53 protein-coding genes, 1 tRNA gene, 1 other RNA gene, 2 pseudogenes and 1 riboswitch are annotated in these 56,218 nt (G+C 61.9%); of the genes and pseudogenes, 16 read left to right on the top strand and 41 right to left on the bottom strand.

Going from position 1 to position 56,218, the window contains the following annotated elements:
- Window positions 1-118: 118 nt before the first annotated feature.
- The 3 genes from OX460_RS16420 to OX460_RS16430 form a co-directional block, all read right to left on the bottom strand.
- The gene (locus tag OX460_RS16420) at window positions 119-577 is read right to left on the bottom strand and encodes a hypothetical protein (RefSeq protein ID WP_289899286.1); all 459 of its coding nucleotides are present in this window, start codon (window positions 575-577) and stop codon (window positions 119-121) included.
- 29 nt (window positions 578-606) lie between these two features.
- Complete coding sequence (locus tag OX460_RS16425; RefSeq protein ID WP_289899287.1) at window positions 607-1,014, bottom strand: GNAT family N-acetyltransferase; 408 nt, start codon at window positions 1,012-1,014, stop codon at window positions 607-609.
- A 136-nt stretch (window positions 1,015-1,150) separates the two neighbouring features.
- Window positions 1,151-1,612, bottom strand: a complete 462-nt coding sequence (locus OX460_RS16430; RefSeq protein ID WP_289899288.1) for a GNAT family N-acetyltransferase — start codon at window positions 1,610-1,612, stop codon at window positions 1,151-1,153.
- 199 nt (window positions 1,613-1,811) lie between these two features.
- Here OX460_RS16430 and OX460_RS16435 point away from each other — a divergent pair, with 199 nt between their 5' ends.
- On the top strand, window positions 1,812-2,159 hold the full coding sequence (locus OX460_RS16435) for a hypothetical protein (RefSeq protein ID WP_289899289.1): 348 nt from the start codon (window positions 1,812-1,814) through the stop codon (window positions 2,157-2,159).
- 239 nt (window positions 2,160-2,398) lie between these two features.
- Here the strand turns inward: OX460_RS16435 and OX460_RS16440 are convergent, their stop codons facing one another.
- Complete coding sequence (locus OX460_RS16440) at window positions 2,399-2,791, bottom strand: GFA family protein (protein ID WP_251350834.1); 393 nt, start codon at window positions 2,789-2,791, stop codon at window positions 2,399-2,401.
- 156 nt (window positions 2,792-2,947) lie between these two features.
- Window positions 2,948-3,187: a hypothetical protein gene (locus tag OX460_RS16445; protein WP_077401383.1), complete on the bottom strand. Its 240-nt coding sequence runs from the start codon at window positions 3,185-3,187 to the stop codon at window positions 2,948-2,950.
- A 309-nt stretch (window positions 3,188-3,496) separates the two neighbouring features.
- On the opposite strand from OX460_RS16445, the pseudogene OX460_RS16450 reads away from it, so the two are divergent.
- Window positions 3,497-3,637, top strand: a pseudogene (locus OX460_RS16450) (PLP-dependent aminotransferase family protein); the annotation flags it as partial.
- A gap of 16 nt (window positions 3,638-3,653) precedes the next feature.
- On the opposite strand, the gene OX460_RS16455 reads toward OX460_RS16450, so the two are convergent.
- Window positions 3,654-4,964, bottom strand: coding sequence for a serine hydrolase domain-containing protein (locus OX460_RS16455; RefSeq protein WP_289899290.1), 1,311 nt, complete (start codon window positions 4,962-4,964; stop codon window positions 3,654-3,656).
- 101 nt (window positions 4,965-5,065) lie between these two features.
- On the opposite strand from OX460_RS16455, the gene OX460_RS16460 reads away from it, so the two are divergent.
- Window positions 5,066-6,181, top strand: coding sequence for a DUF3667 domain-containing protein (locus OX460_RS16460; RefSeq protein WP_289899291.1), 1,116 nt, complete (start codon window positions 5,066-5,068; stop codon window positions 6,179-6,181).
- Window positions 6,182-6,449: 268 nt separating this feature from the next.
- Here the strand turns inward: OX460_RS16460 and OX460_RS16465 are convergent, their stop codons facing one another.
- From OX460_RS16465 to OX460_RS16530, 14 genes and pseudogenes are all read right to left on the bottom strand, one after another.
- Complete coding sequence (locus tag OX460_RS16465) at window positions 6,450-7,055, bottom strand: DUF4274 domain-containing protein (RefSeq protein ID WP_251350837.1); 606 nt, start codon at window positions 7,053-7,055, stop codon at window positions 6,450-6,452.
- Window positions 7,056-7,201: 146 nt separating this feature from the next.
- Window positions 7,202-7,849 (bottom strand): hypothetical protein, encoded by a 648-nt coding sequence (locus OX460_RS16470; protein WP_289899292.1) that lies wholly within the window; start codon window positions 7,847-7,849, stop codon window positions 7,202-7,204.
- A 716-nt stretch (window positions 7,850-8,565) separates the two neighbouring features.
- Window positions 8,566-9,120 (bottom strand): immunity 52 family protein, encoded by a 555-nt coding sequence (locus tag OX460_RS28505; protein ID WP_354669831.1) that lies wholly within the window; start codon window positions 9,118-9,120, stop codon window positions 8,566-8,568.
- A gap of 188 nt (window positions 9,121-9,308) precedes the next feature.
- The gene (locus OX460_RS16480; protein ID WP_099664946.1) at window positions 9,309-9,908 is read right to left on the bottom strand and encodes a Tox-REase-5 domain-containing protein; all 600 of its coding nucleotides are present in this window, start codon (window positions 9,906-9,908) and stop codon (window positions 9,309-9,311) included.
- Window positions 9,908-10,255, bottom strand: a complete 348-nt coding sequence (locus OX460_RS16485; protein ID WP_251350839.1) for a hypothetical protein — start codon at window positions 10,253-10,255, stop codon at window positions 9,908-9,910. The genes OX460_RS16480 and OX460_RS16485 overlap by 1 nt, the downstream gene beginning before the upstream one ends.
- Entirely contained in the window at window positions 10,239-10,748 is a 510-nt protein-coding gene (locus OX460_RS16490) for a DUF4123 domain-containing protein (protein WP_099664948.1), read from the bottom strand. Before OX460_RS16490 ends, OX460_RS16485 begins: the two co-directional genes overlap by 17 nt.
- On the bottom strand, window positions 10,745-11,161 hold the full coding sequence (locus OX460_RS16495) for a PAAR domain-containing protein (protein WP_289899294.1): 417 nt from the start codon (window positions 11,159-11,161) through the stop codon (window positions 10,745-10,747). The genes OX460_RS16490 and OX460_RS16495 overlap by 4 nt, the downstream gene beginning before the upstream one ends.
- A 474-nt stretch (window positions 11,162-11,635) precedes the next feature.
- On the bottom strand, window positions 11,636-11,779 hold the full coding sequence (locus OX460_RS16500; protein ID WP_289899295.1) for a hypothetical protein: 144 nt from the start codon (window positions 11,777-11,779) through the stop codon (window positions 11,636-11,638).
- Window positions 11,780-11,834: 55 nt separating this feature from the next.
- Window positions 11,835-12,050: pseudogene (locus tag OX460_RS16505) on the bottom strand (hypothetical protein); the annotation flags it as partial.
- Between the two features lie 258 nt (window positions 12,051-12,308).
- A tRNA-Ser gene (locus tag OX460_RS16510) sits at window positions 12,309-12,398 on the bottom strand.
- Between the two features lie 121 nt (window positions 12,399-12,519).
- Window positions 12,520-14,565, bottom strand: a complete 2,046-nt coding sequence (locus OX460_RS16515; RefSeq protein WP_289899296.1) for an EAL domain-containing protein — start codon at window positions 14,563-14,565, stop codon at window positions 12,520-12,522.
- Between the two features lies 1 nt (window position 14,566).
- Window positions 14,567-15,655, bottom strand: coding sequence for an HDOD domain-containing protein (locus tag OX460_RS16520; RefSeq protein ID WP_354669829.1), 1,089 nt, complete (start codon window positions 15,653-15,655; stop codon window positions 14,567-14,569).
- Window positions 15,656-15,957: 302 nt separating this feature from the next.
- Window positions 15,958-16,587, bottom strand: coding sequence for a response regulator transcription factor (locus OX460_RS16525; RefSeq protein WP_099664952.1), 630 nt, complete (start codon window positions 16,585-16,587; stop codon window positions 15,958-15,960).
- Between the two features lie 14 nt (window positions 16,588-16,601).
- The gene (locus tag OX460_RS16530) at window positions 16,602-17,972 is read right to left on the bottom strand and encodes a cache domain-containing protein (RefSeq protein ID WP_289899298.1); all 1,371 of its coding nucleotides are present in this window, start codon (window positions 17,970-17,972) and stop codon (window positions 16,602-16,604) included.
- A gap of 241 nt (window positions 17,973-18,213) precedes the next feature.
- Between OX460_RS16530 and OX460_RS16535 the strand changes: the two genes are divergently transcribed.
- The 4 genes from OX460_RS16535 (at window position 18,214) to OX460_RS16550 (ending at window position 25,806) form a co-directional block, all read left to right on the top strand.
- Window positions 18,214-20,274 (top strand): carbon starvation CstA family protein, encoded by a 2,061-nt coding sequence (locus tag OX460_RS16535; RefSeq protein ID WP_251350882.1) that lies wholly within the window; start codon window positions 18,214-18,216, stop codon window positions 20,272-20,274.
- Window positions 20,274-20,474, top strand: coding sequence for a YbdD/YjiX family protein (locus tag OX460_RS16540; RefSeq protein ID WP_092718220.1), 201 nt, complete (start codon window positions 20,274-20,276; stop codon window positions 20,472-20,474). The genes OX460_RS16535 and OX460_RS16540 overlap by 1 nt, the downstream gene beginning before the upstream one ends.
- A gap of 315 nt (window positions 20,475-20,789) precedes the next feature.
- Window positions 20,790-23,645 (top strand): response regulator, encoded by a 2,856-nt coding sequence (locus OX460_RS16545; RefSeq protein WP_289899299.1) that lies wholly within the window; start codon window positions 20,790-20,792, stop codon window positions 23,643-23,645.
- 1 nt (window position 23,646) lies between these two features.
- The gene (locus OX460_RS16550; RefSeq protein WP_099664956.1) at window positions 23,647-25,806 is read left to right on the top strand and encodes an EAL domain-containing protein; all 2,160 of its coding nucleotides are present in this window, start codon (window positions 23,647-23,649) and stop codon (window positions 25,804-25,806) included.
- Here OX460_RS16550 and OX460_RS16555 read toward each other — a convergent pair.
- From OX460_RS16555 to dnaX, 5 genes are all read right to left on the bottom strand, one after another.
- Entirely contained in the window at window positions 25,775-26,908 is a 1,134-nt protein-coding gene (locus OX460_RS16555; protein ID WP_289899300.1) for an esterase-like activity of phytase family protein, read from the bottom strand. The genes OX460_RS16550 and OX460_RS16555 overlap by 32 nt on opposite strands.
- Before the next feature lie 88 nt (window positions 26,909-26,996).
- On the bottom strand, window positions 26,997-28,217 hold the full coding sequence (locus tag OX460_RS16560; RefSeq protein WP_289899301.1) for a CaiB/BaiF CoA-transferase family protein: 1,221 nt from the start codon (window positions 28,215-28,217) through the stop codon (window positions 26,997-26,999).
- Window positions 28,218-28,224: 7 nt separating this feature from the next.
- On the bottom strand, window positions 28,225-28,815 hold the full coding sequence (gene recR, locus OX460_RS16565; RefSeq protein ID WP_034786598.1) for a recombination mediator RecR: 591 nt from the start codon (window positions 28,813-28,815) through the stop codon (window positions 28,225-28,227).
- A gap of 47 nt (window positions 28,816-28,862) precedes the next feature.
- On the bottom strand, window positions 28,863-29,189 hold the full coding sequence (locus OX460_RS16570; RefSeq protein ID WP_034759121.1) for a YbaB/EbfC family nucleoid-associated protein: 327 nt from the start codon (window positions 29,187-29,189) through the stop codon (window positions 28,863-28,865).
- Window positions 29,190-29,230: 41 nt separating this feature from the next.
- Complete coding sequence (gene dnaX / locus OX460_RS16575) at window positions 29,231-31,543, bottom strand: DNA polymerase III subunit gamma/tau (RefSeq protein ID WP_289899302.1); 2,313 nt, start codon at window positions 31,541-31,543, stop codon at window positions 29,231-29,233.
- A 56-nt stretch (window positions 31,544-31,599) separates the two neighbouring features.
- Between dnaX and OX460_RS16580 the strand changes: the two genes are divergently transcribed.
- On the top strand, window positions 31,600-31,752 hold the full coding sequence (locus OX460_RS16580) for a hypothetical protein (protein ID WP_161789605.1): 153 nt from the start codon (window positions 31,600-31,602) through the stop codon (window positions 31,750-31,752).
- 28 nt (window positions 31,753-31,780) lie between these two features.
- On the opposite strand, the gene ffs is transcribed toward OX460_RS16580, so the two are convergent.
- Together ffs and ubiD are read right to left on the bottom strand one after the other, a co-directional pair.
- An RNA gene (ffs, locus tag OX460_RS16585) (signal recognition particle sRNA small type) lies at window positions 31,781-31,879 on the bottom strand.
- Between the two features lie 122 nt (window positions 31,880-32,001).
- Window positions 32,002-33,486, bottom strand: a complete 1,485-nt coding sequence (ubiD, locus tag OX460_RS16590) for a 4-hydroxy-3-polyprenylbenzoate decarboxylase (RefSeq protein WP_071650179.1) — start codon at window positions 33,484-33,486, stop codon at window positions 32,002-32,004.
- 587 nt (window positions 33,487-34,073) lie between these two features.
- Between ubiD and OX460_RS16595 the strand changes: the two genes are divergently transcribed.
- Window positions 34,074-34,883 carry a lytic transglycosylase domain-containing protein gene (locus OX460_RS16595; RefSeq protein WP_251350887.1) on the top strand — a complete coding sequence of 270 codons (810 nt, stop codon included), beginning with the start codon at window positions 34,074-34,076 and terminating at the stop codon, window positions 34,881-34,883.
- Window positions 34,884-35,004: 121 nt separating this feature from the next.
- On the opposite strand, the gene nusB is transcribed toward OX460_RS16595, so the two are convergent.
- The 3 genes from nusB to ribBA all read right to left on the bottom strand — a co-directional run bounded on the left by nusB (window position 35,005) and on the right by ribBA (window position 37,442).
- Entirely contained in the window at window positions 35,005-35,475 is a 471-nt protein-coding gene (nusB, locus tag OX460_RS16600) for a transcription antitermination factor NusB (protein ID WP_034786595.1), read from the bottom strand.
- A gap of 188 nt (window positions 35,476-35,663) precedes the next feature.
- On the bottom strand, window positions 35,664-36,146 hold the full coding sequence (ribH, locus tag OX460_RS16605) for a 6,7-dimethyl-8-ribityllumazine synthase (protein ID WP_034759563.1): 483 nt from the start codon (window positions 36,144-36,146) through the stop codon (window positions 35,664-35,666).
- Window positions 36,147-36,323: 177 nt separating this feature from the next.
- The gene (ribBA, locus tag OX460_RS16610) at window positions 36,324-37,442 is read right to left on the bottom strand and encodes a bifunctional 3,4-dihydroxy-2-butanone-4-phosphate synthase/GTP cyclohydrolase II (RefSeq protein ID WP_289899303.1); all 1,119 of its coding nucleotides are present in this window, start codon (window positions 37,440-37,442) and stop codon (window positions 36,324-36,326) included.
- Between the two features lie 422 nt (window positions 37,443-37,864).
- On the opposite strand from ribBA, the gene OX460_RS16615 reads away from it, so the two are divergent.
- Window positions 37,865-38,290 (top strand): OsmC family protein, encoded by a 426-nt coding sequence (locus OX460_RS16615; RefSeq protein ID WP_099664963.1) that lies wholly within the window; start codon window positions 37,865-37,867, stop codon window positions 38,288-38,290.
- On the opposite strand, the gene OX460_RS16620 is transcribed toward OX460_RS16615, so the two are convergent.
- From OX460_RS16620 to glyA, 11 genes are all read right to left on the bottom strand, one after another.
- Entirely contained in the window at window positions 38,287-39,681 is a 1,395-nt protein-coding gene (locus tag OX460_RS16620) for a hypothetical protein (RefSeq protein ID WP_289899304.1), read from the bottom strand. The genes OX460_RS16615 and OX460_RS16620 overlap by 4 nt on opposite strands.
- 99 nt (window positions 39,682-39,780) lie before the next feature.
- Window positions 39,781-40,416 (bottom strand): riboflavin synthase, encoded by a 636-nt coding sequence (locus OX460_RS16625; RefSeq protein WP_034786589.1) that lies wholly within the window; start codon window positions 40,414-40,416, stop codon window positions 39,781-39,783.
- A gap of 30 nt (window positions 40,417-40,446) precedes the next feature.
- Window positions 40,447-41,547: a bifunctional diaminohydroxyphosphoribosylaminopyrimidine deaminase/5-amino-6-(5-phosphoribosylamino)uracil reductase RibD gene (gene ribD, locus OX460_RS16630; RefSeq protein ID WP_251350890.1), complete on the bottom strand. Its 1,101-nt coding sequence runs from the start codon at window positions 41,545-41,547 to the stop codon at window positions 40,447-40,449.
- A 49-nt stretch (window positions 41,548-41,596) separates the two neighbouring features.
- Window positions 41,597-42,193, bottom strand: coding sequence for a GspH/FimT family protein (locus tag OX460_RS16635; protein ID WP_354669830.1), 597 nt, complete (start codon window positions 42,191-42,193; stop codon window positions 41,597-41,599).
- Between the two features lie 57 nt (window positions 42,194-42,250).
- Window positions 42,251-42,754, bottom strand: coding sequence for a type IV pilin protein (locus OX460_RS16640; protein ID WP_289899305.1), 504 nt, complete (start codon window positions 42,752-42,754; stop codon window positions 42,251-42,253).
- Between the two features lie 57 nt (window positions 42,755-42,811).
- On the bottom strand, window positions 42,812-46,666 hold the full coding sequence (locus OX460_RS16645) for a PilC/PilY family type IV pilus protein (protein ID WP_289899306.1): 3,855 nt from the start codon (window positions 46,664-46,666) through the stop codon (window positions 42,812-42,814).
- Between the two features lie 92 nt (window positions 46,667-46,758).
- Window positions 46,759-47,388 carry a PilX N-terminal domain-containing pilus assembly protein gene (locus OX460_RS16650; RefSeq protein ID WP_289899307.1) on the bottom strand — a complete coding sequence of 210 codons (630 nt, stop codon included), beginning with the start codon at window positions 47,386-47,388 and terminating at the stop codon, window positions 46,759-46,761.
- A gap of 39 nt (window positions 47,389-47,427) precedes the next feature.
- Window positions 47,428-48,387, bottom strand: coding sequence for a PilW family protein (locus OX460_RS16655; protein WP_289899308.1), 960 nt, complete (start codon window positions 48,385-48,387; stop codon window positions 47,428-47,430).
- A complete protein-coding gene (gene pilV / locus OX460_RS16660) occupies window positions 48,384-48,953 on the bottom strand; it encodes a type IV pilus modification protein PilV (protein WP_289899309.1) in 570 nt (189 codons plus the stop codon). The genes OX460_RS16655 and pilV overlap by 4 nt, the downstream gene beginning before the upstream one ends.
- 242 nt (window positions 48,954-49,195) lie before the next feature.
- Window positions 49,196-49,657, bottom strand: a complete 462-nt coding sequence (gene nrdR / locus OX460_RS16665) for a transcriptional regulator NrdR (protein ID WP_077401309.1) — start codon at window positions 49,655-49,657, stop codon at window positions 49,196-49,198.
- A gap of 144 nt (window positions 49,658-49,801) precedes the next feature.
- Window positions 49,802-51,049: a serine hydroxymethyltransferase gene (glyA, locus tag OX460_RS16670; RefSeq protein WP_034786580.1), complete on the bottom strand. Its 1,248-nt coding sequence runs from the start codon at window positions 51,047-51,049 to the stop codon at window positions 49,802-49,804.
- Window positions 51,050-51,160: 111 nt separating this feature from the next.
- Window positions 51,161-51,285: riboswitch (ZMP/ZTP riboswitch) on the bottom strand.
- A 314-nt stretch (window positions 51,286-51,599) separates the two neighbouring features.
- Between glyA and ybgC the strand changes: the two genes are divergently transcribed.
- Genes ybgC through pal form a run of 6 tightly spaced genes read left to right on the top strand, consistent with a single transcriptional unit; the run spans window position 51,600 to window position 56,101 of the window.
- Window positions 51,600-52,001, top strand: coding sequence for a tol-pal system-associated acyl-CoA thioesterase (gene ybgC / locus OX460_RS16675; protein ID WP_289899310.1), 402 nt, complete (start codon window positions 51,600-51,602; stop codon window positions 51,999-52,001).
- Window positions 52,002-52,048: 47 nt separating this feature from the next.
- The gene (gene tolQ, locus OX460_RS16680; protein ID WP_034759183.1) at window positions 52,049-52,738 is read left to right on the top strand and encodes a protein TolQ; all 690 of its coding nucleotides are present in this window, start codon (window positions 52,049-52,051) and stop codon (window positions 52,736-52,738) included.
- Window positions 52,739-52,753: 15 nt separating this feature from the next.
- Window positions 52,754-53,194: an ExbD/TolR family protein gene (locus tag OX460_RS16685; protein ID WP_223278896.1), complete on the top strand. Its 441-nt coding sequence runs from the start codon at window positions 52,754-52,756 to the stop codon at window positions 53,192-53,194.
- A gap of 48 nt (window positions 53,195-53,242) precedes the next feature.
- A complete protein-coding gene (gene tolA / locus OX460_RS16690; protein ID WP_289899311.1) occupies window positions 53,243-54,262 on the top strand; it encodes a cell envelope integrity protein TolA in 1,020 nt (339 codons plus the stop codon).
- Entirely contained in the window at window positions 54,259-55,536 is a 1,278-nt protein-coding gene (tolB, locus tag OX460_RS16695) for a Tol-Pal system beta propeller repeat protein TolB (protein ID WP_099664973.1), read from the top strand. The genes tolA and tolB overlap by 4 nt, the downstream gene beginning before the upstream one ends.
- A gap of 43 nt (window positions 55,537-55,579) precedes the next feature.
- Window positions 55,580-56,101, top strand: coding sequence for a peptidoglycan-associated lipoprotein Pal (gene pal, locus OX460_RS16700; protein ID WP_034786578.1), 522 nt, complete (start codon window positions 55,580-55,582; stop codon window positions 56,099-56,101).
- Window positions 56,102-56,218 lie beyond the last annotated feature (117 nt).

Raw genomic sequence — 56,218 nt, forward strand, 5'->3', positions numbered from 1 at the left:
GTTAGGTCTTGTTGATGACTCTAGACCTGGCGCGGGGGGAGGTCAAACCAATTTCAGCTAGAAACTTGTCCAATATCAAGCTTGTGCAGATCGTGGAGCATCGGCATGGCGCCGCCCCCTACTCTTTATCGTTTCTGATGGATATGGCCACTTCCAGCACGATACGCGCCACATTGACACCGCCGTCGGCGGCCGGCTGTGCCTTCAGCTCATCTTGCGCGTAGACCATCGTCACCATCGCGCCAGGCACGAACAGGCTGATGTCTTGCTTGTGGTTTATGTAGATGCTTTCGTCCACTGCCGAGCCATCCGCCAGGCGCAAGGTGACGCTGTTGACCTGATCGCCACGGCGGCTGTCCTGGCCCGCGAAATACGTGCGTTCGATGATGCCCGTCACGGTTTGCGTCGGGAGGCGCTTAGCCTCGATGCTTTCCCACCAGGCATCGGAAGCGAACAGGCCATGCCTGCCTTTCAGGCCCATGTGGGGCCTGGCACTGTCGAGGGTAAGGGCCTGGGTTTTGGCGACGCGGCCGGGATCTTTTGCCAGAGCTTCGGCGAGGGTATAGACGGGTTTCATCAGCTGCGGGAATTGTTAAAAACAGTCGCTCAATGTTTGCGCCGGATGACGTAGGCGTTGCCGGCAGGCTCGAAACCGAGCGTCGGATAGTAGGACATGGCGTCCGGGGCGGAGAGCAGTATCAAGGACACGTCGTCGCCGATGATCGCCTGGGTGCGCTTGACAAGTTCCTTGCCGATACCCAGGCCCTGGTACCGCTGGTCGACGGCCAGGTCCGACAGATAGCAGCAATACGCATAATCGGTCAGCGAGCGGGCCAGTCCCACCAGCTCATTATCCACCCAAGCCGACAGCGAGAGGCAAGGCGCGGCGAACATGCGCGCGATTCTCGGGAGATTGTCGGTCGGACGCTTGATGCCGGATTGATCGAAGACACGGACGACATCGAGCGGATCGAGGGGGAAGTTATGGCGATATTCGACGGTGATGTTTTTCATGGATTCAAAAGTGGAAAGTGATCGCGCATGGGCGCAGCTTGTTTCTGCAAACTTTGCTCAGATTCGCATATGCATTGAATAGTATGCCAGTTGCGGGAGAGAAAGACTGTTTCCATCCCCACCGTGCATGTGACGCTCATTCCGATGTCCGGAACTTCAAAAAACGTTGGCCTTTATGCTCCACCTCGCGATCAAATAGGAAGCCGATTCTTGCCAGCCCCTTGACGCGAGTGCGGCTGGGCGGCAGCAGGATACTGACCGGACCAATGCCCAGTTCCAGCCGGCGGTGCATGAAATGGCGCGCCAGCGCGGGCCCATGTCCCCAGAACCCGGGGAGCAATACCAGTGCCAGGTCAGCTTCGCCCCCTTCCTTCTGAAAACCGCCCCAGCCGGCAAACGCGCCATCCACCCGGATAGCCCACGGTCCATAGCCATTCGCTTGCCATTGCGCGTCCTTGCCTTTCGCCCATTCCGCAATAGCGCCATCCGTCCAACGTTCGGTGGCCAGTGGCATATGGCGGATGACGTCCGGGTGATTCAACAGAAGGAGCCATTCTTCGTGGGGAATATCGGAAAACGGGGGAAAAGTAAAAGCCATGTGCGTTCAGTCAGTTGAATGGGTAGCCGATGAACTTATCATCGTGCCACGAAAAGTACGCACTCGCCAGTGGAGAACAAAAACGGTGGATCCGGGATTGTTGAATGTAAAATGCAAAACCTTTCATATCTCTATCTGATATCGAACAGACTTGGCAAGGATTGTAAATATGTTGGCACCGTTACGTTTGAATAGACGCATGTACGCTTCCTTGGTCGTCGCCGTTTTTCTTATTGCTGGCGTCTCATCGGCACTCGCGGCCACGCTTGACGAGGACCGGACACGCGGCGACATCCATGGCTTGTTTGAAATCAGGGAGGCCGCAGTACAGTTCATTGCAGCAGAGAACTCCAAAAATGGCACAAGTTGGCAAGTCCTGGAGCCGAACCGGAAGATTCTGGTGACAAAATGCGCGGCAGCTTTGCGTGTGAAATGGGTTCCGCAAAGCTACGGCCTGTCTGGATTCAATGTTGCCGTGAGTTGCGCCAAGACCGTAAAGCCCACGACACAGAAAAAATGGGAAGTGTTCGTGCCAGTTAGCCGATAAAGGGGGGCATCGCGCATAAATGATCGCTTGGGAAGCCAAGGTCGAATGGGCGCGAGGGCCAGTTCCACCATTGGCGCATGGACAAAGGCCTTGGACGTCGTCGATGCCAGCTCAATTGAAAAGCAAGCCACGAAATAGATATCAAGGCATCAGGGCCATGGGCGAATAAAAGCAATCCTCCCGCACCGGACCTGACAACATGCGATAAGAAAAGCTAGTCAAATGACTGGTTTTTCTTATTATGTCGGACTTTCTTGGAACTGTTTTGCACTATCACAAATCTCATACCATGCAGGCTTGGAGCCAACATGCACATGGAATTGTATTCTTGCCTCAGGGTCATCATCCAGGCAATTGACTGAGATGGGAAATGAATCATTCTCTGAGCCAATTTCCCCTAAAGAAGTTCCGCATTTTTTGCAAAAAGTTCTTGCATATGTAAACGGAGGTTCCGGCTCATAGCGTTGAATGAATTCCCGTCCCGCCAGCAAGGTAAATGAATTTTTATCAACGAAGGCCAGGGTGCTCGCTCCGGCCTTCCGACAACGGGAACAGTGACACATGCCCATCATTGCCGGGGGGGATGTCAATTCAAACTTTACCGAGCCACAGCAGCAGCTGCCTTTGATCATGAGGAGTCCTTTTTGAAAGTTGACACTGTATTTTTACACAGTATTTCCAAACAGACAAGGTACACATGATTCAGAAAGCGCCGTGCGTGCGCGGGACTGCCGCGCAACGGGGCATTGCTGCCGCATCACCGGATACCGGCAGACTATTCTTGGCCATCAGGGCCAGATCATCTCCAGACCGACCATCTTGACGACGAAAAAGGTGACGAGCCCCAGGCCCAGGAGCGTGAGCACGAAGAGTGCGGCTACCTTGCCGCCCGCGCGCAGCACCGCGCGCGCCTCCTGCTCTTTCCCCTTCTTCCCTTGATCGTAATGCCACTTGATGGCGAAGAACATGCCCGTGCAAAGCACGAGAGCCTTGAACGTAACAAAGACTATAGGGGTCCAATCCATCATTTTGAGTATTTCCAGGTTTTATTACTTGATACTGTCTATCGTGAGGAGCACTTCCTCAAAACGCTGCTTCCGCAACTACGGTTCAAACCATCCCCCAGGGCATCCTGCGTGACTCTTTCATTATAGCCAGCTATGAAATATCAAGAGCACCGAGCGCCGTGATTTGCCGAATGCGGATGAGCGAGGTGAAAACGTCAGCGACTGCCATGCAAGGATGGTGTTGCTGCAGGTTCTGACACATACTACTTTAAAACAATATCCATACATTGAGACAAAATGTCCCAGTTGCAAACCATACAAGATTGAAACCTGACCATCTGCTTGCCGCGCCTGGCCGGGAATGAAGGGCCACGTTTTTTGCGGGTTGCGGAGGCGTTGCAGGCGGCGGTGGCAAAAGGATCGCAGACACCGGGTGACCGCCTGCCTCTGCAGCGCCGGTTGGCGGCACGTGTGCGTCCCCCTCGAATTACTCAGGAAAACCATTGCCAACTGCAATAGTCGCCGCCTTCACCGCAATCATTTCGGCCCCCGGGAGGCCCCTGTCAGCATTGGTCAGCACCGCCACATACAGCTGTTTCTCGGGCAGACGCAATGCGTAGGTGGAAAAGCCGGGAATGCCGCCGCCGTGTGACTGCATTGGCATGCCGCGCATCTTGCGCACGCTCCATCCATAGCCATAGGGAACACTTTTGCCGTCGGCCAGGACATGGGCGGTAAACGCTTTCTGCTGGCTGGAAGGCTTAAGCAGTGTGCCGGCGCTGACGGCGGCATCCCAGCGCGCCAGGTCGTCCACTGTGGACACGAGCGCTCCGGCCGCGTACGGCAGCGTCATGCTGACCGCCTTGCCTGGCTCGAAGGCGGAACCGGCACTGCTGCGCGTATAGCCCCTGGCGCGCATCGCACTGCCACGCTCATGGCCTTCGTAAGCGCTGTCGCGCATACCGAGCGGCACGAAAATGCGCTGCTCGACGAATTTGGCATACGACAGGCCTGAGACCTTTTCGATAATTGCACCCAGCAAGAAGTAACCCGAATTACTGTACGAATAGCGCGTGCCTGGCTCGAACTGGAGCGCATCGTTCTTGAAGCTGTCTATCATCTGACTCACCGTCTGATCCGTATTCATTCCCGCCTCAAAGGTCGGCTTGTTGGTAAAGTTTGCGATGCCCGAGGTATGCGTCAGCAGATGCTCGATCGTAATGCGCTTGCCTCCGCTGGGGTAGTCGGGAAGGAACTTCCGGATGTCCTCGTCCAAAGCCAGCTTGCCTTCATCCGCCAGCATCAGGATGCCGGTGGCGGTGAACTGTTTGCTGATTGAAGCGATGCGCATCACCGTGTCCGGGGTCATGGGCCGGCCCTTGGCCACGTCGGCCATGCCATACGCCTTGCGAAACACGGTAAGGCCGGCCTGCGTGACGATGACAGTGGCGCCAGGCTCGTTTGCCTTGAACAGGGGCGCGATCTCGCTGTCGATACGTGCGGCCAGCGCCTCTTCTTCGCTGGCCCCAGTGACGCTTGCAGGAGCGGCGGTGGAGGCGGCGTCAGCGTGGCTGGCGGGAGCTTGCAGCACCAAAAGCAATGTCAGCAGCAGCGGTGAGGCGAGGCGACGCGAGTAAAGTTTCGACATATGGATATCCCGTTGAAAGTGGCTCGGCAGCGCGACCGTTCGCGCCAGCTCAGTAAGGAAGATAAAGAGGATGACGGCAAAGAACCAGCGGCTTGCGACGAACTGCGTTTTCGGCGGACAAGCGGAAGAAAAACGTCGTTTTTTTAGCACGCACCGGGCTGGTCGAACGGATAGCCGTTTTTGCCAGTATTTACTTGAACATACAGGCGCCTTGTTGCACAATCAGCCATTTTCCTGGTGGGAGATGCACGATGAGTGAGCAGAAAGCGGCCGGCGCCCTGACGATGGCAGATGTGACGGCCAGCGAGATCGCGGGCGATCAAACGCCGCAGCCGGCCAGTGCCGCGCACTTGGCGAACTGCGCCAACTGCCAGGCGCCGCTGGGCGGCGCATTTTGCCAGGCCTGCGGCCAGCCGGCCCACATCCACCATTCGCTGCTGCACCTGGCCGAAGAAGTCGTGCACGGCATCCTGCACTTCGACGCCAAAGCTTGGAAGACGCTCCCGCTGCTGGTGGCCTTTCCGGGCCGTCTGACGCGCCGCTACATCGACGGCCAGCGCAAGAACTATGTTTCGCCGCTGGCGCTGTTCCTGTTCATGGTCTTCCTGACCTTCTTCGTCACCTCGTTCGGCAGCGGCCAGCTTCTCAGCCGCGACGCCAATATCGCCTCGCTGACCAACCACGCCGCGTCCGCCAAGCTCCGCGTCGAGCGCAATGAGCAGGCGCTGGAGGAGGCCCGCAAGGCCAATACCGGGGTCGCCGGTGTCGAGAAGGCGCTGGCCGTTTCGCGCAAGCTGCAACACGAAGCCGAGCAACGCCTGCTGTACGTCGCATCACCCGAAAAAGTGAACAGTGAGGAGGCAGTTGAGCTGAGAGAGCCCGGTTGGTTCGACAAGACTGTCTCCAGGATCGCGTCCAGCCCGCCCAATCCCGACGCCACTTTTCCTGAGCTGGAAAAAAGCTTTCATCACGCCGCAGAGAATCCCGAGTTGGCGTTTTACAAGCTCAAAAACACGATCTACAAGTTCTCGTTCCTGCTGATCCCGATCTCGCTGCCCTTCATGTGGCTGATGTTTTTCTGGAAGCCTGGCGTGACCATGTACGAGCATGCGGTGTTCGTGCTGTACTCGCTGTGCTTCATGTCCTTGCTGTTGACCGTGCTGATACCGCTATCGATACTCAACCAGGGCTGGCTGATCGGATTGCTGGTGTGCGTGGCGCCGCCCCTGCACATGTTTCTGCAGCTACGCGGCACCTACAACCTGGGCAAATGGGGCGCGCTGTGGCGCACTTGCATGCTGCTGGTAGTGGCCAACATCGTGTTTTGCGTGTTCATTGTGCTGGTGTTGATGAAGAGCGTGCATTAGGGTCACAAAAACAGGGGGATTCGGGGCGCGAAGGCGCCCTGCTCGCTTCCACCGGGAAATAAAGAAACCGCCTTCGGGCGGTTTTTTATTGCCAGGCGGAGCGGTGTAATGCGAATGACTAAGCTTTATGCGGCTTTTAGATGCCAAGCGACAACCGTACCTACTAAACTACCCACACCCGAATATCGGTGCATAAATACCTTGCGAAGACTAGGGTATCGACATCCCTCCGCATAAATTCCCATATCACAAGCTCTGCTCCTCACAACTATACACGGAGTTCAACTGGAATATTTATCATCGGTTTCACGGAATAGTCTGGCTTGCGATCCAGGAAACAGGCAACATCGGGAACGGGAACGGTCTGTGCAAATGTTCCTAGCCTTGTCTTGTGTTCGATCACATTGAGCAACACGGCATTCGCATGGGATAGGGCATTGATGTCCTCGCAAGCAAGATCGAGTGTCTCATATCGCGCATAGTAATCGCCCGGCTGATTGGCCCAGTAAATGCCAAACGCTGTGGCAAATTCGCACTTTGGTTGCGCTATGACCTGTCTTAGAAGCCATACGCCATTATGATAATTTTGATGCTGAGCGATGGCATGAAGCTGACATCCAGACAATGTCGAGAGATCGTTTTCTACTTCTTTTTTGAATGCTTGAATACCTATCTCTCTCTGCCGAGCATAGAAGCGATAAAAATCCTCCTCATCGTCGCCTTCCATCGCACTGTCAAAAACCGACTTATCCATGTCGTGGTAATAGGTGTCGCCAGCACATTTTCCTTTCAGTGCCAGGATTAAGATATCTTGCTCGGCATTCGAGCCGTTAGGCTGTTTAAGTCCCAGCGCTTTTGCCAGTTTTGTTAACATATTCACTCCTTGGAGTAGACGGTTTGATAAAACTTCAGGATGAGTAAATGCGACAAGTGGAAAGAAAAAAGTCGTTCTTCATGCAGCCTGCACAATATTGGCATCCACCAGTCTGACGGGCACTCTCGCAAGGTATGAAGTCACAATCAAAATTTTTCTGAGGCATCGTTTTGAGTTCGCTGCTCAGCCTCTAACCTTTGTGGTTCACTCATATCCACCTTCATGCTTTCGTTCATCATTTCAGAGTCAACGATGCGAAAACTATAACCGTTTGCCAAGTCTCCCTGGTAATAAATCACTGCAGATATGTACTTACCACCAATAATTTCCCTATCTTTGTAAGGGAAACGGCTAGGACGATAGATGCCTACGGGTGTTCGCAACCCTCCCCAAAGAAACGAAATAAATTTCGACTCAGGATTCACATCAGTTGCAGGAACGACATCTCCAGAAGTTATTCTGGGCTGTCCATACTTGGCCACAAGCATAACAATAAGACTGTCTCGATTAATGGCGGTACTAAAACCCTGGTCAACAAAAACACTGGCCAGAAGATCTCCCTGTGCTTTGCCAGAAAAAATAAAACGCGCTGATATACAATCTTGTTGCAAATCACTGGTTGCCGCGGAGCGGCATGAATTATCTATAATTCCTTGATCATCTCCAGCCATGATCGCAAGAATATCAAATGAATTCTCTCTAGACTCCAACTTAACGCGAGGAAACTCATTTTCTGCTAATTTCAACACTTTATCCGACGCATCGCCGAGAGAAATATTGCGATACTGCAGCATCGATTCAGCTCCTACACCTAGAGGAAGTCCCAGTAAATAGATCGGCAAAAATCGCCGTACCCACCGAGGAAGGTTTATCATTTTCATAGCTATAAAATTATTCAATTATTGCATCACGCACATAGTTTTGCGATCCGCAAGTATAAAAATTGCCATCAAACCAAAGCTGACACTTAACGAAGCCACACATATTACACGCACGGCCTGCTCTGCGACGACCTGTTCGAATGGCAGGGGATCAGCACGGAATTGAACCGCAGCGCGAATACGCCGCAAGCTGCCTCGCCGTTCGCCAGCCTCGAATAGATTTGGACCACAAGTCCGCAATACAGACCCGCTAGGACACGCAGGCTGAGGGTCAGGCCGCCATTCAGACACCGACTGATGCGTCGGGTGCTGTGAAAGCCGGCTCAGTCGAAAAGCTAATTGGAACCACAAACGCGCGCCTGGGGCGCGCGAAGCTGCCGCGCAGCGGCAGCTGGTGGCGGATTCGGGGCGGGCTGAGCTGCTAAGCCTCGCCCTTCGAATCTCACGAACAATTTAACCCGGCACTAGTTTTCAAGTCTTCAAAATACTTCATACAGTTCAAATGCTTACGCGTAATTTTGTTCCGCACGCAATGTTTTTCCACCACCTTGCAACGCACTGTTTTCACCGCCCCACACGGACGATGCGGAAACGTTTTTTTGTGCAAGTGTGGTCTGTACAGCCAGCGCTTAGTGGTCCGCGAAAGGAGGTAGTAAGTCTTGATCGACCAAACGGATTTCGATGGCGTTGGCTATCTTGACGTGCTCAGGGTTCTCGTCCGAGAACGGCACGTCGGTGACACTGACAATGATGGTGCCGATTTGTTTATCGTTATCCTTCTCGTCCGTGATCATCACAGGCACAAGCGCGCGGGCCTCTGGCACTTGCTGGACCGCCAGCACGCGCGGAAGGTAGAGCATCCAGCCTACGCCAGGCCGATCCTGGAATACCTGCTTCTCAAAATACTGATAGCGTGCGACATTGATGATGCTAGGTTGAAGACTACCGGCAATCATTGAGAGAAGCTCTATCACGCCATCAAGCCCCCCAAGACGTTGAATACCTTCGCCTTGATAATTAATCTCAAGGCTCCAGGCAGGCCAGTCCTCATCGTGAAACTGAAAAGTAATAGTCGCTCCATCGCCTTGCTTAAGTTCTCCATTCCATGCAGCAAAATAACGAATATTGTCGCCTTTAAACTCTGTTTCGAGTACCGCCTCGGCTGCAGGGGTGAGTTCTCCCAGGGCGTCGAAAGCTGGGTATCGAAGCGACTCCTCTTCGGTATCCCCCCATCAGGAACCACTGTTTTCCCAGGGGATCAGTTTTTTGCAGAAATCGGACGATAGGCCCAATCTGTTCGACATTGGACCGGAAGGCTAACGATGTGCCGGGTGTCAGTTTTTTGAATGCGGCTTTTATTATGGTCATGATATTATGGAATGTGAAGGACGGATATTCCCAAACTGAGTAACTTTGGCTTCATATATCTGCAAGCCATCGCGGTTTGGAAGTAATACGTTAATGCGGCCGGTTTGTTTCTGCCTACGATTATTGATTGGGCCAGGGCCTGTTTCCCCATGTCAACGAAAATTTTTTCTTGAAAGGGGTATAGAAACTCACCTTCTCTATTAAAAAACTGATCGTATTCTGCTTTTGCCTCTTGCAACAAGCACATGCCAGATTTAAAGCCGTCGAAGTCTTTTCCTTCAAATAACCATTCCATGCCTGTAGGAAATCCCGTTATTCTGGCCTGATACTCCATCGAGTTTTGCGACATGTGGTGATTGACAGGCATAAGAGCACCACGGTCCGGCGGGCACTCTTTGCACTTTTCTTTTTCTTTCGTTGTGGCCTCCGTGCGCGCAATCGCGCCTGATTTAGCCTTATCGGCCTCTTCCTGGCGTTTGCGTGCCTGCTCAAGCGCCGCTTCGCCCGCAGCGCCGGCGGCGAGGCCGACACCGAGTGCAGCCAGTACACGCACTGCAACGGCCTCAACGACAGGAATGACGACAGGAATGAAAATTGCTGGCATCAGTTCATTCCCTGTAATTTGTTGCGCATGATTGCATCGATTTCATCTAGGCGCTGCTCCGGAGTCGCGCCGCGTTTACATAGATAGCCATTGACCAACGGATCATCATGAATACGTACGGCATCAGCAGACAGGTACATCAATCGCATAATGTGCGGCGTACTGGTGAAACCCACACGGGCAGCATAGTCATGCGCATTCTGCATACGTGCCAGAACGGCCTCCCGGCCGGGCTGTACAAGCATGTCAGGCCGGTTAGCAAGGAACTCATCGCATACCATTGAGACGAACTGGCGGGCTTCGCCTTGCTGCAGGGCCTGCCACTGTTCCTCAGTGAGCGTCAGCATGTTGCCTCCCGACCCAAACACGCTGCCCGTTGTGCAGCAGGTGCCACTCGTAAATATGGCTGAAAAATTCCTCCCGCTGCCCGGCATCGAGCGTCTGAGCAAGGTTGGCCAAGACGCGTGGGTCCCAAAAACGCAGCAAGGCGCTACGGCCATCCGGCAGGCGCACCTCCAGCCTCAGTTGCAACAGTTGCGCGAGTCCATCCAAGTCTTGTGGCGAGATCAGCCAAGACAGAGAAGGAGTATCGCGCTCAAGCGCAGTCAGCTCTTCGACAAAAGACTCCGCCACGCTGGCCACATCGACCAGCCAAGGCCCGGCATGCCTGAGCGCAGCGTCCGGGGTGCCTCTGAATAGGGGAAAAAGTCCGGTGCCGGCCAGTAGCCGCTTGTTGCGTTGGGTTTGGTACTGAGCACCATCCACCAAGGCGTATAAGTGTAGCTCGGGCATCGCGTCGCGTCGCTGTTCCCACCGAATTCTGACGTCAAGCATCGTCATTCGCGGATCACCACGGGACTGCCAACGTGGGCAGCCTTGAGCAGGCAATCAAGACAGATGCCCGACGATGTGACGGCCGCGATCTGAGGCGTGGCCTCCAGAGCTGCGATCTTGTCTTCGGCTGCCGGGTCGCCCATTGACGATTCGTCCGACCAGCTCGTGGTTATTTGGCCGGAAATCAGTTTCGCACCGCAAGCGGTCATATCCATGTGACGCGCATAGCCGTTGCCGCTGCCATCCACCAGGTCGCTCGGACCGGACTTGATGGCGAAAGCCCCCTTACACTTGGGACACACTGCCATGTCACCCACGCGCGCGACATACTTGCCGTTGATATCGACGGTGAGATCGGCGCTGATGACTGTGCCGCCATGACTGGTCTTGTCGCCCAAGACGATGAGGGGTCTGTTCAAATGATGCTCCTGTATGGGATGCCGCCACGCGATAAGTTGCATTTATAGCATACTTTTTAAATATGCCTGATAAGCACGATTCAAAACTCATAGAACTGGCTCGCGAATCGAAGCTCAATGATTCAGCGCGTTAAAGCCGATATCTACTCGAACGCCGCACCGCACGAAAAACTGCTCAAAGTACGTCAAAATGCGTCAAATCGCACTCCCCCTCTTCGCCCCGACACGCCAGTCCTCATGCGCCTTCGGCCATGGCGCACATTTGAGTCAAAAGAGCCCTAACTAGCGGGCAGGTGTGGAGGGGGGGACAACTGCGCGCGCCGGGCCGAAATGGGGGGGGGTCTTGCTTCTGGCGCAACATCTTTCGTCGGAACGTGAAAAAGCCGCCTCATGGGCGGCCTGTGGAGTGGCTAGGACTCTCCGGCGCGGCTGGGCTGTCGCGGCCCTGCCCCGCCAGCTATCGCGGCGTAGCGCTCATCCTGGGCGGCCGGCGCGTGCCTTGGCCGCCTGCTCCTTGTCGTAGTCGTCGCGGCAGTCCGCATCGCAGAATAGCAGCGCGGGCGCCAGCGGCTCGTCGCAGTAATGGCAGCAGCCCTGCGCCACCAGGGCGGGCCGCATACAGCGGCCAGGACGCGCGCCACTTCGGCAAAGATGATCTTGTCGATGTGGTCGGTCATGCTGCGCCCTCCTTGCCCAGGCCATACGGGGCGAAGCGCACCACTTCCACGCCAGCCCACTCGTTGATGGCTTCGAACTGCGCCTGCAGCGGCACCAGCTCGTTGCGCGCGAAGACGCGCGCGGCCGGTTCCACGGCGCCGAAGCCGCCGGTATTGTTCGGCAGGATGCCCATTAGCTGCGGCGGCGCGCGATGCGCGGCCAGTTGGTCGTCGGGGCAAGAGGGTCAGGTCTGCTATTCGGACACGGACTGATGCATTGGGTGCTGGGGAAGCTGGCTCAGTTGAAGACCGAGTTAGAACCACGAACGCGCGCCCTCGGCGCGCGGGGCTGCCGCGCAGCGGCAGCAGGTGGAGGATTCGGGGCGGGCTGGGCCGGTAGGCCCAGCCCTTCGAATCTCACACGCAGGGCGCCGCCCTGCTCGTTTCCGTCAGGCAATAAAAAACCGCCCGAAGGCGGTTTCTTTATTTCCTGGCGGAAGCGGTGAGATTCGAACTCACGAACAGTTTAACCCGTCGCCAGTTTTCAAGACTGGTGCCTTCAACCACTCGGCCACGCTTCCAGATGGCAGCATTATACATAAAGGTCCGTGGCTTACCAATGGCGAGTAGTCGGTGGGGCGCATTTAAGCCCCAAAGCAGCCTCTGGGGTCAGTGACCTGCGCCAACACGCCAACGGAAAGCCTACACGCCCCAGTTTTCCCGCAGCGCCTTCTCGAACTCCCCTGCCGGCAACGGGCGCGAGAACAGGTAGCCCTGCACTTCGTCGCAGCCAGAACTCTTCAGGAAAGCCAGCTGTTCCGTCGTTTCCACGCCTTCCGCGATCACCTTGTGGTGCAGCTGCTGGGCGATGCTGATGATGGTGCTGGCGATGGCGCAGTCGCTGGCGTCGGTGGGGATGCCGGTGGTAAAAGACCGGTCGATCTTCAGGGTGTCGATGGGGAAACGTTTTAAATAGGACAAGCTTGAGTAGCCGGTGCCGAAGTCGTCCAGCGACAGGGCCACGCCCAGGGCCGTGATGCGGTCCATGATGCCGATCACGCGCTCGATGTTGTGCATCAGGGTGCTTTCCGTGATTTCCAGTTCCAGCCAAGCCGCTTCCAGGCCGTAGCGGGCCAGGGTCGCCGCCACCCTGGCGGGCAAGGCTGCCGTGAACTCGCGGGCGGAAACGTTTACGGCCAGGCGGATCGGCGGCAGGCCGGCCAGTTTCCATGCCTGCGCCTGGGCGCAGGCCGCTTCCAGCACCCATTCACCCACTTGCACGACCAGGCCCGTCGATTCGGCCAGGGGGATGAAGTCGGCGGGCGGGATCATGCCGTGCTGCGGGTGGTGCCAGCGCACCAGGGCTTCGGCGCCGATGATGCGGCCGCTGCCCAGCGCGTATTTCGGCTGGTAGTGCAGCAACAATTGCTGCTCGGACAAAGCCTGGCGCAAGCCTGTTTCCAGGCGCATGCGCGCCTGCATGCCCAGGTTCATGTCCTGGCTGTAGAAAGCCACGCTTTCCCCTTCGCCGCCGCTGTCCTGCTTGGCGCGGTACATGGCGATATCGGCCAGGCGCAGCAGGGTTTCCGCGTCCTGCCCGTCCTGCGGATACACGCTGATGCCGATGCTGGCGCCCACGCGCAGGTCGTGGCCTTCGATCAGGAACGGTTCCACCAGCGAGCCCAACAGCTTTTGCGCCACCATGCTGGCCTCGAAATGCTGGCCGATGTCGAACAGGCCGACGGCGAACTCGTCGCCGCCCAAGCGCGCCACCAGGTCCTGGTCGCGCAAGGCATGGCGGAAACGCAGCGAGACTTGCCGCAGCAGTTCGTCGCCGATGCGCCGGCCCAGGGTGTCGTTGATCAGTTTAAAACGGTTCAGGTCGATGAACAGCACGCAGCCGAGCATCTTGCTGCGCTGCGCCACGGAGAGGGCCTGGTCGACCAGCTTGGCCAGCAAGGTGCGGTTAGGCAGGCTGGTCAGCGGGTCGTAATACGCCAGGTGGTGCAAGCGCTCTTCGGCCAGCTTGCGCTCCGTGATATCCGTCAGGTAGGCGATGAGTCCGATGGGCTTGTCGTCCAGGTCTTGCAGCGGCGACAAGGACAGGCTGGCCCAGAAGATCTCGCCTGACTTCTTTCGGCGGCGCACCTCCATCAGGCGTCCTCCCTGCTCCAGGAAAGCGTCGTGGAACCCCGTGTCTTCATCGTCGTACAGGAACAGGATGTTGCGCCCCACGGCTTCCACCGAGGTGTAGCCGAACAGGCGCTCGGCGCCCTTGTTCCAGCTGGTGATGTAGCCCGTCAAGTCCATCGTCAGCACGGATTCGTGCAGCTGGTCGAGGATTTGCGTCTGCTGCGCCAGCAAGGCTTCGACTTGCGCGTAGGCGTGCGTGGAACGTTGCGCCAGCGAATGCACTTGCAAGACGCCCGCCGTCAAGGATGCCAGGCTGGCCAGGTGGCGGCGGTCGGCGTCGCTGTACAGGCTGCGTCCCGCCACGCTGTAATGGCCGAAACAGTGGCCATCAAAACTGATTTCCTGCAGCAAGGCGGGCGTATCGCGGGGAAACGGCGCGGGCGGCGCAGCGGCGTCCAGGCTGGCCGCGGGCAGGAACTGGCCGTGCGGGCTGGCCATCACGGCGCTGGCGATGCGGCCCAGCTCTGCCACCAGTGCGGGGCCGCGCAAGCGCACGACGGCGTCGCACAGGGCGGCGCTGTCACCGAGGAAATCCGACACCGGAAACAGGGTCATGCTAGAGGTTCCGGCTGACCTGGATGGCCCATTGGTAGGCCTGCAGCAGGCTGCGCCAATAGGTTTCTCCATCGATGCCGGCGCGGCGCAAGCCCTCGGGCGGCGGCGCGGTGCTTTCGACCAGCGCCAGCAAGGTGCCCAGCTCGCCCTTGCGTTCGAGCAAGGCGGCGCTCACTTCCGGCGCCAGGTTCAGGGTGGCGATGATTTCTTCCATCGGCATGCCCAGCAGGACGTCGAGCAGCGAGAACACGCCCGCCATGAAGGCCAGGTCTTGCGCGTCGCGGTCGCCGCCGCGCAGCTGGCACAGCGCTTCCATCTGCGCCGCGCGCACAGCCGCCAGCGGCAGCAGCGCGTGGATCTTGCCATCGTCCTGTTGCCGCGCATACAGCAGCAGTTGCAGCCAGCGCTGCAGCTGGCGCCGGCCCAGCAAAGTGATGGCCTGGCTGAAGCTGGTGATCGGCGCCGTGAAACCGAAGGCGGCTGAATTGACCAGTTTCAACAAATGATAGCTGAGCGATGGATCTTGCTTGAGCGGCACTTCCAGCTCGTGCGCGTCGGCATCGCGGGCCAGCAAGCCCAGCAGCGCCAGCAGGCGGCGCCGCGACGTGGCGTCTTCCGGCTCGCTTTGCTGGCGCGCATGGTGCAGCGCGTAATCGCCGGCAAACCAGCTGACGCCAAGTTCTTGCAAGGCGGCAAACTGCCCCGCGTCGGCGATGTTGTAGGCCAGGTGCGGCCCCGCCAGGGGCAGCAACTGGTGCAGGGCCGGACGGGCGCCGGACGCGTCAAAGCTCAGCGCGCGCGCGTCGACTTGCGCCGCCGTCACGGGACCGGCTTCGGCGCCATCGAGAATGAGGCGATAGCCGGCATCGCGCCATTGCTGGCATTTTTTCTGGATGTGCTTGTCGCCAGCAAGATGGGCCGGCAAACGGAAGATGGTGCGTTGCGGCGCCAGTTGCGCCAGCACGGCCTCGTCCACGTCATGCGGGTCGGCCAGGGGAATGATGCAGTCGAGCGGCGCCAGGAAGGCATACGCATCGGCGGCGGCCAGCGCTGCCAGCAGCGGCGCCGTCGAGGCCTGCGGTACATGCAAGGTGACAGCGACCCACTCGTTATGAGCATTGGCAACTGCTTGTAATCCCACCAACGGAAACAGGTTTGATTCAGACGCTGACATCGGTATCTCAGTGTGGGTAGGGCGCCATAGTAAATAAACTGACCAGCATTGGCAACCCTGGCCCGACAGGGATGCCATTTCGACAGCGAGAATCATTCTATCCGAATCTCACCCACGAAACAGTTTAATTTTGGCAATAAATATTCAAAAAAAACATTCCACCGGGAGACCCGCCTGTCATGCGGGTTTGACAAAACCACGGCACCGCGCACGCCTGCTCAGGCGCTGCCGCCATGCGCGTGCTCGACCGCATATTTGATCAATTCGGCCTGCCCTTCGATACCGAGCTTGCGCTTGATGTTCAGCCGGTGCGTCTCCACCGTGCGCACGCTCAGGTCGAGGTCGCGGGCGATCTGCTTGTTCGACTGGCCCGCCGCGATATGCTGCAGCACTTGCTGCTCGCGCGTGGTGAGGAAGGAATCGTGCACTTGCGGACGCGACAGCTGCCGCGCCAGCGCGGCGCTGTAATAGATGCCGCCGGACATCACCGTCTCGATGGCGAAGACGATATCTTTCCCAGGGGCATCTTTGAGCACATAGCCGCGCGCGCCGGCGGCAATCGCCTGCGACACATATTCGAGCTTGTCGTGCATGGACAGGATCAGCACGGCAATCTGCGGAAACGCCTGCTTGAACAGCGCCGTCGCCTCGATGCCATTCGTGCCGCGCATATTGATATCCATCAACACGAGGTCCACCTGGTGCGCGCGCGCCTGGCTCAACGCCTCGTCGGCGCCGCCCGCCTCGGCCACCACGTCGAAATGCGCCACCGCTTCCAGGCGCGCGCGCAAGCCGTCGCGCACGAGGGGGTGGTCGTCCACCAGCAGGATGTTGATCTTCTCGGTCATGGTTGCGTATCTATTTAATGTGTGGATGGAAGGCCGAGCCGCGCCAGCACCAGGGTGCCGGCCGGGGACGAGGTGATGCGCAGGCTGCCGCCGATGGCTTCCATGCGTTCCGTCATGTTGCGCAGGCCGATGCCGCGCTGCGGATGCAGGGCGATGCCGTCGAAATCGAAGCCGCCGCCATTATCCTGGATGCGCAATTCCACCGCCTTGCCCGCCTCGTGCAGGCTCACTTCCACGCCGCTGGCGTGCGCATGGCGCTCGCAATTGGTCAGCGCTTCCTGGGCGATGCGGAACAGCACGGTATTGACCATGTCGGGCAAGCCCTCGCCCGCCGCCGCCGGGCTGGCCGTGAAACTGGCTTGCGCGCTGCTGCTGTCGTTAAATTCATGCACCAGGTGGTCGAGCGCGGCGGCCAGGCCCAGGTCATCTAAAATGGCCGGGCGCAGGTTGTGCGAAATGCGCCGCACCTCGCCCAGCACCTTGTTCAGCTGCTCGGCGGCCCGCTCGAAGGTGGCGGGTGCCTTGTCTTTCTGTTCGGCATTGCCGGCCAGGCGCGCGATGCCCGCCTCGATCTGCAGTTTGATGGACACCAGCCACTGGCTGATCCCGTCATGCAAGTCGCGCGACAGCCGCGCCCGCTCCTCTTCCTGCGACTCGACCACGCGCTGCGCCAGCACTTTCAGCTTGGCGTCGGCCACGCGCAATTCGCGCAAATTGAGCACCAGGCCGCAGGCGGCCACCAGCAGGGAGCCGAGGATGGCGATGGCGGCGATCAATTCCATGGTCGAGCGGATATTGCGCGACTGCTGGGCGTCGACCTTGGCCAGCGCCTGGTCCACGTCATCCATGTAGATGCCCGTGCCCATCATCCAGCCCCATTCCGGCATCAGGATCACATAGCCGAGCTTGGGCGCGGACTTGTTGCTCGACGGCTTGATCCAGTTGTAGCGCTCGAAACCGCCGCCGCCCTTCGCCCGCTGCATCAGGCGCTGGATGGTCAGATTGCCCTCGGCGTCGCGCAACTGCCACAGATTCTGCCCCACCAGTTCGGGCTGGCGCGGATGCATCAGCGACTTGCCCTGCAAATCATAGATGAAGAAATAGCCATCGTCGCCATAGCTGAGGGCGGACAGGATGCGCTTGGCTTCCTCTTGCGTGGCGGCATCCTTGCGCCCCGACTGGTACAGGGAAGCGATGGAATGGCTGGCCAGGGTCACGTAATGCTTGAGTTCGGCTTCCTTGCTGGCCAGGTACGCCTGCTGGATGGTGGCGCGCTGCTGCTCGGCCAGGGTGATGGCCTGGTGCCGCACGGCAAATGCGATGGCGCACAGGGCGAGGATCAGCGGCGTGAGGGCCAGGAAGATGACTTTCTGTCTGAGTTTCATGGCCTGGCGCTCCGGCGGCGTCGATGCTGGTGGGAATGCGTGATTTTACGTCGCGGCGGCGCGATCGGTCTGCGTAGTAATACTGAGCGTTACTGCGTAGTCGTGCGCTTGCGGCAATTATACGATTCCTGAATACTCGCCATAAGCTGCAGATACACCAATTCATACCAAACTGGCAACGACCAGGCTCGGCAGCACACATCATCGCACGGCACAGCGCCCGTCAATCTCTGGAGGAAGCATGAACCGCATTTTCAAACAGCTCGGCTGGGCAGCGCTTGCGCTGGCAGGCGCCGGGTCCCTGGGCGTCGTCGCCCTGCAACGCGGCGAACCGATCAGCGCAATCTGGATCGTCATCGCCGCCGTCTGCGTCTACCTGATCGCCTACCGTTTCTACAGCCTGTTCATCGCCGACAAGGTGCTGGGCCTCGATGCCCGCCGCATGACGCCGGCCTTCAAGCACAACGATGGCCTCGACCACGTGCCGACGAATAAATATGTGCTGTTCGGCCACCATTTCGCGGCGATCGCCGGCGCCGGCCCTCTGGTCGGCCCCGTGCTGGCCGCACAGATGGGCTATCTGCCCGGCATGCTGTGGATCTTGGCCGGCGTCGTGTTTGCGGGCGCCGTGCAGGATTTCATCGTGCTGTTCATTTCCATGCGCCGCGACGGCCGCTCCTTGGGCGACCTGATCAAGGCTGAACTGGGTGAAATTCCCGGCATGATTGCGCTCCTGGGCTGCTTCATGATCATGGTCATCATCCTGGCCGTGCTGGCCTTGATCGTCGTCAAGGCGCTGACGGGCTCCCCATGGGGCAGCTTCACCGTGATGGCGACGATTCCCATCGCCCTGTTCATGGGCGTGTATTCGCGCTTCATCCGCGTGGGCCGCATCGGAGAGATTTCCATCATCGGCTTCGTGCTGCTGATGCTGGCCATCATCGGCGGCCAGTACGTGCAGGAACACGCGGTGCTGGGCCCGATGTTCACGTTCACGGGCACGGAACTGACGTGGATGCTGATCGGCTACGGCTTCATCGCTTCCGTGCTGCCCGTGTGGCTGCTGCTGGCGCCGCGCGACTACCTGTCGACTTTCCTGAAAATCGGCACGATTCTCGGCCTGGCCATCGGCATCATCGTCGTCGCGCCTTACCTGAAAATGCCGGCCATGACCAAGTTCATCGACGGCTCCGGCCCCGTCTGGTCGGGCAATCTGTTCCCCTTCCTGTTCATCACCATCGCCTGCGGCGCCGTCTCCGGCTTCCACGCCCTGATTTCCTCGGGCACCACGCCGAAGATGATTGAAAACGAAAGCCACGCCCGCTTCATCGGCTATGGCGCCATGCTGATGGAATCGTTCGTCGCCATCATGGCCCTGGTGGCCGCCTCGACCATCGAGCCAGGCATCTATTTCGCCATGAACAGCCCGGCCGCCCTGATCGGCACCACGGCAGAGTCCGCCGCACAGGCGATCTCGCAATGGGGCTTCTATGTCACGCCGGACATGCTGACGCAGACGGCCAAGGACGTTGGCGAGCACAGCATCATCTCGCGCGCCGGCGGCGCACCGACCCTGGCCGTCGGCATGGCGCAGATCCTCTCCGGCGCCATCGGCGGCAAGGCCATGATGGCCTTCTGGTACCACTTCGCCATCCTGTTCGAAGCGCTGTTCATCCTGACGGCCGTCGATGCGGGCACGCGTGCCGGCCGCTTCATGCTGCAAGACTTGCTGGGCAGCTTCGTCCCAAGCTTGAAAAAGACGGAAAACGTCATCGCCAACCTGCTGGCCACGGGCCTGTGCGTGGCAGCCTGGGGCTACTTCCTGTACCAGGGCGTGGTCGATCCATTGGGCGGCATCAACACCCTGTGGCCGCTGTTCGGCATCGCCAACCAGATGCTGGCGGCCATCGCCCTGATCCTCGGCACCTGCGTGCTGTTCAAGATGAAACGGGGCCAGTATGCGTGGGTGACGATCACGCCGACCATCTGGCTGCTGCTGTGCACCCTGACGGCGGGCTGGCAAAAGATCTTCGACGCCAACCCGCGCGTCGGCTTCCTCGCGCACGCCAGGAAATACTCGGCGGCCCTGGATGAAGGCACCCTGCTGGCGCCGGCCAAGTCGGTGGCGCAGATGCAACAGATCATCTTCAACGATTACCTGGACGCCGGCCTGGCCGCCTTCTTCGTCATCGTCGTCGTCAGCGTGCTGTTCTTCGGCATCCGCACGATCCTGAAGGCGCGCGCCGACAGCCGCCCGAGCACCAAGGAAACGCCGTTCCAGGCCATGCCCACGGTGCAATGATGATAGCCGATATCATCAAGGCTGGACGGTATCTGGGGCAAAGCATGCGGCTGATGTGCGGCTTGCCCGAGTACGACACCTACGTGGCGCACCGGGAAGTGACCCATCCCGGCGAGCCGATGATGACGTATGAAGAGTTTTTCCGCGAACGGCAGGAAGCCCGTTACGGCGGCGCCGGCAAGCGTGGCGGTTGCTGTTAGCGGACACCTGACCCAGCCTACTGCGCGTCGGTATAGGCGGCTTGCGATGCTCACCGCCTCGGCGGCCCCGTACAAAGTACGGTTGCGCTTCTCGGCCACCTCTCCCTTCCGCTCGCTACGGCTGAGTCAGGTGTTGTTGCTCAGCAATAATTTGAGGGCGGTCTTGTGAGACTGCCCTTTTCATTTCCTCTCTTATAAGTTCCCCTCCCCTTTCTTCCATTAGACCCACATCAATATCAGGGTGTGTCTTCGCGTCTATATTTTTCCAATAGGAATTAAATAACAGTCAACGGGCGACCGGGGAAGCAGCGACGCATGTTCAATTTCCAACGCTCCAGCATCAGCCAGAAGCTGACCATGATCTCGGTACTGTCGTCGGGCTGCGCGCTGCTGCTGGTGTTCGTGGCGTTTGCGCTGACGTCCGTGCTCAGCCACAAAAATGATGAAGGCAAGCAACTGCTGTCGCTGGCGGGCGTGATCGGCGCGGCTGGCGCCGTGCCTTTGCTGGCGGGAAAATCGGCGCAGGGGCAGGCGGAACAGGTGCTGGCGGCCTTGTCCGCGCGCAACGAGGTGGCCCAGGCGGCCCTGTTCGACAAGGGCGGGCGCCTGTTCGCCCTGTACCGCGCGCCGCAGCATGCGGACGGCCTGCCGGCGCCGGAAGACATGGACCCGGCCTTGCTGGCCGACATGGCCGTGCAGCCCGTCACGCAAGGCTCGGGCACGACCCTGGCGCCCGCCATGCGCCTGTACCGCCCCGTCTACCGGCCCGGCGAGCCGCAACAGATCATCGGCGCCGTGCTGATCGAGGCGGACCTGAACCACATGTGGCGCGACATCGGCCGCCACGTGAGCGCCATCGGCGGCGCCACCGTGCTGTCCTTCCTGGTCGCCGTATTCCTCGCGCGGCGCTTCAAGAGCGTGATCGCCGAACCGATCACCAAGCTGATCGATACGGCGCAGAAGGTGTCGAGCAGCCAGACCTACAGCCACCGCATCGCGCACCAGCGCAGCGACGAGCTGGGCGTGCTGATCGACAGTTTCAACGACATGCTGGCGCAGATCGACAGCCGCGACAGCACCCTGGCCAATTACCGCGACCAGCTGGAGCGCCAGGTGGGCGTGCGCACGGCGCAGCTGGAAAAGGCCAAGGATGCGGCCGAGGCGGCCAGCCAGGCGAAGAGCGCCTTCCTCGCCACCATGAGCCATGAAATCCGCACGCCGATGAATGGCGTGCTGGGCATGACGGAACTGCTGCTGGCCAGCCCTTTGAGCCCGCAGCAGCGCCACTACACGAGCATGGTGCAGCGCTCGGGACAGAATTTGCTGGTAATCATCAACGACATCCTCGACTTTTCCAAGATCGAGGCGGGCAAGCTGAGCGTCGAATACATCCGCTTCAACTTCCGCGAATTGCTCGACGATATAGAACACGTGTTCGCGCCGCAGGCGGAAGCGAAAAACATCAGCCTGGAATTCGACATCGCCTACGACATCCCGATCGCCATCTGCGGCGACCCGAACCGTTTGCGCCAGATCATCGTCAATCTGCTGGGCAACGCCATCAAGTTCACGGAAACGGGCAAGGTCACCGTGAAAGTGACCGTGTGCAGCGAAGACGCGCCCAGCGTGGGCTTGCGCTTCGAGGTGCACGACACGGGCATCGGCGTGTCGAACGAGGCGCAGACGCGCATCTTCGAATCGTTTTCGCAGGCGGACGGCTCGACCACGCGCAAGCACGGCGGCACGGGCCTGGGGCTGACGATCTCGAAACAGCTGGTGGAGCTGATGGGCGGCACTATCGGCGTTGATAATGCTTTAACGCAAGGCTCGATCTTCTGGTTCGAAGTAAATTTCGATAAGCGGCGGGTCGACAGCGACGACCCGTCCTTCAACCTGAAAACCACGCGAGGGTTACGCGCCTTGATCGTCGACCACACACCCGCCACGCGCGCCGTGCTGGAGCGGCAACTGGCCAGCTGGCACATCGTCAGCGACAGCGCCGGCACGGCCAGCGACTGCCTGGGCAAGCTGCGCGCGGCCGCCCAGGCGGGCACGCCGTATGCCGTGGCCCTGCTCGACATGGAATTGCCGCGCACCAGCGGCCTGGCCCTGGCCGCCAACATCAAGAGCGACCCGCTGCTGGCCGACCTCAAGCTTTTGCTGCTGAGCACGGAACAGGCGGCGGCCGACCCCGTGCAGCGGCGCGAGGCGGGCGTGGCCTACCAGCTGATCAAGCCGGCCCGCGAATGCGACCTGTTCGACTGCATCGTCACGCCGCCGCGCGCCAGCGACAGCCTGCGCATCCATCCGCCGCACACGGCGCGCCAGGTGGGCCGGCGCCAGCGCCGCCGCGTGCTGCTGGCCGAGGACAATCCCGTCAACGTGGAAGTGGCGCTGGCCATGCTCGACAGCCTGGGCCTCGATGTCGTCTGCGCGCGCAACGGCGAAGAAGCCTTGCAGGCGGCGCAAGCCGAGGATTTCGATCTGATCCTGATGGATTGCCAGATGCCCGTGATGGATGGCTTTGCCGCCACGGCGGAAATCCGCCGCCATGAACAGCACTGCGGCCACGCGCGCGTGCTGCCCATCGTCGCCATCACGGCCAATGCGCTGCAGGGCGACCGCGAAGCGTGCCTGGCGGCCGGCATGGACGATTACCTGAGTAAACCTTTTACGCAGCAAGACCTGGGCCACACGATCGCCCGCTGGATCACCCTGCCGCGCGCGGCCACCGTGCACCACAGCGAAGCGCCGCAGGAGGCGCCTGCCGAGCCGCCGCCCGTGGCAACGCCGCCATCCGCCGCCGCGCCGGCGGCCCAGCCGCTGAACCGACAGGCGCTGGAAAATATCCGCGCGCTGTCCGGCACGGATGGCGATGCGCTGCTCGAACGGGTCATCCTCGCGTTTACCGGCGAGACGCCGCGCCAGCTGGGCGCCATGCGCGAAGCCATCGCGACAGCGGATGCGGAAGCGCTGCGCAAGGTGGCGCACAGCCTCAAGTCGGGCAGCGCCAACGTGGGCGCCGACGGCCTGGCGCAGCTGTGCAAGGAAATGGAAAAACTGGGCCGCGCCGGCAGCACCGAGGGCGCGGCTCCCCTTCTGCAGCAGATGCAGCAAGCCTTCCTGGCCGTACGCGAATCGCTGAACGCCATCCTCGTGAAGGAACACTGACATGACAGCGCCCCTCTCCCCTCCCCGCGGCCTGGTGCTGGTGGCCGACGACGATCCCGTGATGCGCTTGCTGATGCGGCAAATGCTCACGCAGGTGGGCCTGGACGTGATCGAGGCCGAGGACGGCGTGCAGGCGCTGGCCAGCTACAAGCACAGCGGGCCGGACCTGGTCATGCTCGACGTCGACATGCCGGCCATGGACGGCTTTGCCGTGTGCCGCGAAATCCGCCACCAGGAAGTGGGCGGCACGGTGCCCATCATCATGGTCACGGGCGGCGACGAGCTGGAAGCCGTCACGCGCGCCTACGAGGTGGGCGCCACGGATTTCATTTCCAAGCCCATCAACTGGCCCATCCTCGGCCACCGCGTGCTGTACGTGCTGCGCGCCAGCGACGCCATCGCCCGCCTGCGCATCGCCGACGCGCACAACCGCGCCGTGCTGGCCGCCATCCCCGACACCTTCTTCCGCCTGAACCGCGAAGGCTTTTATCTCGACTACGAACAGGGCCACGACGCCAGCGCGGGATTTTCCCTCAGCGACTGCGTGGGCAGCCATATCCGCGACGTGCTGCCGCCCGAAATCGCCGCGCGCCTGCTCGACAAGGCGCACGCCGTGCTGGCCACGCAGCATATCGGCTCGGTCGACTACACGCTCACGCATGAAGACAGCACGCGCCATTTCGAGGCGCGCCTGGTGGCGACGGGGGCCGACGAGGTGCTGGGCCTGGTGCGCGACATCAGCGAACGCAAGCGCACGGAAGAACAGATCCGCCGCCTCGCGTATTGCGACAGCCTGACGGGCATCCCCAACCGGCAAGCGTTCCTGGAAACCCTGGAGCGCGAACTGCTGCGCTCGAAAGAGCACGACAAGAAATTCGCCGTGCTGTTCATGGACCTGGACGCGTTCAAGCGCATCAACGACACCCTGGGCCACGACGTGGGCGACCATTTGCTCAAGGTGGTGTCCGAGCGCCTGCGCGAAACCATCCGCCCCAGCGACCTGGTGCTGCGCGCCGAACACGAGTTTGAAACCACCTTCGGCGGCAGCAACCTGGCGCGCCTGGGCGGCGATGAATTCACCATCCTGATTCCCGACCTGGAGCGGGTGGAAGACGCGCTCAACGTGGCGCACCGCGTCAAGGAAGCCATGCGCCGGCCCTTCATGATCGAAGGACACGAGATTTTCGTCACGGCCAGCATCGGCATCTCGCTGTATCCGGAAGATGGCGAGGATTGCAACTCGCTGCTCAAATATGCGGACACGGCCATGTACCACGCGAAGAACTGCGGCAAGAACAACGCCAAGCTGTACAGCTCTTCGCTGACGATGGAAATCATGAGCCACGTCAAGATGGAAGTGGGGCTGCGCAAGGCCTTGCAAAACAACGAGCTGTACCTGCTGTACCAGCCGCAGATCGACGTGCCCAGCACCCAGATCGTCGGCGTGGAAGCGCTGGTGCGCTGGCGCCATCCCGAACGGGGCATCATCTCGCCCACGGAATTCATCCCGCTGGCCGAAGAGACGGGGTTGATCGTGCCCATCGGCGAATGGGTGCTGCGCACGGCGTGCAACCAGGCCAAGGCGTGGCAAAGCGACGGCGGGCGCGCCATCCGCATGGCCGTCAACCTGTCGGCCAAGCAATTCAAGGATGAAAACCTGATGCAGATCGTGCTGTCGGTCCTGGCCGACACGGGCCTCGATGCGCGCCTGCTGGAACTGGAATTGACGGAGGGAACGTTGATGGACGATGCGCGCGCCACCATGGTGACCCTGGAACAATTGCGCGGCATCGGCGTGTACCTGTCCATCGACGACTTCGGCACGGGCTATTCGTCCATGAATTACCTGAAACGCTTCGACGTGCGGGCCTTGAAAATCGACAAGAGCTTTATCGCCGGCTTGCCGCAGGATACGGAAAACGCGGCCATCACACGCGCCATCATCGCCATGGCGCATGGCTTGAAAATGGTGGTGGTGGCCGAGGGCGTGGAAACGGACGAGCAGCTGCTGATGCTGGAAGAATACGGCTGCGACATGGCGCAGGGATATTTTTTAGGCCACCCGTCGCCGCACGACACGATCACGGCCATGCTGGCCAGGCAACGGGGCCAGCTGGCCAGCGTGGAAACTAGAGCACTTCGAAGGCAAGGATTTGCGTGACTTGCTGGGCGTTGAAATTATCGTCGGAAATCATCACCAGGCTGCGGCGGCCGTTTTCCAGGCGCGGGCCCCAGCTGATGCCTTCGATATTGTCGACCCGCGGCAAACCGGTCTTTTCCAGGTCCAGCAGCAGGCGCTTGCGCGCCGGCACGTAAGCCGCGCCCGCCAGAGCCGGGATGGCCTGGATATCGGTGGCGCCCTGCGTATCCATCTCGTAGATGCGCACGTGATTCGTGTAGATGCCGTCGGCGTGTTCCACGCCGGCCCGCTCCACCACCAGCACCTGGTGATCGTTGACGGCGAGGATTTCCGACACGCCATTGTCCGCTTCCTTCCCCGGCGCGGGCCGCGAGGCCACCGGCTCGATCGGATACGCGTACTGGCCCAGCACGGTGCCCGCGCGATCCAGGCGCGTGATGCGCACCACCGACCCGTGGTCCGGCGTGGCCAGCGGGCCATCCTGGTACAGCGCCGCCTCCATGCCCAGCCACAGGCTCTTGCCATCGCTGGCAAACGACAGCCCCTCAAAGCTCATGTTGTTGCGCGATCCCGTTTCATCCTTCGCCACCTTGAACATGGCGGGCGTGGGCAAGGTGGCCAGGTAGTGGCCGCCGCTATCGGCGTGGCGCACGAACGGGTGCAAACCCACCTTGCGGTTGCCTTCGCTGCCGTACCACAGGCTGCCATCCTGCGGATCGACGCGGATGGTTTCGATGTCGGCCACCTGGTCGCCCTGCTCCAGCCTGGCATGGGCCAGGTTCGGATAGCGGCTGCCGTCGGGCTGCGTGAAGAAATGCACGCTGTTGAAGGTCACGCCGGCAAATGCGCGGCTGTCGTAATCGAGCGCGGCGCGGTAGAAGCGGGCCGGATTGATTTCCGAGCGGTCATCGCTTTCCATCACCCAGCTGTTGTTGGCCGCATCGTAATCGATGCCGGACAGGCCGCCCACCGTCGTGCCCTCGAACGGGTATTTCAAGGCGATGCGCTGTTCGCCGATCAGGCGCAAGCCCGCGATGGGTGCGTCGTAAGAGAAGCTGGCGCAGGCGGAGAGGAGGATGGCGGCGGACGCCAGGGCAAGCGCGGTACGGAACAATGGAGGCATGATCGGTATCAAATAAGTCGGGAAGCAATTTCCGGGGTCAGACCCGCCGGGTCTGACCCCAGCTTTAATTCTGTGGGTTAATAGCGAATTACACCACGCCATCAGTCTTCAGCCGTGCGATGGCGGCCGCATCATAGCCGAGCGACGCCAGCACCTCGTCGTTGTGCTGGCCCAGGGTGGGCCCCAGCCACTGCGTCTTGCCCGGCGTGGCGGACAGTTTCGGGCTGATGGCGGGCAATTTGACAGGCGTGCCGTCGGCGAAATGGTGTTGTTCGAACATGTCGCGGGCGAGGAATTGCGGGTCGCTCAGCATGTCGCGCACCGAGTAGATTTTGCCGGCCGGTACGTCTGCCGCCTTCAAGACGGCCAGCGCGCTGTCGATCGTGTGCGTGGCGCACCAGGCGCCGATGGCGTCGTCGATTTCCTGCGTGCGCGCCACCCTGCCGTCGTTGCGCGCCAGCTGCGGGTCGCCCGCCATGTCGATGCGGCCCATGGCCAGCATCAGGCGCTTGAAGATGGCGTCGCCATTGCCCGCGATGACGATGTTTTCGCCGTCGCCCGTCGTGTAGGTATTCGAGGGCACGATGCCGGGCAGGGAACCGCCCGTGCGCTCGCGCACCACGCCCGCCTGGTCGTATTCGGGCACCAGCGACTCCATCAGGTTGAACACGGATTCGTACAGGGCCACGTCGACCATCTGCCCTTCGCCGCCATCCCGGCCACCCGTCACGTCGCGGTGGCGCAAGGCCATCATGGCGCCGATCACGCCGTGCAGTGCTGCCACGGAGTCGCCGATGGACACGCCCACGCGCACGGGCGGGCGGTCGGCAAAGCCGGACACATAGCGCAAGCCGCCCATCGATTCGCCGATGGCGCCGAAGCCGGGCAAGTCCTTCATCGGCCCCGTCTGGCCAAAGCCGGACAGGCGCACCATGATGAGGGACGGTTTCTCTTTCTTGAGCTGCTCGTAGCCGAGATCCCACTTTTCCAGCACGCCGGGGCGGTAATTCTCGATGATGATGTCCGCTTCCAGGGCCAGCTGGCGCGCGATGGCCCGGCCCTCGGGCGTTTTCAGGTTCAGCGTTAAACTTTTCTTGTTGCGCGCCTGCACCGACCACCACAGCGAGGTGCCGTCTTTCAGCACTCTCCAGGTACGGATGGGGTCGCCGCCATCGGGCGACTCGATCTTGATCACGTCGGCGCCGAATTCGGCCAGCATGCGGGCACAGAAGGGCCCCGCGATCAGGGTGCCCAGTTCCAGGACTTTGATGCCCTGGAGGGGGCCGGAAGATGCGCAAGCGTCTGTCATGTTGTAGTCAGGTTGCCCTGCGGTCGAGCATCGCGCGGGCAATCGTGCCCGCATCGACGTATTCCAGTTCGCCGCCCACGGGCACGCCGCGGGCCAGACGGCTCACGCGCAAGCCCCGCGCCTTCAGCATTTCGCTGATGTAGTGGGCCGTCGCTTCGCCTTCATTCGTGAAATTGGTGGCCAGCACCACTTCGCCGACCACGCCATCGTTGGCGCGGTTCAGCAATTTTTCCAGGTGGATATCTTTCGGGCCGATGCCGTCCAGCGGAGACAATCTCCCCATGAGGACGAAATACAGGCCCTTGTAGGTGAGCGTTTGCTCGATCATCAGCTGGTCGGCGGGCGTTTCCACCACGCACAGCAAGCGCTTGTCGCGCTCTTCGTCGAGACAGGTCTCGCACACTTCGTGTTCGGTAAAGGTGTTGCACAGGCCGCAGTGATGCACGGCATCGACGGCCTGGAACAGGGCGCGCGACAGCATGGCCGCGCCTTCCCTATCGTGCTGCAACAAATGAAATGCCATCCGCTGCGCCGACTTGGGGCCGACGCCGGGCAGGCGCCGCAGCGCCTCGGTCAGGAATTCAAGCGACTTGGACATGGATCAACCTTACCCCGTGCCATGGATCGAGCGCATGCGGTAGTGCATCAGAATGGCATTTTGAAGCCGGCTGGCAAGTTCATGCCGCCAGTCAAGCCTGCCATTTTTTCCGCGGACGTCGCTTCCGCCTTGCGCACGGCGTCGTTGAAGGCAGCGGCCACCAGGTCTTCCAGCATGTCCTTGTCGTCGGCCAGCAGCGACGGGTCGATGGACACGCGCTTGACGTCGTTCTTGCACGTCATGACGATCTTCACGAGGCCGGCGCCGGACTGGCCTTCCACTTCCACCAGCGCCAGTTGTTCCTGGGCCTTTTTCATGTTGTCTTGCATTGCTTGCGCCTGCTTCATCAGGCCAGCCAGTTGATTTTTCATCATGAGAATGCTCCGTTCAATTCAGTTTGTGAGTGTGTTAATCATCAATGCAGGGTCGGCGCGGCGGAGCCGGCCGGTGCAGGGGTAATCGTTCCCGGCACAACAAAAGCGTCGAATACACGCTTCATGTCGAGCACGAAGGGATCGCTGGCGATGGTCGCTTCCGCTTGCAGCTGGCACGCCTCGCGATGGGCCTGCGCTTCCGCGCTGGCCGTGTACCAGACGGCGCCCAGTTCAGTGTCGACCGCGACCTTGCGGCCGAAGCGTTCGGTGAGCGCGGCCGCCAGTTTTTCCACGTTGGCGGGACTGCGCCACGTGTCGATGGGCACGCGCAGGCGGAACGTGGTGCTGTGGCCATCGTGCAGGCATTCGATCAGCTCGGCCTGCACGGCCAGCTGCTGGGCCACGCCGCGCAAGGGCAGCACGGCGGCCACGGCCGGCCAGTTGCCGTCCCAATCCAGGCCCGGCACGGGCGTGATCACATACGGCCCGCTGGGCGCGGCTTGCTTGGCGGCGCGCTGCGGCATGACGACGGCCGGCTGCTCGCTGCTTGGCGCGGCGGGCGCCGACACGGCGGCGGACGCGCTGTCGTCGGAAAATTCGGTGACCCATGGCGGCAAGTCGTCATCCGGCTGCGCTGGCGGCGGCGCGGCAGGACGCGCCTGCTGCACGGGCGCCGCAGCGGCCGCCGGTGCTTCCATCACGGCAACTGGGGGCGCATCGTCCCACGGCGCAGGCGCTTTCGCGGCGGCGGGCGGCGGCGGTGGCGCGGCCTGGACGGGTGCGGCCGGGGCTGGCGCCGCGGCGACCGGCTCCGGTGCGGGTGCAGCCGGCTTGGGCGCCGACGATGGCGCCGACGGCGCGCTGCCGGGACGGCCTTTCGAGGCGGCGCGGGCCGCTTCCAGCGCCGCATTGATGGCGGCGCGGGCGGAACTGATCGGGGCGCCCGATGCTGCCGGGGCAGCCGCGGCCGGTGGCGCCGCCGCGGGTACCGGTGCCGGTGCCGGGGCGGCGGCGGGTGCAGGACCGGCAGCGGGAGCAGCCGCGCGCGGCGGCGGCGCTTCGCTACGCGCCATGCTGGCGGCAGCGGCCGCCACGACGGCGGGCGGTGTCACGGCGGCATGGCTGGCCACGCTGTTCGTGGCGGCGCGGGCTGCCGGGGCAGATGCGCCTGCCGCGGCGCGCGCGGCGGCCACGGCGGCGGGACGGTTGCCCGTGGCCGCGGCTGGTGCCGCTGGCACGCCATCGGCGCCGCCTATGCCGGGCCGAAAGGCCAGCATGCGCAGCAGGGTCATGGTAAAGCCCGCATATTCATCGGGCGCCAGGCCCAGTTCATTGCGGCCATGCACGGCGATCTGGTAAAACAGCTGCACTTCTTCCGCGTCAAACGCGCCAGCCAGGCGCACGATATCCGCGTATTCAGGCAAATCTTGCGGCAAGGCGGCGGGCACGGTTTGCGCCAGCGCAATGCGGTGCAATAAAGTGCCCAGATCCTGCAGTGCGCCGTTATACGACAGGCTGCGCGAGGCCATTTCGTCGGCCACGGCCAGCAAATCGGCGCCATCCTGCTGCGCCAGCGCGTCGAGCAGGCGCACCAGGTACGATTGGTCGAGCGCGCCCAGCATGCCTTGCACGGCATCTAACGTGACTTCGCCGGCCGCATACGCGATGGCCTGGTCCGTCAGCGACAGCGCATCGCGCATGGAACCGTGGGCGCCCTGGGCCAGCAGGCGCAAGGCCGGCTGTTCGAAGGCGATGCCTTCCTGTCCCAGGATATTGTCCAGGTGGCTGATGATGTGGCCGGGCGGCATCTGCTTGAGATTGAACTGCAGGCAGCGCGACAGCACGGTCACGGGTATCTTTTGCGGGTCCGTCGTGGCCAGGATGAATTTGACGTGCTCGGGCGGCTCTTCCAGCGTTTTCAGCATGGAATTGAACGCGTGGTTCGTCAGCATGTGCACCTCATCGATCATATAGACCTTGAAGCGGGCATTGCTCGGCGCATACACGGCTTGCTCGAGCAACTGCGCCATTTCATCGACGCCGCGGTTCGACGCCGCATCCATCTCTATATAGTCGACAAAGCGTCCCGCGTCGATCGCCGTGCACGCTTCGCACACGCCGCACGGCTGGGCCGTGATGCCGCCCGTGCCATCGGGGCCGATGCAATTGAGCGACTTGGCCAGGATGCGCGACAGGGTCGTCTTGCCGACGCCGCGCGTGCCCGTGAACAGGTAGGCGTGATGCAATCGGCCGCTGTGCAAGGCATGCGTGAGCGCGCGCACGACGTGCTCCTGGCCGACGAGCGTCTCGAAATTCTTGGGGCGGTATTTACGGGCGAGGACTTGATAGGACATGCTGAGATTTTACCATGCGATTTTGCGGGTGATCCTGCGCGGCGGGCGCAAGCCTCATGGCCGGGCCATTCAAAATGGCAAACGCGGCAAAGCAGCAATTGTATAACATGGCCAGCTGGAAATATGGAAAACACGGCAAGCCCGGCAATGCTGCGGGCCGACAAGAAAATGGCGCCGTAAAAGCAAAAAAGCTGCCCATGGCAGCTTGATTGTCGATCCTGATAAAACATTCCCGAAGGAGGCGAGCCTGATCTGCGGCACTCATGGTTAATAGCCGTGGCTGCTTCGTTCCCGACCTGACCAGGTTAGCCATGCCACGATGCGCAGGGGCCCGCCGGGGACAATTATAACCGACCTGCGCCCGATTGGGGAAGCAAGCTGAAATCCGGGGTCAGCCCCCCGGTCAAGTTGGCAATGACCATTGCGTCAGCGGTGTTGAGGGTCTGACCCCAGCCGTTCTACAGCCCCAGCTCTTGCCAGATGCCATCCACCTTCGCCTTCACTTCCGGCGTCATGGCGATCGTCGTGCCCCATTCGCGCGTCGTTTCGCCCGGCCATTTATTCGTCGCATCGATGCCCATCTTGCTGCCCAGGCCGCTGACCGGCGAGGCGAAGTCCAGGTAATCGATGGGCGTGTTGTCGACCAGGGTCGTGTCGCGGATGGGGTCGACCCGCGTCGTGATGGCCCAGATGACCTCTTTCCAGTCGCGGATATTCACGTCTTCGTCGACCACCACGATGAACTTGGTATACATGAACTGGCGCAGGAAGCTCCACACGCCGAACATCACGCGCTTGGCGTGGCCCGCGTACTGTTTCTTGATCTGCACCACGGCCATGCGGTAGCTGCAGCCTTCGGGCGGCAGATAGAAGTCGGTGATTTCGCTGAACTGCTTTTGCAGCAGGGGCACGAACACTTCATTCAGGGCCAGACCCAGCACGGCCGGTTCGTCCGGCGGTTTGCCTGTATACGTGGAGTGGTAGATCGGGTCGCGGCGCATGGTGATGCGGTCGATGGTAAACACGGGGAAACTGTCCTGCTCATTATAGTAGCCCGTGTGGTCGCCATACGGCCCTTCCAGCGCGTGCTCGTAGCCGCTCGGATGGTTTTCATCCGGATAGATATGGCCTTCGAGCACGATTTCGGCGGACGCGGGCACGCGCAGCTCGCTGCCGATGGCTTTCACCAGTTCCGTGCGGCTGCCGCGCAGCAAGCCGGCGAACTGGTATTCGGACAGGCTGTCCGGCACCGGCGTGACGGCCCCTAATATAGTAGCGGGATCGGCGCCCAGCGCGACGGCGATCGGATACGGCTTGCCCTTGCTCTGGATCGCGTGCTCGCGGAAGTCCAGCGCCCCGCCCCGGTGCGCCAGCCAGCGCATGATGACTTTATTACGCCCCAGCACTTGCTGGCGGTAAATGCCCAGGTTTTGCCGCTTCTTGTTCGGGCCCTTGGTGATCACCAGGCCCCAGGTGATCAGGGGAGCGACGTCGCCTGGCCAGCAATGCTGGATCGGCAGGCGCGCCAGGTCCACGTCGTTGCCTTCCCAGACGATTTCCTGGCACTTCGCGCCGCGCAACTCCTTCGGCGACATGTCCCACACGGATTTCACCAGGGAACCGAGTCCCAGCAAGTCCTTGAAATCCTTCGGCGGCTCCGGCTCCTTCAGCCGCGCCAGCACATGGCCGATCTTGCGCAACTCGCTGACGTCTTCCGCGCCCATGCCCAGCGCCACGCGGCGCGTGGTGCCGAACAGATTGCCCAGCACCGGCATGTCGTATCCCGTCGGGTTATTGAACAGCAAGGCCGGTCCGCCTGCGCGCAAGGTGCGGTCGCAAACTTCCGTCATCTCCAAAATCGGTGAAATGGGGGTCGAAATGGGCTTAAGTTCACCCATTTGTTGCAGTTGAGAAATAAAATCTCGCAAATCTGAATATTTCATGTGTTTTTAATTTTTTTTGACGTCGGACGCCGTTGCTGAAGGATCTATGCCAAGTAATTGATTTTATTGGCTTTTGGCACAATGCAAGTCAAAAAGTAAGACATAAAAGTAATAAAGAAACGATTCGTTAGTATTGACTTGATATAAAACGGCTTCTACAATTCGCCCAACTTGAAAGAGCACGCCGGCCCAGAGCTTGATTTTAGCGTTTCTCTTTCATTCACGGAGTCGGGGCTCCACATGACATTTTAAGGAGTGTTTTCAAAAGGCGTCTGCCTTACCCCCGGTAAAAGTTGTATTGCGACTGATCCAATACCAAAAACGGGACCGATCAGCTCAAGCAAGCAATGACGGCGTTTCTCGCACGCATCCATACGCGGCGGAAACGATGATATTTCTGATGCACGGCATTGGCAGTACCCACAACACCGCGAGACCGCGGAGGGACTGCCTGTTGACGCGACATTTCGGGGAACTCTATGACTCATCGTAGCACTGAAGCAGCATTGCCTGCTTCAACCGTGGCTGGCCAGCCAGCGTTGGCGCGTTTGCGCGCCCGCGCACAGGCCATTTCGGCACGTGGCGTTTTGACCACGGCACAACACACACTGACAGTCTTCGGCATTTCCGCCCTGGCACTGATCGCCCTGCTGATGTTCCGCCCGGACCTGGGCAAGCAACTGACGCACAGCCTGTTCCCGCTGCCGATGGCAGAGGCGCAAGCCGTTGAAGCACCGGCCCTGTCCGCACTGATGGAAGCGCCTGCTTCCGTGCAGACGGCCGCCGCCAGCGATACCCCGCTGACCAAGGAAGAAAAAGCCTTGCTGGGCACGCAAAAGCAGCAGCAATGGGTTACCAACTGGCTCTCCAAGCGCTACCGCGTGGCCAACGACGCGACCAATATGCTCGTCTCGACGGCGTACCTGACGGCCCGCGAAATCAAGCTGGACCCGCTGCTGATCCTGGCCGTGATGGCCATCGAATCGGGCTTGAACCCGTTCGCGGAAAGCCCCGTCGGCGCGCAAGGCTTGATGCAAGTCATGTCGAAAGTGCACCACGAGCGCTTCCAGGAAATGGGCGGCGTGCAAGCAGCGCTGAACCCGGTCGCCAATATCCGCGTCGGTTCGCTGATCCTGAAGGATTACGTCACGCGTGGCGGTTCCGTCGAAGCGGGCCTCAAAACCTACGTGGGCGCCGCCAACTTCGCCACCGACTCGGGCTACGGCTCGCGCGTGCTGGCCGAATACCGCCGCCTGAAACAAGTGTCGGCCGGCCAGCGCGTGCCGACGACGACGCCGGTGATGGCATCGAACACGCCAGCGCCAGCCAAGGCGCCGGCAGCGGAAAGCGGCATCACCATCAAAGTACTGCCCCACAACGAGATCGCCGGCCTGTGACCCTTTAAAAGCCCTCACAGGGGCATCCAAAAAGCAGCACGCAGTAAAAAAGCCACCGCACGCAAGTGCCGGTGGCTTTTTTATTGCCCTGCGGCACTGGCCGCAGGAACTGCTCTCTATATTACTTGCGCTTGTTGGCGCCCACTTCTTCCTCGCGGAATTTCACTGCCAATTTATCCAGCACGCCGTTCACATACTTGTGGCCATCGATACCGCCAAACGACTTGGCCAGCTCGACCGCTTCGTTGATGACGACGCGGTACGGGATTTCCATGTTGTTCTTCAGCTCGAAAGCGCCGATCAGCAGGATGCCGTGTTCGATGGGCGACAGTTCCGCGATATTGCGGTCGATCAAGGGTGCCATGCTTTCGCGCAGCGCCAGCGAATCCTTGATGGCGCCGTACAGCAACACCGTGAAATGATCGCCATCGGCCTTGTCGAAACCATGCGCGGCGCGAATATTGTTCACGACGGTAGTCGCGTCTTCATTGTTCAGCAGCCACTGGTACAAGCCCTGCAGCGCAAACTCGCGCGCGCGGTGACGCGGCGTGCGGTTTTTGCTGGGATTGGCGAGCAAATTTTTCTCAGTCATGATTGTTACCTGTTCTTAAGTACGTGTTCACTACAAATTCCGGCGAGACACTGCGGTGCGCTTTTAGGCAGCGCAGCCGCGGCTCAAGCGTGCGTGAGAAGGATGCCAGGGCAAGGCGCGAGGCCGAAGACAGTACGAAAGTACGGCGAGGCCTTGCAACGCAGCCATGGCATTCTTATCACACGCGCTTAGTCTTCGTCGGTGTCCTGCAACTCTTCCAGCGCTTGCGCCAGATTAGCCATTTCCACTGCCACGCGTGCCGCTTCTGCTCCCTTGACCAGCATGCGCACTTCCGCTTGCTCGTCGTTTTCCGTCGTCAACACTGCGTTGGCGATGGGGATGCCGTAATCGAGACCGACGCGCGTGATGCCCGCGCCCGATTCGTTCGATACCAGCTCGAAGTGGTAGGTTTCACCGCGAATCACGGCGCCCAGTGCGATCAGGGCGTCGAATTGCTCGGTTTCCGCCATTTTTTGCAGAATCAGTGGGATTTCCAGGGCGCCCGGCACGGTCACGTGCAGGATATCTTCATCGGCCACGCCCAGCTTGCTCAACTCTTCCAGGCATGCCGACAGCAAGCCACCACCGACGATTTCATTGAATCGTGCCTGGACGATACCGACGCGCAAACCTTCGCCGGCAAAATTAGTTTCGTATGCTCCTACGGTCATCATATGCCTCTTTAATCTGGTGGTTCAGGGCGACATGCACATGTCGCCATCGTTTACTCTACATCGACGCCTGACAAAATCGTAGCGAGCGGCAGCGAGTTGTGGTCGAGAAGCGCAACTGTACGAAGGTACAGTGAGCATCACAGGCCGCAAATCCGCGACGCGCAGTAGATTTAGTCAGGTGTCCTGGCCTGGGTGGCACTGAAAACCTGTTACTTCCAGGTCGAAACCGACCATCGACGGCATCTTGCGGGGGCTGGCCAGCAATTGCATCTTGCTCACGCCCAGGTCGCGCAGGATTTGCGCGCCGATACCGTAGCTGCGCAAGTCCATGCTGGCGGCGCGGCCTTTCGGCTTGGCTTGCGGCGTATCGAGCGCGGCGAACTGGGCAAACAGCTCGCCCGACGTCTCGCCGCAATTCAGCAAGACCATCACGCCCCGCTCGGCCTGCTTGATGGCGGCCATCGAGGCGGCCACCGTCCACGAGTGGGTAGTCGCTTCGCTTTCCAGCACGTCCAGCAGGGAAACGGGCTGGTGCACGCGCACCAGCGCTTCCAGGCCGGGCGCCAGGTCGCCATGCACGAGGGCCAAATGGGCCGACGCGCTCGGTTTGTCGCGGAAGGCGATCAGACGGAATTCGCCGTGCGCCGTATGCAGGGTACGCTCGGCAACGCGCTCGACCAGGGACTCCGTCTGGCTGCGGTAATGGATCAGGTCGGCAATCGTGCCGATTTTCAAGCCATGTTGCTCGGCAAACAACAGCAAGTCCGGCAAACGCGCCATGGTGCCGTCGTCCTTCATGATTTCGCAAATCACGGACGCGGGCGTCAAGCCGGCCATGGCCGTCAGGTCGCAACCGGCTTCCGTATGGCCTGCGCGCATCAGCACGCCGCCTTTTTGCGCTTTCAGCGGGAAGATATGGCCAGGCTGGACGATATCGCTGGGCTGCGTGCCCTTGGCAACCGCCACCTGGATGGTCTTGGCGCGGTCGGCGGCGGAAATGCCCGTCGTCACGCCTTCGGCCGCTTCGATGGACACGGTAAAATTGGTGCCGTAGGCGGTGCCGTTGCGCGAGGTCATCATCGACAGGTTCAGCTCGTCGCAACGCTCTTCCGTCAGGGTCAGGCAGACCAGGCCACGCGCATGCGTGATCATGAAATTGATGGCTTCAGGCGTCACGAAATCGGCGGCAAGCACCAGATCGCCTTCATTTTCCCGGTCTTCTTCATCGACCAGTATCACCATGCGGCCGGCGCGCAATTCAGCGACGATCTCTTCGGTGCTGGATATTGACATTATTCATCCTCTGAAGACACCTGGCAAAACCTGCTGCGCGTCGGTATAGGCGGCTTGCGATGCTCACCGTACCTTCGTACGGTTGCGCTTCTCAGCCACCTCTTCCTTCCGCTCGCGACGGTTTTGCCTGGCGTTGTTAATGAAACTAAAAACTGAAATATCGAGCGCGAAAATTCCGCGAATTTCCGGGAATTTTCTTATAACCTGCTATTTTAAAGGATTTAGCGCTTGCAGACCTGAAATAAGACAGCTTTGCGGCACGGATGCCACCGCCTGCCCCGCAAAGCGCCAATTCCCTGATCCAGCGCACACGGCGGCGGCAAGGCGCGCGCCGCCGGCCTTGCAAAGAGCATAAGATCGACCCGTCACCGCCACGGCGCTGACGCCCCATTCGCAGCGACACCCCACACAGGAGCGGCACTATGAAAACCAACGGATCGGCCATCTGGTCAGGCGGCATCAAGGATGGCAAGGGCGCCATCAGCACGCGCAGCGGCGCCTTGCAGGAATACCCCTATGGCTTTGCCAGCCGCTTCGAAGGCAAGCCGGGCACGAATCCCGAGGAACTGATCGGCGCTGCCCACGCGGGTTGCTTCACCATGGCCCTGTCGCTGATCCTTGGCGAAGCGGGCCTGACGGCGGAAAAGATGGAAACGACGGCCGAAGTGACCCTCGACAAGGTGGACGACGGCTTTGCCATCACGGCCGTCCATTTGATCCTGAAAGCGAAAATTCCCGGCGCCAGCCAGGCTCAATTCGAGGAATTGACGGCCAAGGCCAAGGCCGGCTGCCCCGTGTCGAAGCTGCTCAAAGCCAATATCACGCTGGACGCCACCCTGCTGCCCTAGATTTTCGTCACGGGCTTGACGGGCTCCACGGCAGCGACGGGCGCCACCAGCGGCAGGCGCGAGTCGCTGGCCGGCAGTGGCCGGTTCATCAAGCCGGGATTCAGGGCTGCATTGTTCAGGTTATACGCGGCGATGGCCGCCGCCACCGACGGGTCTTGCGACGACGGCGGCGGCACGGCCATGCCCGCGTTTTGCGCGGCCAGCTCTTGCGCCTGCGCATTTTGCTGGGCCAGCTGGGCTTGCGCCGTCGCCAGGCCCGCATCGGCTTGCCCCTGCGCTGCGCGCGCCAGCGACTGGGCCCGGTCGGATGCCGCCTGGGCCGCCATCTGCGCGTCGCTGGCGGCCAGCTGCGCCCGCACCGCATCGTCCGCCGCCGCTTGCGCCTGCTGCTGCAAGCCCTGCTGCCGTACTTGCCCCTGGCGCAGCTCATCCACGCGCGCAGCGTCCTGCTGCTGCGCCTGCTGATCTGTATTCATGCGTTCGGCATCCAGGCGCTGGGCATCGATGCGCAGGTTGTCCGTGCGCTGCGTCTGCAGCAAGTCCGCGGCATTGTCGGCCTGTTGCGCTGGCGGCTGGGGCCGCAGCTCCTGCAAGTCCAGGTTCAGTTCTTCCGCTTCCAATTGCCGTTGCAGTTCCAGTTGCCGCTGCGCAATGGCGGCCGTCTGCGGCGGCGCCACGTCGACGGGCTGCAGCGCGGCCTGCGACGCCTGCACTACGCCGGACGGCAGTGTTTCTCCCGTCAAATCCGCTTCGACACCGGCCGCCAGCGGCGCGCCCTGCTGCCGGGCCAGCACGGCGCCCACTTGCGCCAGCACCTCCGTTCCCTGTTGCAAGGCGTCCAGGGTGGCATTGCTGTCGGTCGCATACGCGGCTTGCAACGTTGCCGCATCGACATCTTCATTGCGCAAGTCGATGCCGATGCGGGCCAGTTGTGCTTGCGTGAGCATGCTGCCGTCCTGCGCCAGCGCCGTGGCCGCATCCGTCGTGCCGTCGCCCGACAATAAATCGTAGCGCTGCGCCAGGCTGCCCGGCGTGTCGCCGGCCGTCGCCAGCTGGCTGGCGTCGATGCCGCTCGTTTGCAGCTGGGCAAACGATTCCGTCAGTTGCCGCGCCAGCGCCAGCAAGTCTTCATTGACATTCACAGGGGTATTGGCCGCCCTGGCCTCTTCCGTGGCGCCCTGCAAGGCCAGCAGTTGCCGGCGCGACAAGGCCACGCCGGACAGGAACTGGCCCAGCGGGGAGATGTCTACCTGCGTCGAGGAAAGTATTGCAAGGGCAGCCGCCGCGCCGGATGCCGGCACGGGCTGCGCCGGCGCCAGAGGTGCCGTTGCGCCCACGCGGGACGTGGCCGGGATGGTGTTGGGCACGGTTGCGCGCGAAATCGGGTCCATGGCTAGCCTCCACTGCGGAAAGCTTCATAGTATGCGCGTCTGCAAGAAAAGCAACACACGCCTGGCAAGGCGGCTGTGTTGCCCTGTTCAGTTCTTATATCAGGCGGCGGCCTTGTCCAGCGACAGCATGCGCTCGACATAGCGGGCGATCAGGTCGATTTCCAGGTTGACCTTGCCATCGACCGTCAAGTGTTTCAAGGTCGTCATGGCGATCGTGTGCGGGATCAGGTTGATCGAGAAGCGGCAGCCGTTAACGGCGCCCGCGCCCAGGTCTTCCACGCGGTTGACGGTCAACGACACGCCATTGACGACGACGGAACCCTTGAAGGCCAGGTATTTCGCCAGTTCGTGCGGCGCTTCGATCACCAGTTCCCACGATTCGCCCACGGCTTCGAACTTGCGCACGATGCCCAGGCCGTCGACATGGCCGGACACCAGGTGGCCGCCCAGGCGCTCGGCCAGGGTCAGGGCTTTTTCCAGGTTCACTTCCGTGGTGGTATCGAGGCCCACGGTGCAATTGAGGCTTTCACGCGAGACATCGACGGCAAAACCCGTGTCCGACTTTTCCACCACCGTCATGCACGCGCCATTGATGGCGATCGAATCGCCCAGGGCCACGTCGGCCAGCGGCAAACCGCCCGCGTGAATATTCAGGCGCACGCCTGCATCGAGGCCACCGTCGAGCGGTTGCACGGTTTCAATCTTGCCGATGGCGGCAACAATTCCTGTAAACATGGAGCTAACCTTATAAAAAGTGTAAATCTATTAAGTACGCTGGGCGAATCTTGCAAGGATACGCACATCTTCGCCCACTTGCTGAACCTGGTGAAATTGCAAAGTGCGCTGCTGCTTGATATCCGTCAAGGTGGGCAAGGCAAACATGCCTTGCGCATCGCCCAGCAAGGTGGGCGCCAGGTAGACCAGCAGCTCGTCGACGCAGCCTTCGCGGATCAGCGAACCGTTCAGTTTGGCGCCTGCCTCGACGTGGACTTCATTGATTTGCCGGCGTCCCAGTTCCAGCATCAGCGCGGCCAGGTCGACCTTGCCGGCCGCGTTCGGCAACAGGATGACTTCGGCACCCAGCGCCTGCAGTTGCGCCTGTTTCTCCGGGTTGGCGACGGCCGCCACGATCCACGTGCCGCCGCCCTGCAGGATGCGTGCGTCGAGGCTGATGTCGAGCCGGCTGTCGACGACGATGCGGCGCGGCTGGCGCGGCGTCTCGACGGCGCGCACGTTCAGTTGCGGGTCGTCCGCCTTGACCGTGCCGATGCCCGTCAGGATGGCGCAGGCGCGCGCGCGCCAGGCGTGGCCGTCGGCGCGCGCTGCCGGCCCCGTGATCCACTGGCTCTGGCCATTGTGCAAGGCCGTCATGCCGTCCAGGCTGGCCGCCGTTTTCAAGCGCACCCACGGCTTGCCGCGCTGCATGCGCGAAAAGAAACCGATATTCATTTCATGCGCCTCGTCGGCCAGCACATCCGTGGTGACGGCGATGCCGGCCGCTTCCAGCTTGGCCAGCCCCTGCCCCGCCACCAGCGGATTCGGATCCGTCATGGCGGCCACGACGCGGCCCAGCCCCGCGCGCACGAGCGCATCGGAGCATGGCGGCGTGCGGCCATGGTGGTTGCACGGTTCCAGAGTGACATAGGCTGTGGCGCCGCGCACGTCGTTGCCACGCGCCGCCGCGTTGGCCAAGGCTTGCACCTCGGCATGATCCTGCCCAGCCGCCTGCGTCACGCCGGCACCGATCACCTGGCCATCCTTGACGATCACGCAGCCGATACGGGGATTGGGCGAGGTCGTGTACAAACCGCGCGCCGCCCATTCCAGCGCCAGGCGCATGCCATCGATATCGTTGAGTATTTCCACGGGCTTCTTTGATAGTGAGTGATAAATGAGTCGGATTAAATGAGCCGGATTACGAACTGTCGGCCACGCCGCTGCAATTGGCCGCTTGCTGCTGCGGGTCGCACACGCGCACCCTGCCCAGCATATTGATTTTAATATGGCGCACCTGCTTTCCCAAAGCCAGGGACAAGGTCCCCCAGCGCGCCGCCAGGCTATTGGTCGCGCTGCAACTGCGGCCTGCGCCATTGTAGGCGATATAAAACGGCGCCGTGGCCGACGAAAACACGAACTGGGCCGTGATGCCCTCCGGCAGCGGCCCCTGGCGGAACAGCAATTCGTCATCGCCATCGAACGCCAGGTTGGCATTGCGGTCGATGAATGCCAGCCAGCCCGTGCGCCAATCCACGCCACCGGGCCCGGCCGGCATCAGCAGCACGCGCTGCCCCCGCGCCATCGCCTGCGCCCGCGTCAATTCGATGGCCGAGAACAAGTCCGTGGCCGCCGCCCGTACCTGCTGGCGCGCCAGCACCTGCTGCAGACTGGGCATGGCGGCGGCCGCCAGCAGCGCGGCAATCGCCAGCACGGCCAGCAATTCGAGCAAGGTATGCCCCGCCCGGCGTGGCTGCTTGCGCGAACGGGCAAACCAGGGCCGGCCGCAGGAAGGCAAAAGGCGGCATGACAGTGAATCCCCGCTGCCTCGTGCCCGCGCCAGCGCAACCATGACCTAGGGCCAGCAATGGCTGGCGGGGCCGCTGCTGCCGCGCTGGCCCGTGCTGTTCAGGGACAGGATGCCGCAATCGACATCCTGGAATTGCGCATCGACCTTGGCCGTGCCCGGCATGGCCCGCAACAGCACGCATTGCCCGATAGTCGCGCCGGGGCAGGCCAGCGCCTCGATTTCATACGCGCTGCCGGCAGCCGGTCCTTCGCCGGACCACCAGGGAAACTGCTGCGCCTGCGGCGCGGGCGACGCCGAGGAAAAGGCCAGATAGTGATTGTTTTGCGAATAATAGCGCTCCTGCTGCTGCATCAGGCGCAGCAGGGCCGCCTGCCCCTGCACCCGCTTGGCGCGCACGACATGGCCGTGATAAGCGGGCGCGGCCAGCGCCAGCAGCAGGCTCACGATCGCCAGCACGGCCAGCAGTTCGATCAGGCTGAAGCCCGGCGGGTTGGCAGCAAGAGCGCCTTCGTTTGCAGTGCACCAGTTCCGCCTTGCCAACGTCCCCATGCGATTTCCCCCTTTCCAAAAAGCGCCAGCCGATACGCTGCGCCGGCCTTGCCATGCCTATTTTTTCTTGGCCGCCTCGTGCAATTCGCGCCAGTTCGCCACTTCGCGCCAGCTGAGGCGCCGGGCCGGCAGCGGCGCGCTGACGACCTTGAGCGCCGCCCCGCTGGCTGCGCCAGGCAAGCCCGGTTGCAGCACGGCCAGTTCCTTGCGCCCCTCGGCCCGCCCTGCCGCCGTCGGGGCGCCCACCGTGCTGCTCAGTTCGAGCGCCAGCGGCGGCGCGCGCGCCAAGCCATCGAACAAACGCCCCGTCTGCTCGCCCGCCTGCACGACACCGGCACCATCGGCGGCAAAACCGCTCAGCACATCGAGCACGTACAGGCGCGTGGCCGGCTTCGCGCAAGGGTCGCGCCCCGGCAAGACGGTGTTGAAGATCACCTTGCCGGTAGCCAATACGGGACTGCTGATGCTGCGCTCGCCCGTTTGTCCAGTATTGAGAAAATCGAGGTACCAGCCGCGCATGGCGTCGCTGCCCGTATAGCGCAGCTCGGCGCCGTCGACGCGCAGGCCGCCCGCCGCCTCGCCCAGGCTGCGCTGCTCCAGGTCGGCCCGGCTGCGCGTGGACGATGATTCCCGCAGATCGTCGTGCACGGCATAAAACGATTGCGACAGGAAGGCGGAAGGCCAGGTATCGGCCGCTTCGACCAGCTTGCCCGTGCCGAACAGCAGCACATAGCCGCCGCCGGGCGCGTAAGCCACGCTCAGTTGCTGCGTCACGGGCTGGCGCCGACCCTGCGCATCGCGCGCGACAAAGACGAGCTTGCGTCCCTGCCCCTCCTTCCACGGCGGCCCGCCAGCCATGTCGAGGCGCCAGATATTGCCCTGCAAATCGCCCGCATACATGTACGCCAGCGCGCCGTCGCTGCCCGGCACCACGGCGGGCGGACCCAGCGCCTGGGGCATGGCGTCCACATCCTCGTTCGCACCCGCATCAGCGTCATGGCCGCCGCCGCTGGTCACGGGCACCTTGAGGCGGAAGTAATTACTTCCCAACACCCATGGCGTGCCGGGCGCCTTGTCCAGCGCCAGCAGGAAGATGGCGGCGGCCGACGCGGGCGCCGTCGTGTCCTTGCCATCGTTCACATGGTTGTTGTAACCGCTGGCGACGATGGCGAAATCGCGGTAGGCCGGCGCGCCCTCCTTGCCGCCCATATTGATGCGGGCGAAGGCGGGCGGCGCGCGCACATTGCCCATCAGCCTGTCGTCGCGGTCCGTAAATTCCCACAGCGCCCCGTCTTGCCCGAAGCGGGCCGGGTCGGTGATGTCGAGCGCAAACACGCCCTGCGCCCCGCCGCCCATGCCCGACACCAGCACCGTCTTCCAATGTCCCAGCGCCAGCACTTCCGCCGTGGCCGCCGCGCCGTCAAGCAGCGGGCCGGAGCTGTAGTGAGTGCTTGCAGCGGCTGGCGCAAGGTGCAGCAGCGCTTGCGGCAGATAGGCAAACAATTCGCTGCCCGTGCGCGCATCGAAGGCATGCAACAAGCCGTCGCTGGCGCCCAGGTACAGCATTTTGCGCCGCTGCAGCAGCGCCTGGCGGTGCAAGCCATAGCCGGCGCCCGGCATGCCCAGCCCGGGCGCGCCCACGTACAGCAGATTGCCGTATGGCGCCGCGCCCAGGCTGCCTGACCTGCGCCGCAGGAAGCCGCCTGGCTGGCCCACCTCGTGCGTGCGCTGGCCCAGCAGGTACGCCAGGCGCGCCTCGCCCCGGCCATCGCCACTGTCGAATGCGCCGCGCTGCGCTGCGTCGAGGCGGTTCCAGGCCAGCGGCATCAGGCTGCCCTGGGCGTCGAGCGTGTAGACGGGACGCAAGGACGCAGGCGCGCCATCCGGCACGGGCTTGTCCTGTCCGCCGGCAATCCACCATAGCTTGCCGGGAAGCAGTGCGCCATCGGCCCCCACGGCAAACACGGTGCGCGACAAGGTCATGCCGCCATCGGCCAGGCGCAGCTGCGTCTGGAACCAGTATGCCTCTTCCGTGCCGGTGGCCAGCGCCATCAGGGCCGGTCCTGCGAGCGCCGCCGGCAAGGTGCCCTTATCGGCTGCCGCGAAGGCTGCGCGCAGTCCCGCGATCAGGGCGGCAGGATCGCTGCCGGGCAAGTAATGACCAGGCCAGCGGCCGTCCAGGCTCCATTCATCCAGCGCGCCGCCCGTCGCGCTCTTGAAGGGGTTGGCGTCGCCATTCGCATCGAGAAAGCCGCCATACTTGGACGCCAGCAGCAAGGGTGTAGAGGCGGGAGTGGCAGCAGATTCGCCGGCCGGGTCGCCCTGGCGCAAGTCGCCCGCATAGTGCTCGACCTTTGCGCCGCCGTCGTTCTTGCCGCCGGGACGCAGGGCCTGCACGTGCGACCAGTAGGCCAGGCCCGCCGCATGGTAGCTGGCGCCGCCCGCCCCGTCGGCCAGCAATTCCAGCGCCGCCAGCTCCGGCCGTGGTGCGGGATTGCCGGGCGTGCCGCCGCTTTCCAGGCTGCCCACCGCATGCGTCCAGGCCATCGCATCGAACGGCGGCGGCGCAAAACCGTCCGGCGCGCGGGCGCGGTCGCCGGATGCGGCGGGAGTGACCGGGACATTGCCGGGCACGTAACGGTCACCCGCCATGCCCGCATCGCCGAGGCTGACGACGATATGCCGCTGGCAACTGGCCGTTTGCGGGTCGCTCCATTGGGTCACGACCGGCAAGCCGTCGTCGATGGCAGGCGGAGCCGTCACAGGCGGCACCGGGGCGCTCGCTTGCCGTCCCTGCAGGTAGCGCAGCGATTCGTACAGCAATTCGGCCAGCGGCGCCGCCCTGGCGTACGCGCCAGGATGCCCCGCATTGCCGCGGCCCAGGCCATTGATGTAAGCGGTCACCCCGCCGCCAAGGCCCGCGCCCTGGGCCGCAGCTTCGGCCATATATACGCCGGTGGCGGGATGCCACTCGGCGCCGGCATTGTCTTGCGGCAAATAGTCGGGCGCCGTCCAGCGCTGCCTGCCCACGTGGGCCAGCGGCGCGCGCAGCACGCCGCCATACACGGGGCCGGCGCTGGCGGGCACGCCGTTCAAATGGCCAAACACGCCCACGCGCACCCTGCCGCCATGGCGCTGCACGGCGCCCACCGGCTTGTAGTTCTTGCCATACGCCAGGCACAAGTCGTCGCGCAGCGGTCCCTCATCAGCGTCGCACACGCGCACGCGCGCGAGGAACACCCCGTGCGTGGCAGCAAGGCCAGGCGCATCGCAAGTGCCGCCCGCAGACTGGCCAAGGCTGGCGTCGCCGAACAGCAGGCGGTTGCGGCAGGAAACGATGGCCAGTTGCGCCAACGCAAATGGCGTCGCCGCCGCCACGCCGGCCTGCAAGACCTTGCGCGGGAAAAAGACGGGGTGGGCAAAAAAGTCGATGGGGCTGCCAGCATCAGGTAAGTAGGCGCGCTGCAGCACCGTCTTGCGCACTTCGTCGATGACGCGGTCGCCGCCCGTCAGCGCGTAGCGGACGAGGTCGAGCATGCTGGTGCTGGCCCAGTTGAGAAAGTTGCCGCTGAAACTATCGCCGCCGCAACCGTGCAGCGCATCGGCCGGCTTCAGCACGGAGAAGTAAGCGGTCGCTATGCGCAAGTCCGGCAGCATGACGCCATCCTTGCTGCGATACGGATAGCTGTAGCACATGCGCGCATGAAAATACCCTGCATACTCGCGCTGCGGCGCATAGTCGCCGCCATGCGCGGCAGCGGCCGCCGCATGCGTGAAGGACAGGTTGAGCAACAGATTCGGCGGCACCCTGGCGCCGTGCAAGCCCGCGTCGGCCCGTGCCAGCGTCACCGGCGGGACGGCGGCGGCAAGGGCGCCGCCGCAACAGAGGCTGGCCAGACAGGCCAACAGCATCAGCCAGACGCAGCCGGCATGCCGCCGGGCAGACCGCAAAGCAGGCCACAAAGTGGACGGCAAAGTGGGCGGCAAGATGAACCACGACGCCTTCATGGCCCCGCTCCAGCCGCCTGCTTGCGGTAGTAGCTTTGCAGCACGACTTGCGTGCTTTCCTGCGCGCCAAAACCGATGGCCGTGATGCGGTACACATAGCTTTCCGTAGCCAGGCCGCCGGCCACTGTCGTGGCCTGCGCGCCGGGCGGGTGAAACGGCAGCAATTCGATCAGGTAGCGGGGTCGGCGCGACGGCAGGAATCCCTGCCCCGTCTGCATGACGGCGCCCGTAAACTGGCCGTATGGCACGGTGCGGCTGCTGGCTTCGGCGCCATCGAGGTCCGTACTCAGCCAGAGGGCCGGCGCCTCCGGGGCCGCGGGCAGGCACAGGCCCAGTGCGCCGCCCTCGCCGCAGCCGTCCGAGAACCCTGCCGCACTGCCTGGCGCGAAGAGGCTGCTGCGTCCCGGCGCGCCGGGCAAGCCTTCGATATCGTTCTGTGCATCCACCAGTGCCTCCTCCGCCGCCTGAAACGCGATCTGCCGGTCGCGCTCGCCGCGCGCCGCCTTTTCTCCCTGCAAGGCCATCTGCGCCGCCGATATGCCCAGCAACAAGATGATCACCAGCAGGCACAGCACATACACGAGGGTGGCGCCGCCGCATCGCGCACGAAGTGGGCGCCAAGGCACGCAACAGCGGACGCCCGCGCCAGCCATCGCGCCGCCCGCCTAGGCCGGCCCGTTGCGCAGCATGATGCTCGTCTGCACCATTTGCCGCAGCCGCGAACGCGTCGCGGCGGGCAAGGACGCGCGCGCGATGCGCACGCCCATGTCGCCGGCGCCATGCGCCTCGGCATACGCCTTGCCGAACAGGTCGAACTGCGCCAGCCCCAGTTCCGCCATCTTGTCGGCCTGTCCCGCCTCGCCATGCAGCAACAGCGCCACGCGCACGCTGGCCACGCGTTTCCAGTGCGTGCGCCGTTGAAAATCGCGCTGGCGCGCGGCCGCGTCCGCCCCCTCCAGCAGCAGCGCCGCATCGTAGGCGTCGAGCGTGCTGGCGTTGACATAGCGGTTCGCCACGCCGTCAGGCGGCGTATCCGTGTCGAGACCATACAGCACCTGGAAAGCATCGACGCCACGGATGACGGCGTCCGCGCCCCAGCCGTTCGCGCCGCGGTACTTGCAGCGCAGCTCGCCTTCGCCATCGGCGCCCTGCGCCACGTAGAAAATGCTCCAGCCCCGCTGCGCCTCCGTTTGCGCGGCGCCCACGCCGAAGCCGGCGCAATTGAGCACGGAACCGTCGCCGCCCTCTTCCTTGCCGGCGCCGTAATAGCGCAAGGCCAGCACGTCGCTGCCATGCAGGGCGCCGGGCAGCGCGCCGCTGATGCCGTCGCTGTTCTTGCCCAGGCTGCGCGCGTCGAGACCGGCGATATTCGCGCTGTCGTAATCCGCATGGGCGACGGGCGCGGCGCTGCTGTCCCAATTCACATACGCCGTCTGGCGCACGGCGCGGGCGATGGCGTCGAGCGCATAGCGGGCGTTGTCATCCAGGCGAGCGCTGGCGGACTGGTCGCCATAGCTGCCGCTGGCCGCCAGCAGCACGCTACTGGCGGCCAGCATCAACAGCGCACCCAGCGACAGGGCCACCAGCAATTCGACCAGGCTCATGCCACGATGCCCGCCGTTCATGCGCCGCCCCCGCCCAGCTGGAATGCCAGCCTGGGCAGCGACTCGCCTGCCGCATTCACGGCGGGCGAGCCATCGGGCAGCCGGCCGCGCCAGCCCAGCTTGATGACGATGGGCGCCCCCTTGCCGCCGCTGCACGCCCACTGCAAGCCCTGGGCGGCGGCATCCCACGCGGCAAGGTCGCGGCAGATGCGCAGGCGCGCGCCGGGCAAGGCCGCATGCAGCCCTTGCTTCCATTCGGCGATGTCGAATTGCGCCAGCTCGGCCGCGCTGCAGGCGGCAGCGCCAAGACAGTCCGGCGCGCCACCGCCAGCTTCGGCGCCGTCCGCCGCCGCGTAGGCCACATTCAGGTAGGGATTGCCCGCATCGGGGCCATTCATGAGCACGTTGTTCGCGCGCATGCGCTCGGCCATGCCGGCGGCCAGTTGCACGCCCGCCGACAGCAGCGCCGACTCGTGGCGCGCGCGCAGGGCGTTCAATTGCAGGATGCTGGCGCCCAACAGGCCCAGCGCCAACAGCAGCAGCGACACCAGCACTTCGACGAGGCTGCTGCCACCCGCAGGAAACATAGTGCGACCGCCCTTGCGCATGCGCTACTCCCTTCCGCAGAAAGAGCCGCAGGAACAGGCGGCCCAGCTACAAGATAGGCGCGCACAAAAACCCGCGTCTGCGCTAGCGCAAACAGGACGATGATAAGTCGAGAAGAACGGCGGTGGGATTGGTCAGACCGCTTGCCAGGCAAGCGCTGGCATGGTGAACACGGGGCGCTGGAGTGGCCCCGCTGCCGGCAAAGTGAATGTCCGGGTGAGCGTCAGGGCTTGCGCGCCTGGCCCACTTCGGCGATCGCGTCCTGGAACTCGGCCAGGTCTTCGAAATTCTTGTAGACGGAGGCAAAGCGGATGTAGGCGATCTTGTCCAGGCGCTTGAGTTCCTGCATGACGAGTTCGCCGATATAGCCGGATTCGACTTCGCGCAAGCCGCTGGTGAGCAGCTTTTCCTGGATGGACGCGATGGCCGTATCCACAGAGGCGGCCGCGACGGGACGCTTACGCAAGGCCAGCATCAAACTGCCGCGCAACTTATCCGCAGCGAACTCCGTCCGGCTGCCATTCTTTTTGACGACGGCCGGCATGATAAGTTCAATGCGTTCGTACGTGGTAAAACGCTTGTCGCATTTGCCGCAGCGGCGGCGGCGCCGAATGGCATCCCCTTCCTCCGATACGCGCGTATCGAGAACCTGGGTGTCGCCGTGCTGGCAAAATGGACATTTCATGGGCTGGCTACAACTTTATAGTAATAATTACGGGAAATCGCCGCCCTTGTACAAAGGGCGCCCGAATCACTCCGGGCGCCCTTGGGCACGACTGGAATGTGTCATACAGAATCTTACTCCGTATGACACATTCTGGACAAATAATTATGCTGCGTACACTGGGTGCGCGTCGGCCAGCACTTTCACGGCCGCTTTCACGCGCTCGATGGTGGCGGCGTCATGCGGATTGTCCAGCACGTCGGCGATCAGGTTACCCACTTCTTCCGCTTGCGCTTCCTTGAAACCGCGCGTCGTCATCGCCGGGCTGCCCAGGCGGATGCCCGAGGTGACGAACGGTTTTTGCGGGTCGTTCGGGATGCCGTTCTTGTTGCAGGTAATGTGCGCGGAACCGAGGATGGCTTCGGCTTCCTTGCCCGTCAGGTTCTTGGCGCGCAGGTCGACCAGCATGACGTGCGATTCGGTGCCGCCGGACACGATGCGAAGGCCGCGCTTGATCAGGGTTTTCGCCAGCACGTCGGCGTTCTTGATCACTTGCTTCTGGTATTCGACGAATTCAGGGCTCAGCGCTTCCTTGAAGGCGACGGCCTTGCCGGCGATCACGTGCATCAGCGGGCCGCCCTGGATACCAGGGAAGATGGCAGAGTTGATGGCTTTTTCGTGTTCGGCCTTCATCAGGATGATGCCGCCGCGCGGGCCGCGCAACGATTTGTGCGTGGTCGAGGTGACGAAGTCGGCGAACGGCACCGGGTTCGGGTACAGGCCGGCGGCGATCAAGCCCGCGTAGTGGGCCATGTCGACCATGAAGTAGGCGCCCACTTCCTTGGCGATCTTGCTGAAGCGTTCGAAGTCGATCTTTTTCGAGAATGCCGACGCGCCGGCGATGATCAGCTTTGGCTTGCGTTCGCGGGCCAGACGTTCCATTGCCTCGTAGTCGATGTCTTCTTCCGCCGTCAAGCCGTAGGAAACGACGTCAAACCATTTGCCGGACATGTTCAGCGGCATGCCGTGGGTCAAGTGACCGCCCTCGGCCAGCGACATACCCATGATCAGGTCGCCTGGTTTCAACATGGCGAAGAACACGCCCTGGTTCGCCTGCGAGCCGGAGTTCGGCTGCACGTTCGCGCATTCGGCGCCGAACAGCTGTTTCACGCGGTCGATGGCCAGTTGCTCGGCCACGTCGACGTATTCGCAGCCGCCGTAGTAGCGTTTGCCCGGGTAGCCTTCAGCGTACTTGTTCGTCAGCTGCGAGCCTTGCGCTTCCATTACGGCTGGCGACGTGTAGTTTTCCGACGCGATCAGTTCGATGTGGTCGTGCTGGCGCGTGTTCTCTTTTTGAATGACGGCGAACAATTCAGGATCGACGTTGGCGAGGTTGTGATCTTTTGCAAACATGTAAAAACTCCAAGTATGAGGGTGCTTGTACTGGCAGGTTGGATCGAATGAGGGGAGCCGGCGTTAAGTGAATAACAACATTGGACAGGCAGCCTCTTCGTGCTTTTCCATAGTGGCTACCCAGGCGAACGGCTGATGAAAAATCTCACGTTTCCCGGTGGGTGCCCACCTTTCGCCGGTTTGCCGACCGCCACTCATGGAGATCGCCCGACTTTTCGCCAGTCACGTGAGACGTAATGGAAGTCAAATTGTAAGTTAAGTACCCAAATTGAGCAAGGAATGCAACCGTGCGGCTATAATCGCCGCGCGCCATCGCAGCCCGGGCGCGGCCACGGGCCGCCCCGGGGATGGCTGCGGCTTTTAAGCTGGGCTTAAACCTGGCCATGGCATGTAAGCGTATGTTACGAAGCTTGCCATTGCACACGCCGGATTTACAATGCTGCGGTGCAACTTATATGCAGCTTTTGCATGGCTTTCCAGCAAGCGCCCACAGTCACAAGAAGAAAAATCGCGTAAAATGTTGCTCAATCTCACTACTGGCGCAATAAACATGCCTTCAGTCTTTACCTGGAACGTACGTGTCTACTATGAAGACACCGACGCCGGCGGCATCGTCTATTACGCGAACTACCTGAAATTCTTCGAGCGCGCGCGCACCGAATGGCTGCGCGCCATCGACGTGGGCCAGCAGGAATTGCTGGAACAGCATGACGCGATGTTCGTTGTCAAAAGCGTCAACGCCGACTATCATGCGCCAGCCAGGCTCGATGACACGGTAAGATTAACCTTAAGCATAGAAAAAATGGGGCGTGCCTCCATCGTTTTCCTGCAACAAGCCTGGTGCGGCGACCGCCTGCTCAACACGGCCCGCGTCAAGATCGGCTGCGTCGATTCGGCACTGCGCCCGCGCGCCGTGCCTGATGCAGTCGCGGCCCGCATGCGCGCCTCCTGAGCCCTACCCGCCACCCCCGGACAATTCACCCAACAGACTGCCAGCCAATGAACGTTACACAAGATCTTTCTTTCCTCGCGCTCATCTCCAATGCCCATTTGATCGTGCAACTGATCATGGCCCTGCTGCTGCTGATTTCCCTGACCAGCTGGACCTACATTTTCCGCAAGATGTTTGCCGTGCGCCAGGCGCGCAAGCAAACCATCGAATTCGAACGCAGCTTCTGGGCTGGCGGCAACCTGCATGCGCTGCACCAGAACGCCAGCGGCAACCGCGACCAGAGCGGCGCGCTGGCCCGCATCTTCGACGCCGGCATGGGCGAATTCATCAAGGGCAAGGCTTCCTACGGTTCGCGCGAAGCGCTGGACGTCGGCGCCGTGCTCGACGGCGCACGCCGCGCCATGCGCGCCGCCTTCCAGCGTGAAATGGACGTGCTCGAATCGCACCTGGCCTTCCTCGCGTCCGTCGGCTCCGTCTCGCCGTACATCGGCCTGCTCGGTACCGTCTGGGGCATCATGAACGCCTTCCGCGGCTTGGCCAACGTGCAGCAAGCCACCCTGGCCGCCGTCGCGCCCGGCATTGCCGAAGCGCTGATCGCCACCGCCATCGGCCTGTTCGCGGCCATTCCCGCCGTCGTCGCCTACAACCGTTTTTCGCATGACATCGACCGCCTGGCGATCCGCTTCGAGAGCTTCGTCGAGGAATTCTCCAACATCCTACAGCGCCAGTCGCGCTAAGAGGGAGCAAGTTTCATGGGTTCCTCCTTTAATAGTGGCGGCATGCGCGGTGGCCGTGGCCGCAAGTTCAAGTCCGAGATCAACGTCGTGCCGTATATCGACGTGATGCTGGTGCTGCTGATCATTTTCATGGTGATGCCGTCGTCGAACAATCCCAGCGTGGTGAACTTGCCCAACGCGGAAAAGTCGGCCAAACCGCCCGATGACTATATTCAGATCGTGCTGAAGCCGAATGGTTCGCTGTCGATCGGCGTCATCGGCAAGGAACAGCTGTCGCCGGAAACGGAACCGAACCGCGACGCCCTGCTGCGCAAGCTGCGCGGTTTGCACGAAAGCAATCCCGACTATCCCGTAATGATCGCGGGCGACAAGGAAAGCAAGTACGACGATGTGATCCAGCTCATTTCGGAAGCAAAAAAAATGGGCATTACCCGCGTCGGCCTGGCCACCAAGTAAGCGCAGCACCCTGTTTCCAGACTTGACCGTTTTTAGATAGACTAGACTTTGCAGACCAAACAAATCGACCATGTACTCGGCAAGCCCTACAGCGTGCCGCGCGAACGCAGCCGCTGGCCCTCGCTGGGCCTGGCGCTGGCGATGCACCTTGGCCTGCTGTTTTTCCTGTGGGTGGGCGTACACTGGCAAAATACGGAACCTGTCGCCGTCGAAGCGGAAGTATGGGACCTGAAAGTGCAGACGGCCGCGCCGCCGCCCGAAGTGGCGACGGAACCGGAACCGACACCGGCGCCGCCGCCGGAACCGCAAGTGGAACAGCCGGCCCCGCCGCCACCGCCGCCCGTGGCCGCGCCCGAGCCGAAGGTCGACCTGCGCGAGGCGGAGATCGCCCTCGAACGCAAGAAGGCCAAGCTGAAAGAAGAAAAAGAGAAAGCGGCAGCGGAAGAACGCCGCAAGCAGGAATTGAAGGAACGCGAAGAAGAAAAGCGCGAACTGGAAAAACAGAAGCAGAAAGAAAAAGACAAGGCTGAAAAGCTGGAAAAAGAAAAGGCCGACAAGCTGGAGAAAGCCAAGCAAGCGAAAGAGAAAGAAAAAGCGGCGGAAGAAAAAGCCGAGAAAGAACTGTCCGATAAAAAAGCGGCGGCCGAAAAAGCGGCCAAGGCGAAGAAAGCGGCTGCTGAAAAAGCGGCAGCCGACAAATTGCGTGCCGATGACATGAAGCGGATGATGGCGCAGGCAGGCAATGGCACAACAGGTACGGCCGCGAAAGCGACCGCGCCACGCAAGGACAGCGGCTATGTCGCTGCCCTGACGAGCAAGATCAAGAGCAATATCGCGTACAGCGGTAGCACGGACGTGCCGGGCAACCCGCGCGCCGTGTTCAAGATCGAGCAACTGCCAACTGGGGAAATTATTTCGGTCCGAAAGATTAAAAGTAGCGGCCTGCCGGCGTATGACAGCTCGGTGGAAAACGCCATTAATAAATCGTCGCCACTGCCGAAGAAAAAAGACGGCACCGTGGAACGCGAGATTGAACTCATATTCGAGATGAAGGATTTGCCTAAATGATGACCATGAAAAAAATGAGCTATGTCGTGCTCTGCGCCGGCCTGATGCTGGGAGCCTCCGGCGCCCAGGCGCAGCTGCGCGTGGAGATAACGGGGATCGGCAGCAACCAGATCCCGGTGGCTGTCGCCAGTTTCGTCAATGAATCGGCGGCGCCGCAGTCGCTGTCGGGCATTATCAAGGCCGACCTGGCGCGTAGCGGCGTGTTCAAGCTGATCGACGCCGATGCGCCCGTGTCGGAAACGGCGCCCGTCAGCTACGAGCAATGGAAGTCGCGCGGCGCCGACGCGCTGGCGGCCGGCACCGTGCAAAGCATGGCCGATGGCCGCCTGGACGTGCGCTACAAGCTGTTCGACACCATCAAGGGCGCGCAGATCTCCAGCATGAACAATGCGGCCGCGCCGCAATTCAACCGTTTGCTGGCGCACAAGATCGCCGACGATATCTATGAAAAGTTGACGGGCGTCAAAGGCGCGTTCGCCACGCGCATCGCCTACGTCACGCAATCGGGCCGCGAATACCGCCTGGAAGTGGCCGACGCCGATGGCGAAGGCATCCAGGTCGCCCTGCGCTCGAACGAGCCGATCATTTCACCGTCGTGGTCGCCGGACGGCACCAAGGTCGCGTATGTGTCGTTCGAAAAGAAAAAGCCCATCGTCTACGTGCAAAACCTGGTGACGCGCCAGCGCACCATCGTGTCGAATGAAAAAGGCAGCAACTCCGCGCCGAGCTGGAGCCCGGACGGCTCACGCCTGGCCGTGGCCCTGTCGCGCGACGGCCATACCCAGGTCTACACCGTCAATGCCGACGGCAGCGGCTTGCGCCGCGTCAGCACCAGCAGCGGCATCGATACGGAACCCCAATTCTCGGCCGATGGCCAAAGCATTTATTTCACCAGCGATCGCAGCGGCGGACCACAAATCTACCGCATGTCGACCAGCGGTGGCGAAGCCAAGCGCGTGACGTTTGGCGGCTCCTACAACATCAGCCCGCGGATTTCGTCCGACGGGAAGACACTCGCTTATATTTCCCGTCGCGACGGCAATTTCCAGCTCTACGCGCTCGACCTGGCTAGTGGCCAGGAACTGCGCCTGTCGGACACCGCCAACGACGAATCACCGAGCTTTTCGCCCAACGGGAAATATATCATGTACGCGACCGAATCCGGACGACGCAAGTCGCTGGCAGTGGTATCGGTGGATGGCCGCGTCAAACAGCGTTTGACTACGCAAGCTGGCAATATCAAGGAGCCCACCTGGGGTCCTTTTATGAAGTAAATGCTGTACAGTTTCACCTTTAACCATGACCCGGAGAATAAAAATGAGTAACTTTAAAAGTTTGGCTTTCATCGCCGCTACCGCAGCCCTGCTGTCCGCCTGCAGCACCCCAGTCAAAGTAGCAGAGACCCCAGTGGTTGAGCGCGCTCCTGAAAAAGTCGTCGCTCCAGTTGACACCCGTCAAGTTCAGCCAGTAACGACCGCATCGGTCGATCCACTGGACGATCCAAAAGGCGTGCTGGCCAACCGCAGCATCTACTTCGACTTCGACAAATACGTCGTGCGCGAAGCGGACACCCCAGTCGTGCAAAACCACGCTGGCTACCTGGTGAAAACGCCTAGCCGCAAGATCCTGATCCAAGGTAACACCGATGAACGCGGTGGCGCTGAGTACAACCTGGCCCTGGGCCAGAAACGTGCTGAAGCCGTGCGCAAGTCGATGGCAGCCCTGGGCGTGCCAGAAGGCCAAATGGAAGCCGTGTCGCTGGGCAAAGAAAAGCCTAAAGCTCAAGGCAGCAACGAAGCAGCATGGGCAGAAAACCGCCGCGCTGACATCGTTTATTGATGTTCAGGGGTGAGCGCGGCAGCATTGACGCTTACCTAACTGGCCAGTCATAGGCATAATAATGGGGCGCAGCGCGGTGATTCACCGCCCGGCGCCCCGTTTGCATGTTTGCGTAAC

Origin of the sequence: Janthinobacterium sp. SUN033, assembly GCF_030397595.1 — a bacterium.
GTDB lineage: Bacteria > Pseudomonadota > Gammaproteobacteria > Burkholderiales > Burkholderiaceae_D > Janthinobacterium > Janthinobacterium kumbetense.

Excerpts from the sequence above, each read along its gene's own strand:
- OX460_RS16550 (WP_099664956.1), top strand. The coding sequence starts at position 23,647 with ATGACAGCGCCCCTCTCCCCTCCCCGCGGCCTGGTGCTGGTGGCCGAC.
- OX460_RS16580 (WP_161789605.1), top strand. The coding sequence starts at position 31,600 with ATGGCCGGGCCATTCAAAATGGCAAACGCGGCAAAGCAGCAATTGTAT.
- OX460_RS16645 (WP_289899306.1), bottom strand. The coding sequence starts at position 46,666 with ATGCTGTTGGCCTGTCTGGCCAGCCTCTGTTGCGGCGGCGCCCTTGCC.
- tolQ (WP_034759183.1), top strand. The coding sequence starts at position 52,049 with ATGAACGTTACACAAGATCTTTCTTTCCTCGCGCTCATCTCCAATGCC.
- ybgC (WP_289899310.1), top strand. The coding sequence starts at position 51,600 with ATGCCTTCAGTCTTTACCTGGAACGTACGTGTCTACTATGAAGACACC.
- OX460_RS16540 (WP_092718220.1), top strand. The coding sequence starts at position 20,274 with ATGATAGCCGATATCATCAAGGCTGGACGGTATCTGGGGCAAAGCATG.
- OX460_RS16445 (WP_077401383.1), bottom strand. The coding sequence starts at position 3,187 with ATGATGGATTGGACCCCTATAGTCTTTGTTACGTTCAAGGCTCTCGTG.
- OX460_RS16620 (WP_289899304.1), bottom strand. The coding sequence starts at position 39,681 with ATGGACCCGATTTCGCGCGCAACCGTGCCCAACACCATCCCGGCCACG.
- ribBA (WP_289899303.1), bottom strand. The coding sequence starts at position 37,442 with ATGTCAATATCCAGCACCGAAGAGATCGTCGCTGAATTGCGCGCCGGC.
- OX460_RS16685 (WP_223278896.1), top strand. The coding sequence starts at position 52,754 with ATGGGTTCCTCCTTTAATAGTGGCGGCATGCGCGGTGGCCGTGGCCGC.
- OX460_RS16500 (WP_289899295.1), bottom strand. The coding sequence starts at position 11,779 with ATGCGGCCCGCCCTGGTGGCGCAGGGCTGCTGCCATTACTGCGACGAG.
- OX460_RS16615 (WP_099664963.1), top strand. The coding sequence starts at position 37,865 with ATGAAAACCAACGGATCGGCCATCTGGTCAGGCGGCATCAAGGATGGC.
- nusB (WP_034786595.1), bottom strand. The coding sequence starts at position 35,475 with ATGACTGAGAAAAATTTGCTCGCCAATCCCAGCAAAAACCGCACGCCG.
- pilV (WP_289899309.1), bottom strand. The coding sequence starts at position 48,953 with ATGTTTCCTGCGGGTGGCAGCAGCCTCGTCGAAGTGCTGGTGTCGCTG.
- OX460_RS16465 (WP_251350837.1), bottom strand. The coding sequence starts at position 7,055 with ATGTTAACAAAACTGGCAAAAGCGCTGGGACTTAAACAGCCTAACGGC.
- OX460_RS16530 (WP_289899298.1), bottom strand. The coding sequence starts at position 17,972 with ATGAAACTCAGACAGAAAGTCATCTTCCTGGCCCTCACGCCGCTGATC.
- OX460_RS16420 (WP_289899286.1), bottom strand. The coding sequence starts at position 577 with ATGAAACCCGTCTATACCCTCGCCGAAGCTCTGGCAAAAGATCCCGGC.
- tolB (WP_099664973.1), top strand. The coding sequence starts at position 54,259 with ATGATGACCATGAAAAAAATGAGCTATGTCGTGCTCTGCGCCGGCCTG.
- OX460_RS16490 (WP_099664948.1), bottom strand. The coding sequence starts at position 10,748 with ATGACGATGCTTGACGTCAGAATTCGGTGGGAACAGCGACGCGACGCG.
- ribH (WP_034759563.1), bottom strand. The coding sequence starts at position 36,146 with ATGACCGTAGGAGCATACGAAACTAATTTTGCCGGCGAAGGTTTGCGC.
- dnaX (WP_289899302.1), bottom strand. The coding sequence starts at position 31,543 with ATGTCCTATCAAGTCCTCGCCCGTAAATACCGCCCCAAGAATTTCGAG.
- OX460_RS16625 (WP_034786589.1), bottom strand. The coding sequence starts at position 40,416 with ATGTTTACAGGAATTGTTGCCGCCATCGGCAAGATTGAAACCGTGCAA.
- OX460_RS16560 (WP_289899301.1), bottom strand. The coding sequence starts at position 28,217 with ATGACAGACGCTTGCGCATCTTCCGGCCCCCTCCAGGGCATCAAAGTC.
- recR (WP_034786598.1), bottom strand. The coding sequence starts at position 28,815 with ATGTCCAAGTCGCTTGAATTCCTGACCGAGGCGCTGCGGCGCCTGCCC.
- ubiD (WP_071650179.1), bottom strand. The coding sequence starts at position 33,486 with ATGAAATATTCAGATTTGCGAGATTTTATTTCTCAACTGCAACAAATG.
- OX460_RS16515 (WP_289899296.1), bottom strand. The coding sequence starts at position 14,565 with ATGACCCTGTTTCCGGTGTCGGATTTCCTCGGTGACAGCGCCGCCCTG.
- OX460_RS16640 (WP_289899305.1), bottom strand. The coding sequence starts at position 42,754 with ATGGGGACGTTGGCAAGGCGGAACTGGTGCACTGCAAACGAAGGCGCT.
- OX460_RS16435 (WP_289899289.1), top strand. The coding sequence starts at position 1,812 with ATGTACGCTTCCTTGGTCGTCGCCGTTTTTCTTATTGCTGGCGTCTCA.
- pal (WP_034786578.1), top strand. The coding sequence starts at position 55,580 with ATGAGTAACTTTAAAAGTTTGGCTTTCATCGCCGCTACCGCAGCCCTG.
- OX460_RS16655 (WP_289899308.1), bottom strand. The coding sequence starts at position 48,387 with ATGAACGGCGGGCATCGTGGCATGAGCCTGGTCGAATTGCTGGTGGCC.
- OX460_RS16440 (WP_251350834.1), bottom strand. The coding sequence starts at position 2,791 with ATGATCAAAGGCAGCTGCTGCTGTGGCTCGGTAAAGTTTGAATTGACA.
- OX460_RS16555 (WP_289899300.1), bottom strand. The coding sequence starts at position 26,908 with ATGCCTCCATTGTTCCGTACCGCGCTTGCCCTGGCGTCCGCCGCCATC.
- OX460_RS16545 (WP_289899299.1), top strand. The coding sequence starts at position 20,790 with ATGTTCAATTTCCAACGCTCCAGCATCAGCCAGAAGCTGACCATGATC.
- OX460_RS16430 (WP_289899288.1), bottom strand. The coding sequence starts at position 1,612 with ATGGCTTTTACTTTTCCCCCGTTTTCCGATATTCCCCACGAAGAATGG.
- glyA (WP_034786580.1), bottom strand. The coding sequence starts at position 51,049 with ATGTTTGCAAAAGATCACAACCTCGCCAACGTCGATCCTGAATTGTTC.
- OX460_RS16535 (WP_251350882.1), top strand. The coding sequence starts at position 18,214 with ATGAACCGCATTTTCAAACAGCTCGGCTGGGCAGCGCTTGCGCTGGCA.
- OX460_RS16485 (WP_251350839.1), bottom strand. The coding sequence starts at position 10,255 with ATGCTGACGCTCACTGAGGAACAGTGGCAGGCCCTGCAGCAAGGCGAA.
- OX460_RS16570 (WP_034759121.1), bottom strand. The coding sequence starts at position 29,189 with ATGATGAAAAATCAACTGGCTGGCCTGATGAAGCAGGCGCAAGCAATG.
- OX460_RS16460 (WP_289899291.1), top strand. The coding sequence starts at position 5,066 with ATGAGTGAGCAGAAAGCGGCCGGCGCCCTGACGATGGCAGATGTGACG.
- OX460_RS16425 (WP_289899287.1), bottom strand. The coding sequence starts at position 1,014 with ATGAAAAACATCACCGTCGAATATCGCCATAACTTCCCCCTCGATCCG.
- OX460_RS16480 (WP_099664946.1), bottom strand. The coding sequence starts at position 9,908 with ATGCCAGCAATTTTCATTCCTGTCGTCATTCCTGTCGTTGAGGCCGTT.
- OX460_RS16470 (WP_289899292.1), bottom strand. The coding sequence starts at position 7,849 with ATGCTGCAGTATCGCAATATTTCTCTCGGCGATGCGTCGGATAAAGTG.
- OX460_RS16525 (WP_099664952.1), bottom strand. The coding sequence starts at position 16,587 with ATGACCGAGAAGATCAACATCCTGCTGGTGGACGACCACCCCCTCGTG.
- nrdR (WP_077401309.1), bottom strand. The coding sequence starts at position 49,657 with ATGAAATGTCCATTTTGCCAGCACGGCGACACCCAGGTTCTCGATACG.